This is a genomic window from Echinicola shivajiensis (assembly GCF_018642165.1).
GTDB classification, from domain to species: domain Bacteria; phylum Bacteroidota; class Bacteroidia; order Cytophagales; family Cyclobacteriaceae; genus Echinicola; species Echinicola shivajiensis.
Genome location: NZ_JAHHZM010000004.1, coordinates 173,015 through 230,685, shown reverse-complemented (window position 1 = coordinate 230,685; position 57,671 = coordinate 173,015). Strand labels below are relative to the sequence as shown.

Annotated in this window: 44 protein-coding genes; 16 read left to right on the top strand and 28 right to left on the bottom strand. The window is 39.9% G+C overall.

The window, feature by feature from the left end:
• Window positions 1-60 precede the first annotated feature (60 nt).
• The 6 genes from KMW37_RS09455 to KMW37_RS09430 all read left to right on the top strand — a co-directional run bounded on the left by KMW37_RS09455 (window position 61) and on the right by KMW37_RS09430 (window position 12,249).
• Window positions 61-1,872 carry a carboxypeptidase regulatory-like domain-containing protein gene (locus KMW37_RS09455; protein WP_215224377.1) on the top strand — a complete coding sequence of 604 codons (1,812 nt, stop codon included), beginning with the start codon at window positions 61-63 and terminating at the stop codon, window positions 1,870-1,872.
• 31 nt (window positions 1,873-1,903) lie between these two features.
• Window positions 1,904-3,334 carry a glycoside hydrolase family 76 protein gene (locus KMW37_RS09450; RefSeq protein WP_246581423.1) on the top strand — a complete coding sequence of 477 codons (1,431 nt, stop codon included), beginning with the start codon at window positions 1,904-1,906 and terminating at the stop codon, window positions 3,332-3,334.
• Window positions 3,335-3,431: 97 nt separating this feature from the next.
• On the top strand, window positions 3,432-6,659 hold the full coding sequence (locus tag KMW37_RS09445; protein ID WP_215224375.1) for a SusC/RagA family TonB-linked outer membrane protein: 3,228 nt from the start codon (window positions 3,432-3,434) through the stop codon (window positions 6,657-6,659).
• 43 nt (window positions 6,660-6,702) lie between these two features.
• Entirely contained in the window at window positions 6,703-8,760 is a 2,058-nt protein-coding gene (locus tag KMW37_RS09440) for a RagB/SusD family nutrient uptake outer membrane protein (protein WP_246581422.1), read from the top strand.
• Window positions 8,761-8,790: 30 nt separating this feature from the next.
• Window positions 8,791-9,603, top strand: coding sequence for a DUF3823 domain-containing protein (locus KMW37_RS09435; protein WP_215224374.1), 813 nt, complete (start codon window positions 8,791-8,793; stop codon window positions 9,601-9,603).
• A gap of 441 nt (window positions 9,604-10,044) precedes the next feature.
• Window positions 10,045-12,249 carry a hypothetical protein gene (locus KMW37_RS09430; protein WP_215224373.1) on the top strand — a complete coding sequence of 735 codons (2,205 nt, stop codon included), beginning with the start codon at window positions 10,045-10,047 and terminating at the stop codon, window positions 12,247-12,249.
• Window positions 12,250-12,432: 183 nt separating this feature from the next.
• Here the strand turns inward: KMW37_RS09430 and KMW37_RS09425 are convergent, their stop codons facing one another.
• Both KMW37_RS09425 and KMW37_RS09420 read right to left on the bottom strand, forming a co-directional pair.
• A complete protein-coding gene (locus KMW37_RS09425) occupies window positions 12,433-14,952 on the bottom strand; it encodes a Kelch repeat-containing protein (RefSeq protein WP_215224372.1) in 2,520 nt (839 codons plus the stop codon).
• A gap of 548 nt (window positions 14,953-15,500) precedes the next feature.
• Complete coding sequence (locus tag KMW37_RS09420) at window positions 15,501-15,656, bottom strand: DUF2268 domain-containing putative Zn-dependent protease (RefSeq protein WP_215224371.1); 156 nt, start codon at window positions 15,654-15,656, stop codon at window positions 15,501-15,503.
• Between the two features lie 142 nt (window positions 15,657-15,798).
• On the opposite strand from KMW37_RS09420, the gene KMW37_RS09415 reads away from it, so the two are divergent.
• Both KMW37_RS09415 and KMW37_RS09410 read left to right on the top strand, forming a co-directional pair.
• Window positions 15,799-15,990 carry an ATP-binding protein gene (locus KMW37_RS09415; RefSeq protein ID WP_215224370.1) on the top strand — a complete coding sequence of 64 codons (192 nt, stop codon included), beginning with the start codon at window positions 15,799-15,801 and terminating at the stop codon, window positions 15,988-15,990.
• A 561-nt stretch (window positions 15,991-16,551) separates the two neighbouring features.
• Window positions 16,552-17,886: a MutS-related protein gene (locus tag KMW37_RS09410; protein WP_215224369.1), complete on the top strand. Its 1,335-nt coding sequence runs from the start codon at window positions 16,552-16,554 to the stop codon at window positions 17,884-17,886.
• Between the two features lie 463 nt (window positions 17,887-18,349).
• Here the strand turns inward: KMW37_RS09410 and KMW37_RS09405 are convergent, their stop codons facing one another.
• The 8 genes from KMW37_RS09405 to KMW37_RS09370 form a co-directional block, all read right to left on the bottom strand.
• Window positions 18,350-19,537: a dicarboxylate/amino acid:cation symporter gene (locus tag KMW37_RS09405; protein ID WP_215224368.1), complete on the bottom strand. Its 1,188-nt coding sequence runs from the start codon at window positions 19,535-19,537 to the stop codon at window positions 18,350-18,352.
• A gap of 473 nt (window positions 19,538-20,010) precedes the next feature.
• Entirely contained in the window at window positions 20,011-21,444 is a 1,434-nt protein-coding gene (locus KMW37_RS09400; RefSeq protein WP_215224553.1) for a TolC family protein, read from the bottom strand.
• The gene (locus KMW37_RS09395) at window positions 21,437-24,604 is read right to left on the bottom strand and encodes an efflux RND transporter permease subunit (RefSeq protein WP_215224367.1); all 3,168 of its coding nucleotides are present in this window, start codon (window positions 24,602-24,604) and stop codon (window positions 21,437-21,439) included. The genes KMW37_RS09400 and KMW37_RS09395 overlap by 8 nt, the downstream gene beginning before the upstream one ends.
• Before the next feature lie 25 nt (window positions 24,605-24,629).
• A complete protein-coding gene (locus tag KMW37_RS09390; RefSeq protein ID WP_215224366.1) occupies window positions 24,630-25,715 on the bottom strand; it encodes an efflux RND transporter periplasmic adaptor subunit in 1,086 nt (361 codons plus the stop codon).
• 158 nt (window positions 25,716-25,873) lie between these two features.
• Entirely contained in the window at window positions 25,874-26,293 is a 420-nt protein-coding gene (locus KMW37_RS09385; RefSeq protein WP_215224365.1) for a hypothetical protein, read from the bottom strand.
• 260 nt (window positions 26,294-26,553) lie between these two features.
• Window positions 26,554-27,291 (bottom strand): GntR family transcriptional regulator, encoded by a 738-nt coding sequence (locus tag KMW37_RS09380; RefSeq protein ID WP_215224364.1) that lies wholly within the window; start codon window positions 27,289-27,291, stop codon window positions 26,554-26,556.
• A 178-nt stretch (window positions 27,292-27,469) separates the two neighbouring features.
• On the bottom strand, window positions 27,470-28,759 hold the full coding sequence (locus KMW37_RS09375) for a glucosidase family protein (RefSeq protein ID WP_215224363.1): 1,290 nt from the start codon (window positions 28,757-28,759) through the stop codon (window positions 27,470-27,472).
• A gap of 331 nt (window positions 28,760-29,090) precedes the next feature.
• A complete protein-coding gene (locus KMW37_RS09370) occupies window positions 29,091-29,267 on the bottom strand; it encodes a hypothetical protein (protein ID WP_215224362.1) in 177 nt (58 codons plus the stop codon).
• Between the two features lie 357 nt (window positions 29,268-29,624).
• Here KMW37_RS09370 and KMW37_RS09365 point away from each other — a divergent pair, with 357 nt between their 5' ends.
• Together KMW37_RS09365 and KMW37_RS09360 are read left to right on the top strand one after the other, a co-directional pair.
• The gene (locus tag KMW37_RS09365) at window positions 29,625-31,487 is read left to right on the top strand and encodes an HAD-IIIC family phosphatase (RefSeq protein WP_215224361.1); all 1,863 of its coding nucleotides are present in this window, start codon (window positions 29,625-29,627) and stop codon (window positions 31,485-31,487) included.
• Window positions 31,488-31,597: 110 nt separating this feature from the next.
• A complete protein-coding gene (locus KMW37_RS09360) occupies window positions 31,598-32,266 on the top strand; it encodes a response regulator transcription factor (protein ID WP_215224360.1) in 669 nt (222 codons plus the stop codon).
• Between the two features lie 35 nt (window positions 32,267-32,301).
• Here the strand turns inward: KMW37_RS09360 and KMW37_RS09355 are convergent, their stop codons facing one another.
• From KMW37_RS09355 to rpmB, 10 genes are all read right to left on the bottom strand, one after another.
• Window positions 32,302-33,306 (bottom strand): adenosine kinase, encoded by a 1,005-nt coding sequence (locus KMW37_RS09355; RefSeq protein ID WP_215224359.1) that lies wholly within the window; start codon window positions 33,304-33,306, stop codon window positions 32,302-32,304.
• Between the two features lie 32 nt (window positions 33,307-33,338).
• The gene (locus KMW37_RS09350; protein ID WP_215224358.1) at window positions 33,339-34,502 is read right to left on the bottom strand and encodes a hypothetical protein; all 1,164 of its coding nucleotides are present in this window, start codon (window positions 34,500-34,502) and stop codon (window positions 33,339-33,341) included.
• Between the two features lie 88 nt (window positions 34,503-34,590).
• Window positions 34,591-34,839 (bottom strand): hypothetical protein, encoded by a 249-nt coding sequence (locus KMW37_RS09345; RefSeq protein ID WP_215224357.1) that lies wholly within the window; start codon window positions 34,837-34,839, stop codon window positions 34,591-34,593.
• Between the two features lie 219 nt (window positions 34,840-35,058).
• On the bottom strand, window positions 35,059-36,372 hold the full coding sequence (gene rimO, locus KMW37_RS09340) for a 30S ribosomal protein S12 methylthiotransferase RimO (protein ID WP_215224552.1): 1,314 nt from the start codon (window positions 36,370-36,372) through the stop codon (window positions 35,059-35,061).
• A 184-nt stretch (window positions 36,373-36,556) separates the two neighbouring features.
• The gene (locus KMW37_RS09335; protein ID WP_215224356.1) at window positions 36,557-38,023 is read right to left on the bottom strand and encodes a Gfo/Idh/MocA family protein; all 1,467 of its coding nucleotides are present in this window, start codon (window positions 38,021-38,023) and stop codon (window positions 36,557-36,559) included.
• 525 nt (window positions 38,024-38,548) lie between these two features.
• On the bottom strand, window positions 38,549-39,709 hold the full coding sequence (locus KMW37_RS09330) for a hypothetical protein (RefSeq protein WP_215224355.1): 1,161 nt from the start codon (window positions 39,707-39,709) through the stop codon (window positions 38,549-38,551).
• A 129-nt stretch (window positions 39,710-39,838) separates the two neighbouring features.
• Complete coding sequence (ftsY, locus tag KMW37_RS09325) at window positions 39,839-40,804, bottom strand: signal recognition particle-docking protein FtsY (protein ID WP_215224354.1); 966 nt, start codon at window positions 40,802-40,804, stop codon at window positions 39,839-39,841.
• Window positions 40,805-40,903: 99 nt separating this feature from the next.
• Window positions 40,904-41,056, bottom strand: coding sequence for a DUF4295 domain-containing protein (locus KMW37_RS09320; protein ID WP_215224353.1), 153 nt, complete (start codon window positions 41,054-41,056; stop codon window positions 40,904-40,906).
• Window positions 41,057-41,105: 49 nt separating this feature from the next.
• The gene (gene rpmG / locus KMW37_RS09315; RefSeq protein WP_215224352.1) at window positions 41,106-41,288 is read right to left on the bottom strand and encodes a 50S ribosomal protein L33; all 183 of its coding nucleotides are present in this window, start codon (window positions 41,286-41,288) and stop codon (window positions 41,106-41,108) included.
• A gap of 30 nt (window positions 41,289-41,318) precedes the next feature.
• Complete coding sequence (gene rpmB, locus KMW37_RS09310) at window positions 41,319-41,561, bottom strand: 50S ribosomal protein L28 (protein WP_186753966.1); 243 nt, start codon at window positions 41,559-41,561, stop codon at window positions 41,319-41,321.
• A gap of 258 nt (window positions 41,562-41,819) precedes the next feature.
• On the opposite strand from rpmB, the gene rocD reads away from it, so the two are divergent.
• The 5 genes from rocD (at window position 41,820) to KMW37_RS09285 (ending at window position 47,928) form a co-directional block, all read left to right on the top strand.
• On the top strand, window positions 41,820-43,061 hold the full coding sequence (gene rocD / locus KMW37_RS09305; protein ID WP_215224351.1) for an ornithine--oxo-acid transaminase: 1,242 nt from the start codon (window positions 41,820-41,822) through the stop codon (window positions 43,059-43,061).
• Between the two features lie 152 nt (window positions 43,062-43,213).
• The gene (hemB, locus tag KMW37_RS09300) at window positions 43,214-44,182 is read left to right on the top strand and encodes a porphobilinogen synthase (protein WP_215224350.1); all 969 of its coding nucleotides are present in this window, start codon (window positions 43,214-43,216) and stop codon (window positions 44,180-44,182) included.
• A gap of 522 nt (window positions 44,183-44,704) precedes the next feature.
• Window positions 44,705-46,015, top strand: coding sequence for an ammonium transporter (locus tag KMW37_RS09295; RefSeq protein ID WP_215224349.1), 1,311 nt, complete (start codon window positions 44,705-44,707; stop codon window positions 46,013-46,015).
• A 122-nt stretch (window positions 46,016-46,137) separates the two neighbouring features.
• Complete coding sequence (locus tag KMW37_RS09290) at window positions 46,138-47,322, top strand: porin (RefSeq protein ID WP_215224348.1); 1,185 nt, start codon at window positions 46,138-46,140, stop codon at window positions 47,320-47,322.
• Window positions 47,323-47,622: 300 nt separating this feature from the next.
• Complete coding sequence (locus tag KMW37_RS09285) at window positions 47,623-47,928, top strand: hypothetical protein (RefSeq protein WP_215224347.1); 306 nt, start codon at window positions 47,623-47,625, stop codon at window positions 47,926-47,928.
• 237 nt (window positions 47,929-48,165) lie between these two features.
• Here the strand turns inward: KMW37_RS09285 and KMW37_RS09280 are convergent, their stop codons facing one another.
• The 3 genes from KMW37_RS09280 to KMW37_RS09270 all read right to left on the bottom strand — a co-directional run bounded on the left by KMW37_RS09280 (window position 48,166) and on the right by KMW37_RS09270 (window position 51,928).
• Window positions 48,166-48,900: an RluA family pseudouridine synthase gene (locus tag KMW37_RS09280; RefSeq protein WP_215224346.1), complete on the bottom strand. Its 735-nt coding sequence runs from the start codon at window positions 48,898-48,900 to the stop codon at window positions 48,166-48,168.
• Window positions 48,901-49,005: 105 nt separating this feature from the next.
• Entirely contained in the window at window positions 49,006-50,586 is a 1,581-nt protein-coding gene (locus tag KMW37_RS09275; protein WP_215224345.1) for a peptide chain release factor 3, read from the bottom strand.
• A gap of 106 nt (window positions 50,587-50,692) precedes the next feature.
• Window positions 50,693-51,928 (bottom strand): sensor histidine kinase, encoded by a 1,236-nt coding sequence (locus KMW37_RS09270; RefSeq protein ID WP_215224344.1) that lies wholly within the window; start codon window positions 51,926-51,928, stop codon window positions 50,693-50,695.
• 157 nt (window positions 51,929-52,085) lie between these two features.
• Between KMW37_RS09270 and KMW37_RS09265 the strand changes: the two genes are divergently transcribed.
• Window positions 52,086-52,556: a Dps family protein gene (locus KMW37_RS09265; protein WP_215224343.1), complete on the top strand. Its 471-nt coding sequence runs from the start codon at window positions 52,086-52,088 to the stop codon at window positions 52,554-52,556.
• Between the two features lie 73 nt (window positions 52,557-52,629).
• Here KMW37_RS09265 and KMW37_RS09260 read toward each other — a convergent pair whose 3' ends face one another.
• The 5 genes from KMW37_RS09260 to KMW37_RS09240 all read right to left on the bottom strand — a co-directional run bounded on the left by KMW37_RS09260 (window position 52,630) and on the right by KMW37_RS09240 (window position 57,605).
• Entirely contained in the window at window positions 52,630-53,940 is a 1,311-nt protein-coding gene (locus KMW37_RS09260; RefSeq protein WP_215224342.1) for an ABC transporter permease, read from the bottom strand.
• Complete coding sequence (locus KMW37_RS09255) at window positions 53,933-54,838, bottom strand: ABC transporter ATP-binding protein (protein ID WP_215224341.1); 906 nt, start codon at window positions 54,836-54,838, stop codon at window positions 53,933-53,935. Before KMW37_RS09255 ends, KMW37_RS09260 begins: the two co-directional genes overlap by 8 nt.
• 70 nt (window positions 54,839-54,908) lie before the next feature.
• Entirely contained in the window at window positions 54,909-55,802 is an 894-nt protein-coding gene (locus tag KMW37_RS09250) for a hypothetical protein (protein WP_215224340.1), read from the bottom strand.
• 96 nt (window positions 55,803-55,898) lie between these two features.
• The gene (dnaJ, locus tag KMW37_RS09245) at window positions 55,899-57,011 is read right to left on the bottom strand and encodes a molecular chaperone DnaJ (RefSeq protein WP_215224339.1); all 1,113 of its coding nucleotides are present in this window, start codon (window positions 57,009-57,011) and stop codon (window positions 55,899-55,901) included.
• 6 nt (window positions 57,012-57,017) lie between these two features.
• Window positions 57,018-57,605 carry a nucleotide exchange factor GrpE gene (locus KMW37_RS09240; protein ID WP_215224338.1) on the bottom strand — a complete coding sequence of 196 codons (588 nt, stop codon included), beginning with the start codon at window positions 57,603-57,605 and terminating at the stop codon, window positions 57,018-57,020.
• Window positions 57,606-57,671: the final 66 nt, after the last annotated feature.

The following is a 57,671-nucleotide window of genomic DNA, read 5'->3' as shown; positions in this document are numbered from 1 at the left end:
ATCGATTATGCGATTTTGTCAACTATTAATTATTCAATTAAATCCATAATAGCCTAACAGATGAGCAAAAAACTACAAGCGATCTTTTACGTCGCCTTAATGGCCGCGTTTTTAGTATCCGTTATTTCTTGTGTAAATGAAGATGACACCATCGCAGAACCACGAGGAACTATTACAGGTACAGTTACAGATAGCGAGGGGCAACCCATCGCAGACGTAAACGTTTCCCTAACAGGAATAGGGGAAGAAGAAGTTTCTGTCACCACTGGAAGTGATGGACAATATATTTTTGAGAATGTCACGTTGAAGACACGTGCAGTGAAATTTTCCAAGACAGGTTGGCTTGCAGTCAGCCTAACCGTAAATCCCGAAAAGTACAATAGTGAACACATCGCGACAGCAGATATTTCATTGGTATTTGCTTCCGCAAAAATTACCGGTACGATTAAAGACGGGAAGAATGGAGACATGCCACTTGAAGGTGTCACTGTTAGTGTGGGTGTTCCCGGAACAGTAACTACTGGAAGCGACGGAACCTTCACATTGGAAAACCTTATTGTGGACGAATACACCGTTACATTTAGCAAAGCAAATTACGAGACCATCACCAAGACTATCAGTGAGTCTGATTTTGTAGATGGTATCGCAGCCATAAATATTACAATGGGCAGTAGCGAAATTCTCCGTGGTTTGACTTATGCAGATCTCTTGACCGCTGAAAAGTGGTACTACAATGAATATCGCGGCGGACGTAATGCTGATGCATATCCTCATTGGGACTGGGCCTGTAATTATATGTCATCACTTGATTTCCGTGGAGCATGGCAGGAACAAAATGAAGGGACTACGCTTCAGATTAGAAACAGCGATTCAGATAGAAGCAACCCTGCTGATCTCAATGTCTTCGATTCTTTCGTCTACGGTAGTAAAATGATCACAGAGGACAATAAGATTTTGTCCCTAAGGGTGAGCACACATAATGCCGACGAATCTAACCCTGCTTATTTTGGAGTTCAGGTGGTAGACCTTTCCGAAACTCAGCCAACGGCTGTGAAGATTGGAGAAAACAGAACCTACGCCTCTGGAAGCTACGGAGATGTTGAGTTCGACCTAAGTGAATATGTAGGCAAAGAGGTCATTGTAGCTGTTGGTATCTACAGACAGTCCACAGGAGACTACTGGAAGCAATTGGTGCTTAGAGCAATTCGATTTGCTGACAGAAAAGTAGAGAACTGGGACTGGTTGCCTGGCACTGAGGTAATCGAAGGCTGGAAGCTGACTCAGGAGACCGTACGTTCTACCATGCCTCATACAAAAATGTCCTTTACGGGAATAAGCCCAGTAGGCGGTAATCGAGACAATTATGTCGATGCTTATCGTGCATGGAGAGGAGTAGACCATGTAGCAGCAAACTGGTTCTTTGCTCCTCTGAAGAAAGACCCTGAGGTCTTCCCTTCTGAAGGCTACCTGATCAAAACCCGCAATACCCCTGATGTGGACACCAAGGTACCTGAAGCCTACCTATACTCAAAATTCTCGATCAATGCAGGAAGCAACCAGCTGACATTGAGCACCCGTAATTTCGGGGATAATCTCACTTACTTCAAGATTACCGCAATAGAAGACGACGGAACCGTAACACATCTAGATCCATCTTCCAATACAGCAGATGAAGCCAGTGCGGCAGAAGACGGTTGCTGGAAGTTCAAGCATGGAGATGGAGGTGCTGGCAATCCTGAAGGTTACGCCTCTTTTGTATATGACTTGTCTCAGTTTAACGGCAAGGATGTTACTCTCGCCTTGGGTGTATACAATGGTGAAGCCAATTCGGGTGAGAACAAATTGGTAATCCACAGCATCGATCTGAAATAAATCAATAAACCTTAACATGATACAATACCGAATGATGATCACAATTTGGAGTCTTTTTATGCTGCTTTTTACAGCATGCACTGAAAATTCATCTGACACCGATCCGAAAAACCCTCCTGCTGAGGTAAGTCTTTCGGAGCAGAATCTGCTTAGAGCAATGGAACTGACCGACAATGCTGTCTCTGCCCATTTTACCGGAACAGGAATGGCCATGGCCAGGTATTACAATCCATACACTGAAGTCAGATCTGATGAAACGGGCAGTGTATGGATGTACACTGCAGCTGTAGAAGCTGTGAATGCTGTCCTTCATGGACTTCAAGCCCAAAAGGAACATGGTAATGCAGCGCTTTATGACGAGAATTTTGACAAGTATTCAGAACTCCTGGCGCAGCTCTATGAGAACGCAGACTACTATCTGGGAACTTTTGAACTGGTATCCTATACGCAGACCAAAGAATGGTCTGTGTATGGAGTAAACCGTGGCAATGCTAAAGGAACAGCCAAGGTGGCCGGAATTGAAAATGTATACGATGATCAAATGTGGCTTGTCCGTGAACTGTTAGAATCCTACAAAATCACAGGTAAAACGGCCTATCTGGAAAAAGCAGAATATTTGACTGATTATGTTCTAGATGGTTGGGACACCACTAGAAATCCTGATGGAACAGAACGCGGAGGGATCACATGGGGACCGGGCTATGTAACCAAACATGCCTGCAGTAATGGGCCAATGGTGAGCCCTTTGGTTTGGCTGCATGAGATCTATAAAGGTAAAAACGATGAAATCACTTACCGGTACATTGACGCAGAAGACAAGGAAACAAGAAAAGCCATGCAGGTGAAGAAAAGCGAATACTATGCTGATTATGCCAAGAAAGTATATGATTGGCAGAAGAATCAATTACTTCGATCCGATGGGGTTTATTATGATATGAAAGGCGGTTGTTCCCCTGGAAATCCACAAACTGAAACCATTGACGGGACCGTTTACCGCAAAGGAATTACCTGTCAAGATCGAGTAGGTCCAGCTATTTCTTATAACTCTGGAACGATGCTCTCAGGAGCGGCAGACATGTACAGAATGACAGAAGAGAGTACCTACCTTCAGGATGCCAAGGAACTTTCTGACAAAAGCTTTCAATATTTTGCAAAACCCAACCCAACCCATGATGGCTATTACACTTATGACATTAGTGGTTTCAACAATTGGTTCAATGGAGTTTTGATGCGCGGATATGTCGATGTGCATTCTTCCTATGGCTCTACATCTGAATACATCGATACTTTCCAGAAAAACCTTGACTACGGATATGAAAACTTCCTTTATGAGGGATTCCTACCCACCAATCTACTGGTAGGCTGGAGCCTAACACCTCAAAACAACAGAACTGAGGGAATGTTCAACTTCGCATTTGCAGCAGAATACGCCGTGTTATCACGTTATGAGCTCGCAAAATAATATCACTTTTTGGCATCCCATTGAATATGGGATGCCAAAATTTTCAAGGGTTGATAAGACCTTACTAGACATAAATTAAACAAATAACCCAAAAAATATGCAAAAGATATATAAACAGATTTGCATAGGACTGATAAAGCGTTCCGTAATGGGAATTATCATAATGTCCTTTGCTAGTATTCCCAGGCTTGCATTAGCATTAGAATCCAACTTCTCCCCGTTTGAGGAACAGGATCTACAGCAAAATGATAAAACCGTCTCAGGTACGGTGACATCAGAAGATGGTACTCCAATGCCAGGAGTAAATGTTTTGCTTAAAGGAACCCTAAAGGGGACTACTACGGATATTGATGGGAAGTTCCAATTGAATATCCCTGATGATAATACCGTTCTGACATTTTCATTTATAGGGTATACCACCCAAGAGATCAAAGTGGGAACACAATCGATCATCGAAGTATCCATGGTTCCAGATACTCAGCAGCTAGGAGAAGTTGTAGTGGTGGGCTATGGGATGCAGGAAAAGGTTACCATGACAGGTTCTGTGGCCAACATCAAAGGTGATGAAATGCTGCGTACCAAGAATGAGAACCCACAAAACATGCTTACAGGTAGGGTTGCGGGTGTTCGGGTTTGGCAGAAAAGTGCTGAGCCAGGTACTTTCAATGCCAGCTTTGATATTCGTGGATTGGGATCACCATTGATTGTGATCGATGGTATCCAACGGACTATGGCGGATTTTCAACGTCTAAATCCAACTGATATTGAAGAATTATCCGTTCTAAAAGATGCTTCAGCTGCTATCTATGGAGCAAGGGCCGCAAATGGTGTCGTGCTTATCACCACAAAAAAAGGTAGCGATGCTGGCAAAGCAACAGTGACCTATAATGGTTCCTATACCTTACAGAACCCTTCAGGCTTTCCTCAACTTGCCGATCCCTATGAGACCATGACACTCTACAATGAAAGAGCCATGAACAATATCAATGGGGGAAATCTGATTTATCACGATGATGATTTTGAAGCCTTCAGGACAGGCAGAAGACGTACCACAGACTGGAATTCTTTGCTGATCAGTGATTATGCTCCACAAAGCCAACATGATATCAGTATTACAGGTGGCAACGAAAAAACGCAATATTATATCGCTGGGGGATACATGTATCAGGAGGGGATGTTCAAGTCAGGTGATTTGAACTATAGCAAAATCAACCTGAGATCCAATATCACCACAGAAATTGCCAAGGGTTTGAAGTTTAACCTGAACCTGAGCGGTGTGGCCGATCAGCGGAATTCTCCTTATTCCAGTGCAGTGGAAATCATTCGAAACTATTGGAGACAAGGGGTGCTCTTCCCTGCATATGCAGATCCTGAAAACACCATGCTGAACTATGAAGGGCTGGATTTGGAGCAAAACACTGTTGCCATGATGCGTGCTGACGTCTCAGGACATAGAAAGTACAAGCAGAAATATTTTCAATCCTCAGCATCATTGGAATACGACCTAGGAACTGTTTCCCAAGCTTTGGAAGGTCTATCCATAAAAGGATTAGCCAGCTTTGACTATAGAGGGGATGACAATGACATCTACCGCAGGGAATATTACCAGTACATGTATGACCCTGTTAACGAATCATACATGTCAAAGCTTTACAATAATAGCTCCCCTAACCAGATACGAAGAGAGCTCTTTACCAAGCAACAGTTTTTAGGACAGTTCCTGATCAATTACAAGCGCACTTTTGGTGATAATCATGATGTATCAGGTCTTCTCGGATTTGAAACCCAAAACCGAAAAGGCGATAACTTCTATGCACAGCGTAACCTGGCCTTTGCCATGGAATACTTAGCAGGAGGTATGAATGAAGACCAACAAGGAGGAATGCAGGGTGGCTCAGGAGATCTATACGAGATCGCCAACTCAGCCATGTTTGGAAGGGTAAATTACGCATACGGTGACAAATACATAGCCGAAGTACAATTCCGATATGATGGATCTTCCAAATTCGTTAAAACCAACCGTTGGGGCTGGTTCCCATCAGGTTCCATTGGTTGGCGCCTATCTGAAGAGTCTTTCTTTAAGTCTGCTTCTGCCCTCTCTTTTGTGGATCAGCTTAAATTCAGGGCCAGTTACGGGATGACAGCAGATGACGGATCTTTGGCTTATGACTGGTACCCAGGCTATATCTACCCTGCTACCAGTGGCAATGCCCAGAATGGCTATTACAATCAGTATGCACCGGGATATATCCTCAACGGTGAATTTGTATACGGAGCATCTGCAGTTGTTCCCAATGAGAATCTCTCCTGGTGGACTGCCAAGACCTTCAACGCCGGATTGGATTTTGAAGCATGGAGAGGCAAGTTTGGCTTTTCTGTAGATTATTTTGATCGTCGAAGAGAAGGTCTTTTCTCCACCCGTTCAGGTGATGTACCATCTGTAGTAGGTACAGGGGCTCCTAGGGAAAACACCAACAGTGATCGACAATTCGGAATTGACCTTGAGCTCTCCCACCGCAATATGATCGGTGAAGTTTCTTATGGAGTAAAGGGGATAGCTACTATCACGCGTAGACAGCACTTGATCGCAGCTGAAAAGGGACCTTATGGCAATTCCTATGACCGTTGGCGCAATGACAACCTGACCGATCGTTACCAAGGAGTACAATTCGGCTATGTGTCTGCAGGGAGATATACTGACTGGGAAGACATCTGGTCTTATGATATTTATAAAGACAGGGGCATTTTACCAGGAGATTACAAATACGAAGATTGGAATGGTGACGGTGAAATCAATGGAATGGACCAACACCCTTTTGCCTACGATCAAACACCATGGTTGAACTTCAGTATGGCACTTGATGCCAACTACAGGAATTTTGATATGAGTGTCCTATTACAAGGTTCTGCCCTAGGTTCAATGCAATACCAAGAACCGCTCTATTCAATATGGGGCAGCAACGGTGGTGGTGCTCTGGAGCAATATCTGGACCGTTGGCATCCTGTAGATCCTTTAGCGGACCCATATGATCCTGAAACAGATTGGATCAGTGGCTATTATGGCTATACAGGCCATTATCCATTCGGAAACTCGGATTTCAACAGGGTAAGCACCGATTACCTACGTCTAAAAAGTATTGAGCTAGGTTATACCCTGAAACCAAGGAATATTCCTTCTGCTAACATCCGTTTCTTTGCCAATGCCTATAACCTCCTGACTTTTACTGGGGTAAAATTTGTCGATCCTGAGCACCCTGGTGATGAACTGGGAAGAATGTATCCATTGACAAAAACCTACACGGTGGGCGTGACAGCGTCATTTTAATAGAAGCTAGTTGAGACCTTGGAAAATTAAATTGAAACAAATCATGAAAATAAGAATCATATTATTGCTATTCAGCTTATTGTACATTTCCAGCTGTACAAACCTGGATGTGCCTCCACCAAATGTAATCGGTGACGAGACACTGATGACCAGTGAATCCGGCATGGATGTATATATAGCGGGCATGTACAGCAAGATGCCTTTTGAGGACTTCAAATATATGGCGCAATGGGGTGTGGAATACAATTCCTGGCTTGGTTCCTTGGGAATTGAAGGTACAGGAGAAGCTGTAAACCGTGATGGTATTAGTGCAGCCTTCACCGGAGAAAGAACTCCCTATTGGGGAAGGGCCTTCGGTTTATTGAGAGAAGCAAATTACCTCTTAGAAAAATTGCCGGAATATGCAGATGCATTTCCAGAGGTGACCTATAATCATTATTTAGGTGAAGCCTATTTTGTAAGGGCATTTGTATTTTCTGCCATGGCAAAACGTTTTGGTGGGGTGCCTTTGGTCACCAGTGTATTGCGTTATCCATCAGAGGAAGGAAGCTTGGAAATTCCTCGCTCTTCTGAAGAGGAAACTTGGGATCAAGTATTGGCTGACTATAATCAGGCTATTGAATTATTGCAGCCTACTAGCCCAAAAACTGGTTATTCCAATAAATATGTCGCGCTTTCCTTTAAATCTGAAGCTATGCTTTATGCAGGAAGCGTGGCAAAGTATAATGAAACAGTACCAGGAAGACTTACAGGAACTGGGCTGAAAACAGGAACAAGAGTCATAGGGTTTTCTGAAGAAAGCGCTCAAGCTGCCTCAAAAAGGTATTTCAAAGAAGCATATTTAGCTGCAAATGAAGTGATCAAAAGCGGCCAATATTCACTTTATAAGAAAAAATGGGCAGCAGATAATCCTGAAGCACAATATCAAAACATGGTGGATATGTTCAGCGATGCAACGAGCCCTGAAAATATTTATGTGAAGAACTACGACTTCCCTGTAGCGACCCACGGTTACGACGCTTACAGCGCTCCGTTTATTTTCAAAGCTCCTTTAGCTTCTGGCACTTGTCCAACATTGGATTTCATGGAGTTATTCGAAGGCTTTGACAGATATCCTGACGGAACCATCAAAGTAACTACCGGATCGAACAATACAGAAGGTGACTACCTGATGTATGATTCGCCAATGGATTTCTTCGAAGATGCAGAGCCGCGCCTTCGTGCCTACGTTATTTTCCCTGGAGATATCTTCAAAAATCAGGAAATTGAAATTCGTGCCGGAGTATATACTGGTTCTGAACCAATTAAGCCTTTGTTCAATGATTATTCATATGCAACGGCAGAAACCCGCTATCAGCAATTGCCAATATATACTCAAGCACCTAAGGAGCTATTTCTTAGTGCAAGAGAAGGTGGAAGCCAAGAGCTGGTCAATATTGAGGGCGAACAGATCACTGCCGCTGGAGCTAATGGTCCTTTCTACAATAATGGAGAAAGCACGCTTACAGGACTTTATGGAAGAAAGTGGTTAAACCCTGATCCTTCTTTCGAAGCGGGTGAAGGTAAATCTGCCCAACATTTTGTATTGATGAGATATGCTGATGTTTTGCTCAATGCAGCAGAAGCAGCAGTGGAATTGGGACTTGCAGGTGAGGCTTCTCCTGATGGGTCTGATATGCTTGAGGTAGCGACCTCTGGCATCAATGATATTCGCGAACGTGCTGGTGCAAGTTTGCTTAGTGGAATGCTTACTTCTGATATTGCAAGCCGTAATATCGTACGTAAGGAACGTAGAAAAGAACTTGCCTTGGAACACAAAACCAAATGGGACCTGCGCAGATGGAGAGTGCAGCATTATGAAGAAAGAGATGGATTCTGGGGCGAAGTTAGAGACAAAGAAGACTTTAGCATGAACTCCCGCTATCGCTTCAGGGGACTTTATCCTTTCCTTTCCGCTGAAAGTGGCAAGTATTTCTTCGACGCCCGTTTTCAATGGGTTAGTTTGAAGACTTTCGAATACAATATTATCGACTACTATTTTGCCATTCCTGGTGGGGAAGTTTCCAAAAGTCCGGTAATCGATCAACAACCCAACCGATAAGGAATTATCAATAACCTAGAATTTTAGAAGATGAAAAATATAGCATATCTCATATTAGCGACGCTGTTTTCCCTAAGTTCATGCAGCATGTTTGAGCTGGATAACTACGATCTACCTGCGGAAACCCTTAAGGGAAAAGTAGTGGATATGGAGACAGGTGAACCTGTGCTTACTGACCAAGGAAGTGAAGGTATTCGTGTCAGGTTAACCGAGTTAAGTTGGGGGGACAACGTTTCCCCAAACCCTGATTTCTTTTGCATGCCTGATGGTACATTTCAAAACACCAAACTGTTTTCAGGAACTTATAATGTTAGAATAGATGGGCCTTTCATCCCTCTTATCCGTGAGGATGACCGAGGAGTTCCTCTTGCCGATGAAACACAAACTTTGGACATCAAGGGCGTTTCCGACATCACCTTTGAAGTACAGCCTTTTCTGAAAGTAGAATGGGTAAAAGACCCTGAAGTAATCAATGGAAAGGTAAGGGCTCAAATCCGTGTAACCCGTGGCGTATCTGAAGAAGATTTTCGTTCTAAAATTGAACCTATGGGAGGCTACAGCGACAGTTTTCAGAATGTGACGGACATCCAGCTGTTTGTTAGTTATTCATCCACTGTAGGCTACCGCGCCCGAGATGAGCGTTGGTCAAGCCAATTGGAGTTCTCCGGTTCATCGTTCAACTCGATGCTGGGTGAAACCATCACCATTGAATCCAATGGAACGATCCCTGAAGGACGAATGGTCTTTGTGCGGGCAGCTGCAAGGATAAACTTCGACACCCCGAGAGGAAGCGGTACCAGACGCTGGAACTACAATGATGCACGTCAAGTATTGGTTTACTAATTTGTAATTAATTGAAAAGCCATCCGCCTAAGCGGATGGCTTTTCAATTGTATTTTAGAAAGAGAACCAAAGCAAAATACCATTTCAAAAGAACTCCTATTTAAATCTGCTATTTTGTTAGAAACACTTCTAAACCGTTAAATTAAACCTGAAATACGCAATAGAAAATCTAATACGTACTGAAACTGATTTTCTTGCACTTTCAGACTTTCCTGACAGTCGTCGGGACAAATTATTACGAATCCTATTTCATCATCAGGGCAATGTCATTTTATTAATTGAAGCGTGGGACAATGTCACCCTGAGCGGAGTCGAAGGATAAGACAAAAGACCTCAACTCCGCTCGGTCTGACATTTCCATGAATTCGATAATTAAACAGCATTGATAACTTGGTTTAGACCAATCTGGCATTATTACGGATAATTAGATATTTGATACTCATGCAAAAAACTATTTTACAATTTCTCATTGCCATTCTCTTATTTCAGGCTTGTGCCAAACCTCCCCAAGAACAAAACAGCACAGAAAGTCAACAAGCGGAAAAAACTGCTTTCCAAACTTCCAATCCCTGGAAGCCAGTGACAGATGTCAGGGCAGACGTGGCCATTGTTTATAGTGTGAAAGACCACCACGGAAAGGCCAATATGACCTTCGAAGAGCGTGTCCAAACTTGGCGTGACAAGGGATATACGACTCATTTTATGTCCGGAATCGCCTGGGGTGAATACCAAGATTATTTTACTGGCGAATGGGATGGAGAATGGCACCTGGATGAAGGACAAGTTACCCAGAAAGGTGATACGCTTTGGCATGGGCGCATGGTCCCCTACATCGTTCCTTCCATGAATTTCATCGAATACATGAAAGAAAAGGTGATCAAAAGGGTGATTGATGCAGGCATAGACGCTATATACCTTGAAGAACCAGAGTTTTGGGCCAGGGCCGGATACAGTAAAGCCTTCAAAAGAGAATGGAAAGACTATTATGGCTTCGACTGGAGACCTCAACATGAATCGGCTGAAAACACCTATCTGTCCAATAAGCTGAAGTACCACTTATATTATCGAGCGGTAGAGGAATGTTTTTCCTTTGCAAAGGAATACGGCAAAACCAAAGGGATGGAAGTCCGCTGCTATGTACCTACCCATTCACTAGTGAATTATTCCCAGTGGATGATCGTCAGCCCTGAGGCAAGTCTGGCCTCACTACCAAGTGTGGACGGCTACATCGCACAGGTATGGACGGGCACTTCGCGAGAACCTAATTATTTCAATGGACAGGCAAAGGAAAGGGTTTTTGAAACGGCCTTTTTGGAATATGGCTCAATGGAATCCATGACCGCTCCCACAGGAAGAAAAGTGTATTTCCTGACCGATCCGATCGAAGATTGGCCGAGAGACTGGGCCGATTATAAGAAAAATTACCAAGCCACTTTTGCAGCACAACTGCTCTACCCGATGGTGGCAGACTATGAGGTGATGCCATGGCCTGACCGGATTTATGAAGGACTTTATAGGACCAGTGCAGACAGCGATGAGAAAGAGAGAATTCCTCGTTTCTATTCCACACAGATGCAAGTGATGGTCAACACACTGAATGACATGCCCCTGTCTGACAACAAAGTGAGTGGTTCTCAAGGGATAGGGATTCTGATGTCCAATTCCCTAATGTTTCAGCGCTTCCCTACCCATCTGGGCTATGACGACCCACAGTTATCCAATTTCTACGGACAGGCCTTACCGCTACTTAAGCGTGGTGTGCCGGTCAAAACAGTTCATATAGAAAATGTATCCTTTCCCAAAACTTGGGAGGATGTGAATATCCTTATCATGTCCTATTCCAATATGAAGCCAATGGAACGAAAAGCGCATGACCATATCGCTGATTGGGTTAAAAACGGTGGGGTTTTGGTTTATTGCGGAAGGGATGAGGATGCGTTTCAAAGCGTTCAAGATTGGTGGAACAAAGATGGCAACGACTTCAATGCTCCTTCTGAAGACCTATTTCAGAAATTGGGGCTAAAAGCTCCTTTTGAGGCAGGTGAATTTACCTACGGCAAAGGAAAAGTGATCATTATGCGCAAAGACCCTAAGGAGTTTGTCTTGGAAGAAAACAATGACTCCGAGTTTGTGAGCACCATCCAAAAGCTATATGATGAAGATACCGAATCTGGAAAGCTTGAATTCAAAAACCATTTCTCTTTGACCAGAGGACCTTATGAAATCATTTCTGTTGTCAATGAAAATGAAGACCAATCACCTTATACGATCAAGGGGAAATTTATTGATTTGTTTGATCCTGAGATTCCTGTCTTGGATGAAAAGCAAGTTCAACCTGGCGAACAAGCATTTTTATACAATATCGAAAGCGTAAAGGAATCGAATACACCACAAGTTTTGGCAACAGCTGCTAGGGTTTACGATGAGAAAGTGGATAAAAAAGGATATACTTTGGTCGTGAAGAGTCCACTGAACACAACCAATGTGATGAGGATTCTTCTACCTGAAAAAGCAGAAACCATAGCAATTACAGATGCTACAGGAAAGGCTTTGGAAGCAGAAAGTTCATGGGATGAATCCAGTAAAACCTGTTTTTTGAGTTTTGAAAACAAGCCTGAAGGAGTTCATATAAAACTTAGCTGGTAAGCTCATTTACTATCAACATGTGAATAATCTTTCTTCCAAAAAGATTAACCTCAATCACGGCATGGCTTGAAGCCCTGCCGTGATTTCTTTCTACTCATTGCTTTTCAAAGGCCAATAAATAGAGTATAAAGCTTGTTTCTTATCGTAGTAGAGCGATGTCTTTAATAGAACTTCAGTAAATCTTTAGGAGCTGATGTCTGAATAAGAGCGATGAAAATCCTTTCCAGTAACTCTTTTATACTCGATCCCAAAAGTGCTATAGGCGATTTTGGCCTCCTCTATCATTTTGAGTTTCAGCATGGCTTTGATCTGATATACCAAAGCTGTTTCATTCAAAGGATCAATACTGAACAGGGCATCTGCCAGTGAAATTGTGGTGGGATAAGATTCGCTGACATAGCTTTTTTCCACTTCCAATATCAAGACTGGCTCAAGTTTGGTTTCTGCTTCTTCCTTGAATGAGTCAAATAAAGGATCATCCGAGAGATGCAAGAATTTTCCACGCGCAACAATTCCTGCAAACTCATCCCTATAAACATCCATTTCATGGGCAGCAATGATCTGCAAGCACCTTATATAGTCACAATAGGCTTCTTCATGAAGGATGATTTTGTAATGCCCTTTTTCGTGAACCAATTCAATTCCATTCAGCTCACTCAAAGTTTTACGTAGATTATTGATCGTGACTCCTCGTGAGTTTTTGACCTTGTCGGCCGGTTTGTCCGGCCAAAGTAAATTGCTGAGGTGTTGTGAGGTAATGCCGTCTTCCGAGATGCTATAATGGAGAATAAGGCAAAAAACCTGCTTCAACTGCGCACTGAACATATAGGTGATATCCTTGTTTTTTGGGTTCCGAACCATAAAATTACCGAACAGGTATATAGAGTTGGGAAGAACAGTGTGTTCCGTCTTTAGTGCTTGGACATGTCCCTGTGTTTTCTTCGTACTTTCTACAGTGTCTGATACTTTTGGTTTTAACTTCTTGTACAAAAAGAAGCCTAAGCCTATCACCCCGGCACCTAAAAGAAGCACCAGTAATGGCATTTTGCTGTTTTGCTTTTGTGGAAAATCTGACAATTCTTCCTTTGTAATAGCTGGAAATGCCAGAGAATAGATTTTCAGATCTGAAGAAATGTCATCCTCAAATTCTTGCACTACAGCATACAGGTTATTGAGTCCTTGGTCAAAATAGAGGTTGGCATTAGTGGTGATTTTGTCCGAACGGATCGGAATTGAATCCCCTAATATTTTGTAACTGCCATCCTTCAAAGAGAATCTGTAAAGTCTAAGGTAGGATTCAGAAAAATGTTCAGGGTAGCAAAGTGTATACAAAGTGGAATCGTTCAACAATACCATCCCCCTTACAGGAACGACATTGTCATTTTCCCAAGGGATTTCCCAAAGTTTAGTGACATCATTGGAGTTCAGATCTACCTGATAGAGGTCATAATAATATTTCCTCCCAACAGACTGGTCACCAGACTCATTCCCCATCCCACCTAGAACATATACGCTGTTGTTTTCTGGCAGATAACCAACCGAGGAAAAGTAGCGTGGAGTAATTACATCACCTGTAAATCCCTCTTTCATCGTCCACTCTTTCTGTTCCAAATCGAAGGAAAAGAAGTTCTTACTATATTTCATGTTCCCAAAACCTCCGAAAATATTGTACTGAGAATTGGAATGGTTTATATAAGACCCATGGTGATGGAGCTGGGTCGGAAGTTGTTCATAGCTTTCTTCGGTCCATTCATAGCTTTCAAGATCAAGGCTTGCGACAGTTGGTCCATCGTAGGGTTTATCATAATACACTTCATAGGTATACAATCTATTTTCTACCGTATCTATGAAGTTAGTGCCCAAGACAAGCTTTACAGGGCTTTTCTTTTCGAAGGCCGTAATTTGGGTGCTTCGAGTCTGGACATTATATCTCCAAACCGAATCTTGATTATAGTAGTATATCTCCTTCTTTTGGGGATTATAGTTTGATCCGGCTATAGATGCTGAACTAAAAGAAACTTGATGCCTCCAGAAATAGGCATAGTTTTTCAACCAGTCTGGATTGACCACTTTTCCAAATGGATTGCCATTGATATCATGAACAATATTTCCTTCATTTTCATATAAGGGAAAGCTATAGGTTTCTTCCCCAACAACGGATAAGTTTTTAATGGCAAAAGAGGGTACATCTATAATGTGATCACTTTTCCCGAAAAGAATCACAGGATGATAAGTGTCTGCAAGTTGCTGGTTGTTTGTTGAAAATATTTCATTATCGATGGATAAGGTAATGGAATCTCCGATCAGGTCAAATGAGATTTTCATGTCAAACCATTGGCTTTTCAGCAACCGGTCTCTGTCCATATTGGCGACTATAAGGTTACTTTTTCCTTCCTCATTAAATTTGAAAACTACCTTTGTCCCCTGGTTGTCATAGAAAAGATTGAAAATTCGACTATTATCTTTTGTCTTGATTCTAAGGATATAGCCTATTTCATCTACTGGACTCAAGGACAAACTAAAGTTGATGTCAAAATGGTCAGAAAATTCCACCTCGTGCTCTCCAAAAATATCGTATGAGGTGCGCTGATCTATCGCTTCTTCATTCCCATGGAATTTCAGTCCTCCAGTAAAGGAAGACTGGGGCATTAAAAAGCCGAAAATCAATGAAACTAATAAGTGAATTTTGGTAAATAGGAGCATCGGGTTAAGTATAAATCAAACTCTTATATCGGGCATGGTCATATTAATTCAATATTTTTCAAGCCCCTGTAAATTAAAAAAACCAGTTTGTCGTTTCATTAAATCATTTACAAATGTCGACCACAAGGATCAAATCTGCTTCTTCTGCGAACAACCGGTTTTGTACTTATCTCAGTCATACCATTTATAATCCTATCTTTTCGCTTTGTTATTGATTCTACCCTGATCTGTTTCATAAATGTCATGATCTCCTTTTTGAACCAGGTCCAAACCAATTTTAGGTGTAAGGACAAAATAGAAGGACTGACATTGTATGTATTAAGAACCAAGGCGAAGCTACATCTGAGATTCACACTTATTATTTATCCTTCAAAAGTAGAATTTTCGAAAATTTGATACAAATGCTTTCCCAATTATGTTGATGTTTTGTTCAATGTCTTTCTGCGATCATGCATTTAGTACAAAAGCCATTGTTAGCTACTTAATACTATTTTATATTCTTTTCTAAAATCCCCTTTCTTTTAAAAACCTATCGTAATCTTCCATATTTAAATATGGTTATCAGCTTTTTCAAAAGAGGCCTTTACAATTTCATAGCCCATCCAATAACCCAAATCATTTGGACGACTGTCCTTTCCACTAGTTCCATAAAGCCAATCTTGCGTTTCATTCCCATGCATTCGTCCTACAAACTCTTTACACAACTCCTATTTGTGTTCATTTCCGTATTTGCTTGCTTCTTGATTCCCCTTAATTCCCGTTACTAATTCAGCAATAAAGTCTGCCATTCCTTCAAGAATAGGAGAGAAGAACAGCTTTGGGCAGTTTTCTTTATCGTTCAGCGAAATGGCCCTGGAATCTCTCCAAGACCTACAAGAAATATTTGTGCCTTTTTACGCAACCCAAGAAGAAGGATCAGGCATAGGTTTGAGCCTATCCAGACATATAATGAAGCTTCACCATGGCAATATCGAGGTCAAATCAAAACCACAGGTCAAAACAATCTTTTCACTGCATTTCCAGCAAGGATTGGGCTAACGAATAATTTAAAGGACCATTAAACCTCCCCTTATCAACGATAAATTTTCACAACAGAATTTAATTTGATAACACTAACAAAGAGATTCAGAATTTCCTTTTGTTGGGATTTGCATCAATATTTTTTCCAATCGCTCGAATAATGTATTTTGGTTTCAACTTTCAAAAAGCTAAAACCAAATTCTTCAGACATTTTTTATGACATTCCCTAAAGATAAATTCCTAAGAAAACTATCTATATATAGGCAAGAATCTAATAAAACAGCAGTCCAGTTAAAAAAACTAAGTCTCATTCGGTTATTTGTGTTCATACTGGGACTTAGTTCTTCACTGTATATTGCCAACGAAAGAATGCTTTTGCCCTTGGTCATTGTGATCCCATTATTTACGGTTCTCTATATTGTTACCTTAAAGCTCTATCAAAACCTTGAGAAAATCTACATTTTTAAAATTAACCTTATCAAGATCAATGAGGAAGAAATTTTAAGATCCGAAAATAAACTTAACAAAATAAAGGCATCTAATATTGATGTATCTGATAGGCATGATTACTGCCAAGACATGGATTTATTTGGTCCACATTCCTTATTTAAGTTATTGAACCGGACGACGACTGAAAGAGGGAATGAAATACTTCGTAATTGGATGCTGGCTCCCGCATTACCCAATGAAATTCAAGAAAGGCAAAAACTGATTCAAGAAATGGTGTTTGAAATTGACTGGCGTCAATCTTTACAAGCTGCAGGGGCTGAATCAAAAGATAAAACTCCAGAAAAGAAATACCTTGCTGATTGGATAAACATAGACAATCGCCTGCTTTCAAAAAAAACTGTCCTTATTGGTCTTTCACTCATCCTTTCTGTTATATCTGTTTTTTCATTGGGATATTTCTTTTATCACCTCATATCTCTGGGAGAAATTAAAGGCCTTTGGCAGACTTCAGCCATATTATTGATCAATACTCTATTTCTCAACAGGCTTAAGCCTGTAGCTGAAAAAAATGCGTTTCATAGTTTTAGCATTGTGAGTTTGTTAGAGTCTTATCATAGGCTTATTTCAGTCATTAATCAAAAAACTTTTTCATCTCCTCTGATGCAAGAATATACCATGTCTTTGAAAGATAAAGACTACAATGCTAAGAAAGAAATAAAAATTCTCTCCAATTTATTAATGAAGTTTAGAATGAGAGGTGCGAAGGGCCAATCCATTGGAGCTAATTATATGTACATCTTATTCAATTACATTTTCCTTTTGGATGTTCATTTTTTACTACAAATAGAAGCTTGGAGGAAGAAAAACAAAAACTATATAAGACAATGGGAAAAGTCTATCGCTCAAGTAGAGGCTATTAGTAGTTTGGCTGGATTTTCATTTGCTAATCCAGCTTTTGCCTTTCCTAAAATCAATGAAAATCTACCCGTTATAAAATTTAAGGAGCTTGGACACCCTTTGATCAAAGAGAATAAAAGAGTTAATAATGACTTTAGTTTAGAAGAAGGTAAAATTGTTATGATAACGGGTTCTAATATGGCTGGAAAAAGCACATTCCTTCGTGCAGTTGGCGCTAATTTAGTATTAGGACTAATGGGAGCTCCCTGTTGCGCAAAAACTGCTGAAATCTATCCATTTAGACTGTTCTCCAGCATGAGAATCAAAGATGATTTAGAAGAAGGAATTTCCTCTTTTTATGCAGAATTGCAGAGAGTTTCCGCCCTACTGGATAAATTGAAATCCAACGAGCCAGTATTCTTCTTGTTAGATGAATTATTTAAGGGCACAAATTCCAAAGATAGAAACATAGGTGGTTATTCATTGATTAAACAGCTCAAAAAACTTGGAGCAACCGGAATGATTTCTACCCATGATCTAGAATTAGCTCAATTGGTTTCATCGTAAGAAATGGTAAGCAACTATAGTTTCAATAGCTCTTTGTTAGATGAAAAGCTTACTTTTTCCTATAAAATTGAATCAGGAATTTGTAAAGATTTTAATGCCAGTGAATTAATGAAAAAGACTGGGATTGAAATAGTGAAACAGTTTTGATCCATAAATTCTAATCCTTTTATTTAAGTTTTGACAATGCAATCCCTACACTAAAAAATCCCCAACCATCTTATCACGATGATTTTACTTTATTCAGTAATTCTATATTATCAATCTTTTAAACAAGTTAATTTTTCAAGTAGGATTTCCCATTTAATTTCCAGCCACCTTCAAAGGCTTGAAACATTTTCAAGAAAAACAAAACTTCCCCAAGTATTAAACATAGCAGAAACCAAAAGCTTTACCCAACTAAACATCGATAAAGAGAGACATCTATCTCTGCCAGACTTGGTTTATAGGGAAAACGCTTCTATTCTTAGGCTGCATTAACCTCAAAGACCTCCTTCTTCACGATCCTATTCACTACCAAGGCTATTGCTCCATCTCCAGTAACATTGCAGGCAGTACCGAAGCTATCCATGGCAATATAAAGAGCGATCATTAAACCGATCATTTCTTCATTAAAACCCAGCATGGCCTGGAGCACACCTATAGCGGCCATAATCGCCCCTCCGGGCACCCCTGGAGCTGCCACCATAGCTATACCCAACATAAAAATAAAACCGGCAAAAACTGGGAAATTTATTGGCATCCCATTGAGGATCATTAAAGCCATAGCACAGGCAGTGATCTTCATGATACTTCCCGACAAGTGAATAGTAGCGCAGAGAGGAACCACAAAACCCGCCACTTTTTCGGATACACCATTTTTCTCCGCTTGTCCAAGTGTTACAGGAATGGTAGCCGCCGAGGACTGCGTCCCCAAGGCTGTAAAATAAGCTGGAAGCATGGTTGCCAACAGTTTAACGGGATTCTTCTTGACAATCGTGCCTGCGATCATATATTGAAGAATCAACAAAAAGATATGCATGGCGAAGATCACCCCAATGATATTCATAAAGACCGAAAGGATTTGGAAGACCTGCCCACTGTAAGCCATATTGGCAAATATTCCCAAAATAAAAAGTGGCAAAAGCGGCACGATCACTCGCTCAATCACCTGCATAATGATGGTCTCAAAATCTTTTACCGCCAGCTTCAAGGTCGACTTTTCCTGATAGGAAAGCCCCAAACCAATTACAAAGGCCAATACCAAAGCGGACATCACTTCGATAACAGGGGGAATTTCTATTGAAAAATAAGGGCTCAATTCCCTGGCGTTTTCTGCTATACTTGATGCGGAGTTGACATGCTCTTCCAAGAGGGCGGGGAAAATCGTAGAGGAAGTAAAAAAGCTCATAAAGCCCGAAAACAAGGTAGAACCATAGGCAATAGCAGCCGTGATCAAGAGCATTTTACCAGCCTCTCTACCCAAGTCTGAAATTGCAGGCATGATCAACCCCATGATTATCAAGGGAATTGAAAAGCTCAAAAACTGTCCAAAAAAAGCATTGAAGGTCGCAAAAATCCTATTGAACCACTCTGGCATATACAAGCCAAAAACAATACCTAGCACAATGGCCATAAAGACCTTAAACAACAAACTATTGACAATACGCTTCATCTAATCTCTAAATGTTAAGTTTTCCGATGATTGGGTTTAGAATCGCTAAGATAGAAGTCCAGATTTTATTTCTCTTCACGCTGATGGATTTTATTGCATTTTATAAGATCATAATAGCCCGCTTCCGCCCAAGCATTAATACTTTCCTTATTCCCTCTGCCCAATATTAATATATTCAGGAGTTATTACTGGCTTATATTAAAGAAGTAATTTATAAAAATGATTATCCAATATGATACAAGTAACCACAAACCCTTTGCTCAAGTGGTCGGAAGTCTGAAGACGGAAGCAATTGATACTTTAATCAAAACGATCGTTTCAATTAGGTTTTAATCTTTATTGGTAAAATTGAAGTTATACAACTTATAAAAAAATCCTCAAAGCCAGAAGCCATGAGGATTTCACCCTATTTAGTAAGTCTATAATTAATATAACCTTTTACATTTCTCTTTTATTTGCTGGAAACAAATGAATTATTTCCAACCACCACCCAAGGCTTGGTACATTTTCACAAAAGCATTCAATTGATGCATTTGTGTCTCTACCAAATCAAACCTGGATTCCAAGGCATCCCTTTGGGTCAATAACACTTCCATATAATCAGCCCTTGCAGACCTGAAAAGATCATTGGAAATATCAATAGATTGCGTAAGTGCCTCTACTTCCTTGGCCTTCAAACCATAACTCTTCTCTAGATTACCTATTTTGGACAACTGATTTGCCACCTCTATATAGGCATTCAAAACGGTTTGCTCGTATTCGAAAACAGCCTGAATCTGTTTTGCGTTGGCACTTTTATAATCTGCCTTGATCGCATTTCTGTTGATCAATGGAGCAGATAGATCACCTGCAATGGAATAAATAAGCGACTCAGGAGTGGTAAGCAAATGAGAAGGATTGAAGGCTTGAAAACCTACTCCTGCCGAAATCCCCAAGGATGGGTAGAACCTGGCCTTGGCCACCTTTACATCCAAATCAGCTGCAGCTAATTCCAGTTCGGCCTGTTTGATATCTGGACGATTTTCCAACAGCTGAGATGGTACACCAGCATAAACATTATCAGGTACCAAGGTGCCTAGCTCTGTTCTGCTTCTTTTTACTGGCTGAGGATATCTACCAACTAAGAAATTGATCTGATTCTCAGTCTCAATAATCTTTTGCTGAATGTCAAACTGCAAGCTTCTGGTATGGTAAACCTCTGCCTCAAATTTACGGACAGCCAATTCGGTTACCTTTGCAGCTGTTTTTTGCAGCCTTACGATCTCCAAAGCATTGCTTTGGATCTCAATATTCTGATTAACAATTTCCAACTGCTTATCCAGGGCCAATAATTCATAATAAGAATTAGCCAATTCCGCAATCAGGTTGGTTACCATGAAGTTTCTTCCTTCCACGGTGGCCAGGTACCTTGACAAGGCAGACTTCTTGGCATTTCTAAGTTTATGCCAAATATCCACTTCCCAAGTTGCAAAAGCCCCAACCAGATAATCAGATAAAGGATCTGGCATTTCCTTGCCAGGTTTGATCTCAGTGTTCGCATCATTGGCACCTTGACTGGTATATCTACCCACTTTTTCTGTACCAGCACCGGCTTTGATATCCACAAAAGGCAAATATTCCCCTTTTCTGGCCCTTACCTCATTTCTTGCTACCTCTATTTCCTGCATGAAGATATTCAATTCCTGATTGTTCCTCAGCGCAGTATCTATAAGGGCATTTAAATAGGGATCTGTGAAATAATCCTTCCAGCTAATTTCAGCTGTATTCGTAGTATCCTGGGAGCCATTAAAGCTCCCGGGAATATCTCTGTTTACTTTTCTCTCGACGACCGAAGGGGTTTTACATGCTGACACAGTTAAGGACAAGCAAAGCACCCCAAGGCCTATTTTTATGATTCTATCAAGCATTTTCATGGCTATATTCTTCTGTTAAAGGAACTTCGTCTTCATCTTGTATCAGCTGTCGGCCATCAGCCAATTTGCCGAAAATATAATACAGGCCTGGGACAATAATTACCCCGAAAATGGTTCCAAACAACATACCTCCCAAGGCAGAAGCACCAATAGTTCGGTTACCAATCGCACCTGCTCCAGTAGCAATAACCAATGGGATCAAACCTGCAATAAAGGCAAATGAAGTCATCAAGATTGGACGGAAGCGCACCTTGGCACCTTCAATAGCCGCATTTAGAATTGTTGCTCCTTCCTGACGCTTCTGCACGGCAAATTCTACGATCAGCACGGCATTTTTACCCAAAAGGCCAATCAACATGATCAAACCAATCTGGGCATATATATCATTATCCAAGCCCATCAACTTCAACAGTAAGAATGATCCAAACACCCCGACTGGCAGAGAAGTAACCACAGCCAATGGAATGATAAAACTCTCATACTGGGCAGCCAAAACAAAGTAGACAAAGACAAGTACTACAAGGAACACATATAGTGCTTCATTACCCCTATTGGACTCATCATAGGAAAGTCCTTCCCAAGCAATATCATAATCCTTAGGCAATGTTTGTTCCGCTACTTCCCGAATGGCCTGAATGGCATCAGCGGTGGTATACCCCTTAGCTGGAAGCCCTCTAATAGCAGCTGAATTATACATGTTGAAACGAGTAACCTCATTAGGCCCTTGAGTTTTCTTCAGCTTCATAAAGGCTGAGTAAGGCACCATCTCACCATTATCATTTTTAACATAAAGGTTTAGCACATCAGATGGCAACCTTCTGAATTTAGGATCAGACTGGACGTACACCTTAAAGAAACGACCAAATTTAATGAAGCCCTGTTCGTAAGTACTACCAATCAGGATATTCAGGTTTTCCATGGCCTTACCAATCGAAACCCCTTTCTGCATGGCCAGCTCATTATCAATTTCCAATTCATACTGAGGATAATTGGCAGCAAAGAAGGTAAACAAACCTGTCAGCTCAGGACGCTTGCCCAAATCATCCATAAATTGCTTATTGATCTTATCAAATTCCTGATAATCGGTCTCCGTAGTCTGGTCCAACAGTCGCATAGAGAAACCACCAGAGGAACCGAAACCTGGAATGGCCGGTGGCTCAAAGAATTCCACAACGGCTCCAAGCCCTTTGGACTCTTCTTCCAGTTCTTCCATGATCTCTTTTACTGAATGCTTTCTTTCAGACCATGGTTTAAGGTTGATCAAACAGGTACCTGCATTGGATCCCCTTCCTTCAGTCATGATCTCATAACCAGCCAAAGAAGATACAGACTCTACTCCGTCAATTTCTTCGCAGACTTCCATTAGCTTATGCGCTACCTGATTGGTTCTTTCTAAGGTAGCACCTGGAGGTGTCTGGATAATGGCATAAATGGTTCCCTGATCTTCACTTGGGATAAACCCTGATGGTAGAATATGGTTTTCCCAAACTATACCAGCACCAAAGGCCAACAGAATAGCAAAAGTCAACCATCTTCTGCTTACAATCCTCTTCAATAAGCCTACATACCTTCCTGTCAACTTATCAAATCCGCTGTTAAAACTGTCCAGGGCTCTAGTAAGCAGGTTACTTTTCTTTTCATGTCCATGATGGTTTTTAAGCAACATGGCACATAGTACCGGTGTAAGGGTCAGTGCGATCAAAGCAGAAATCACAATGGAACTGGCCATTGTAATAGAGAACTGCCTATAGAAAGTACCCACAGGACCTGACATAAATGAAATTGGCAGGAACACTGAAACCATCACCATAGTAATCGCGATAATGGCTCCGGAGATTTCTCCCAATACCCTTTTCACCGCTTGATAAGGTGTCAAATGAGGCATCTCTTCCATTTTTGCATGGACTGCCTCCACCACTACAATAGCATCATCGACCACAATCCCAATGGCAAGGACTAGGGCGAAGAGCGTCACCAAGTTAATCGAAAGTCCGAAGAACTGGATGACAAAGAAGGCTCCAATCAAGGAAACCGGCACCGCCAGAATCGGGATCAGTGTCGATCTCCAATCTCCAAGGAAGATAAACACTACCAAAGCCACCAGGATAAAGGCATCCCTTAGGGTGTGAATCACCTGCTCAATGGATGCGTCCAAAAATTTGGATACATCATAACTGATATTATAATCCATTCCAGGAGGGAAAGAGGCTTTCATCTCTTCCACCTTATTTTTCACTTCCTCGATCACATCACTGGCATTACTACCATAGTTTTGTTTCAGTACGATCGCTGCTGAAGGTTTGCCATCCAAATTGGAGTAAATATCAAAGAACTCACTACCTAGCTCCACCTTACCAATATCTTTCAGATGGATACTTTCACCTTCTGCATTGGCACGGATAATTACATTTTCATATTGCTCAGGCTCATTATATCGTCCTTTATAAGTCAACACGTACTCAAGAGATTGGGCCTGTATACCCGAACTTCTACCTAGTCTACCAGGACGTCCCACAATACTTTGCTCCTGCAAAGCTTCCATTACCTCTTCAACTGAAATATCATATGCACGCATACGGTCTGGATTTAACCAAACACGCATGGCGTATCTACGGCTACCTAAGATCTGCGCCTTTGCAACCCCCTTGATCCTGTTGATCTCAGGGATCATTTTCACATTGGCATAATTGTACAGGAATTTCTCATCCAAACTTTTATCCTTAGCGTAGAGGTTGACATACATCAACATACTCGGCTGAATAGGCGTAATCACTACCCCCTCCCGCTGCACCAGTTCGGGCAGCAAAGGCATCACCTGGTCCACCCGGGTCTTCACCCTGATAACGGCCTGATTAGGGTCAGTTCCAGGTTCAAATATCACCCTTAAAGTGGCTTCACCAGCACTAGTGGCATCGGTTGCCATATAACGCATCCCCTGAACACCATTGATGGAATTTTCCAGGGTAATCAAAGTAGACTTTACCAATACATCGGCACTAGAGCCAGGGTAGGCAATAAAGATATTTACCGATGTAGGCGCAATTTGTGGGAACTGTGATATAGGCAGCTGCTTGATCGACAGCGCCCCCACAAAAACGATTAGGACCGAAATGACTATGGCAAATACGGGCCTGTGTATAAATTTCTTAAACATTGCTTTTGCTTTTTAGGACACTCAATTATTCAGCATACAAATCCAGTTCGGACAAGGCCGTTGCCGGCTCCACGAACTTGCTTTTGATCTCTTCATTCTCTCTAACTAAGCGCAATCCTTCAAGCAGAATTTTATCATTTACATCAATACCATCTTGAACGGCATAGATATGTGGTAATTCAGCAGCTATGGTAATAGGTTTTGATCTAATGATATTGTCCTCACCTAACACATACACATACTTTTTATCCAGCACCTCAAAAGTTGCTTTCTGAGGAATGATCAGGGCATTATCCAATGGTACGCCCATAATGATATTGCCGGTCTCTCCATGTCTCAATAGCCCTTTAGGATTTGGGAAAGTAGCTCTGAACGGGATATTTCCTGTCTCGTGGTTAAAATCAGCCTCGATGGTCTCTACCACTCCAGGGAATTCAAACATTTTATTGTTGGCCATTAATAGATCAACCTTCATCAGGCTGTCCCTTTGGACATTGGATTTGTAATCCAGGTACTCTGCCTCCGGAACGTTATAATAGACCCACATTTTACTGTTGTCGGAAAGATTGGATAACAATTCGCCTTCCTCTACTAAGCTTCCTAATCTCACATGGAATCGGTCAATAATCCCATCAAAAGGAGCTCTGATTTCGGTAAACTGTAAGTGCACTTCTGCCAATGCTTCCTCCGCTTTGGCCTTATCCAATTTTGCCTTGGCCATGGCAAGCTCATTTGGAGCTACCACATCCCTATCAGCTAGGGACTTGGTGTTTTGGTACTCTATTTCCGCAAAGCTCACTTCTGCTTTGGCTTTTTGAAGTTCTGCCTCATATAGCTTTGGCATGATTTGGAACAAAAGCTGCCCCTTTCTCACAAATTGTCCCTCATCTACATATATTTTTTCCAAGTAACCTCTTTCCTGTGCCCGCAGCTCGATGTGGTTAATGGAATGAATTTGGCAAACATACTCTTCAGTGATGGTTGTGTCCATTCTTGCTGGACTGGTGACCAGGAACTCAATTTCCTCCTCGTGTTTTTCTTCTCCGTGGGTGGTACAGCTTGTATGCCACAAAAGGGCACCCAAACTCATAAGCATGAGAATTCTCTTCATGATAATTTTCTTTTTTAATGAATAGAAATAATGATGATTTTAGAAGTGTGCAGACAAACACACGCTCACTTTATTCTTGGCAGTCTGCACAAAGAATAGGTGATTAAATAAGGATTGGGAAAGTAAGGACTAGACAAGCCTCCTACTTCAAAAAAGTATCATATCCTGAAAACCTCTATCATTAGGTGTAATCTATTTGATACAGTATTAGCGAAGTGCTTACGATAATGTAAGCCCCGATCAGGATTAATATAGCGAAACAGGTCCTTTAAAACCTGCGCAAAAAACAAGGCAGCAAAATAATTGCTACTTTCTACATGCTTCTTAAATAATCTAATTTCATCATCCTCTTCTTCAAAATCAGAGGTGTCGAGCTGGAATCCATCCTTTTGGGAGACTGATGATAAAGACTTTAGGAAAACATCATGGGCATTCTTTACCCCAATACCAGAAACTTCAGTGATACTGGCAGGGGAAAATGTGTTCGCTTCCTGGTACTTGTGTGCATATAGTTGACTATACCCACTAGACAGGACAACACATAGGGATAAAAGAATTCTTACCAAAAACTTTACCATCAGACCGCAAACCTAGGCAAAGAATTTTATTCAGTCAAGAAGATTATTATTAAATATTCTTAATCAAAGCCCATTATTTTCAGGACATTCCACAAAAATCGGCCTAGTTTGTAACAGAAACCATATTATGATTATAAAAAGAAAAAGGCGCCACCTGTCCGCGAAAGCAAACCGTAACGCCCGTTATAATTGTATTGCTCTTATTAATTAGATTTTTGGATCTAAAAGCCAAAGTCTAAAAAAATGCTTTGGAACTAGATTTAAAGTTCTCTCTTGATATCAATATCATAAGAGAAATAGCCTGTGTGATAATAAACCATATTGTACTCCACTGGTCGATCTCCCAAGTCACAGACTAATCTCTCTCTTTTCAAGACTGGAAAATCCTCCTCTAAATCCAACAATTGGGCGGTCTTATGATCAGGAAGAATAGCCTTTAACTTTTCCTTGGAGACAGCAACCACCACATCATGCTCCTCTTCCAAAAGCTCATACAAAAGCTTTTTGAAATTCTCTTTCCCAGTAATCCCCACCCTAGGATGAAAATAAGAAACAGAATAAAGGTATTTTGCATCTTTGTCTCCTCTTACTTTTTCCAATACCCATACTTCTCTACCTTCCTCCACACCTAGGGCTTTACTCACTTCCTTGTCTGCATTTTCTAGCGACACTTTCATCATATAATCCACCACCTCGATGCCCTTGTTCTTCATCTCCTTGGTAAAACTGATCCAATTGTCCAGTCTGGTAGAAATTTTCTTTTGAACAACCTTGGAACCTACTCCCTTTTTTCGCTCAATTACCCCTTCATGAACCAATTTGTTGATAGCTTGTCGAATGGTGTTTCTGGAAACACCTAAACTCTTAGACATGGCAGTTTCCTTAGGCAAAAACTGATCACCATTGATATACTCTTCCCTCTGAATCAAATCTCTAAGGTATTTTTCTATCTGTGCATGAAATGGCACAGGACTGTCATGATCCAATTTAAAATCCATATTTCAACTTATATTTTGCTCCAACAACTAGCAATACCAAGTATTGCCTTGACATTGCATATGATAAATTTCACCCCCAAACTAATCTACAATGAAAATAGTTTAAAACGGATAAACTTATTTAAAACTAGCCTACAATATAACTAAAAGCTTATTTAGAATATAGTCACCACTACACTTATTCGCTTTTAGCCCAATTTCTAAGCTCATTTATGGCAAGAAAAAGCACTCCTGCTGAGCCCCGGAAGGTGCCTGAGCCTTCTGGTCTATTATCAACAGTATACCATTCGTAAAAACCATCATTTTCTACTACTCTAGAGGTCATGGGTAAAATCTGCTCGTAAGCCTCTTCAATAAAGCCATATTTGACCAATTGGACGATCATTCTTCCCCCAAACCAAGTCCAGTCACCACCATTTTGATAGCTGTATTCTGGGTTCATGATTTGGTTTTCAAAGTAGCCCTTTGGATAAGGAGGATATAAGGTTAATCCTATCGAAGGGGCTCCAGCCTGCTTTACTCTTGAAACCATTTCATCAATGGAGACTTTTACCTCTTCCCTTGAAAGTAAGCCCGCCTCAATGGCAATGGCCGTACCTCCGAAATAATAAATTTCATTTTCATTGAAATCATCAGGAAATGGAGAACCCTCCAAATAAATATGAGGAATAAACTTTTGGCGTTCTTCATCCCATAAATATTTTCTGGTATTTAGCGCTATTTGATCCCTGATTGCCCCCAATTTTTCTTTGGTTCCGGGCATCATTTCCATCAAGTTATCCAACGCTATTATAAACATGGCATTGTCATAAATATCAATTGCCCTATGGGTATTTTCATCCAAGTCAACTCCCCAGCCATGCTCTGGCTGCACATCGCCCCAGTCAGCAGTGGTAGCTCCCCATATTAAACCATATTCTTCAGAATAACGCTTCTCCATCAAGAATTCCATCGCCCATACTAATCTGTCAGAAACTTTCTTTCCTCCTATTTCCTCGTCCAAAATGGATTGATCGCCGGTCACTTTTATGTACTTATAAACCGTCTGTACCAATGAAGTTTCCTGATCGGTTTCCACAGTATTTTTATGTCCAGCATACCTTGGCTCCAATCCTGAATAACTAAAATCAGTTTCTCCTTCTCCAATCTGTTCAGCCGGGGTAAATCCATCAATAATATTCCCATCTTCTCCTTGCATACGAAAAAAAACAAGCAAATTCTCCTTCAATTCACTATTTGGAAAGACTTCAGCAGACAAGTCTATGAAAGTATTGTAATCCCTGATCCAAACTTCACTGTAACCATCACCAGCATTAAACCCTGTATTGACCACGGCCAATGCTTTATCCATAACAAAGTCGAAATCCTTATTTTGAAGGATCTTTTCTGCTAGTTCATTTTGAGAACTTGATTTGAAATCACAGGAAAAAGCCATTAGGATTAGTCCCAGCACTACTAATTTTCGCATTTTATTTTGGATTTAATCATCTGACATTGAAGCAGTAATAAATTCACATCCCATCCTTTATTTGGTTTTGGCCCCCTATTAAATTTCAGGGTTCCTACTTTCATCAGTTCATTTCTATGGACCCAATTATTATCTACTGTCTGGCCATTCTAAGACACTGATTGGACATGATGGTTTTCGGCCTTTTGCCAACTATACCCCTAAAAATCAAACAAGCCTACTGAAACCAGTACATAGCAAGTACCTAGTTAGCCTTACTCCTCATCCTGCCTACTCCATATCCACCCATAATCACGGTTTCATGGGCAAGAATCCACTCCACAAGATCTTCCTATCCGACATTTATCTTATCTTCCATCAATGGAAAAGAAGGATAAATATCATAACAAGAGTGGTTCTTAACTTTTGTTTCAGGAACTAAATAATGGCTGTTGACCTTTGTATTTCCTTCCTTGCCACTTTTGTCTTCAACAAATATACAAATCATCAAGATTATATGTTTAAACATATTATTAAAATTTATACATTACCCTCTCAAAAGTTTGTTGCCGCATAGAAAGAGGGGCGCTCATTGATGTTTTCATAAAGACAAATCACACAGGCCTACACTAGACATAGGTTTAAAAGGTACATTTTTAAAAAGGTGGATAATTGAAATTCCAAATCGGTTTTCGCTTATTTTTCGCCAAAAAAACCGCAAATAAGATATTCGGTTTTTCCTAAAAATTTACTAAAAATAATCTTATTTTTTTATTCAAAATACTTTATATTGTATTCTAAAGGCATTTTTATACAGCTAAAAATATCAAGAGTAACTATTACAAAACCATTTATCCTAGAATAATCTCACTTAATCCACACAGGTATGAATTTCATCGATCAAAAAATAAAATTAGTGATCTGGGATTTGGATGAAACATTTTGGAAAGGAACCTTAAGTGAAGAAGGTATCTCTCCTATTCAAGCCAATATAGATTTAGTTAAAACCCTTACAGATAGAGGCATAATAAATAGTATCGTATCCAAAAATGACCCTAATCAGGCTGAAGAAAAACTTAGAGACTTAGGTATTTGGGATTACTTTATATTTCCAGCCATAGCCTGGAGTCCAAAAGGCACCCAAATAAAGGACATTATCACCAAATGTCAATTAAGGGATAACAATGTTTTATTTCTGGACGATAACCACTCCAATCTAGAGGAAGCCAAATTTTTCAACCCCAATATTAATGCGTTTTATCCCGACTTTATCGAAAAAATAGAGTCTCACCCCTCATTTCAAGGAAAAGACGACAGGCAACATTCCAGATTAAAACAATATAAGATTCTTGAGAAAAAACATGAAGCAAGCCTTGAACATGATAGCAATATTGATTTTTTACGGACTTCCGAAATAAAAATCGAGCTCATTTATGACGTCCAAAATCACATTGATCGAGTACAGGAATTATTGGAAAGAACCAACCAGTTAAATTTCACCAAAGCCCGATTATCAGTGGCTGAAACCAAGGCCTTACTAGATTCTCCTGACAATACATCTGTGTTAATACATGTAAAAGACAATTTTGGAGATTATGGAATAGTAGGTTTTTACAGCTATAACCCTAAAGACCACTTCTTGGATCACTTTGTATTCTCGTGCAGAATCCTCAACCTTGGCATTCCGCAATATATTTATGCAAAATTGAATTTCCCAGAACTGGAAATAGTCGAAGAGGTCGCTGAACAGTTGGATAATAGTACGCCAGACTGGATAGAAGAAATCATCACCGAATCAGGCATCTCGCAGTCAATTTCCTCAAGAGAAAACACCAATAAGCTCAAGTTAATCTTTAGGGGAAACTGCGATTATAAACAAACACTCTTTTATGTTGCCAGTAACTTAGAACTTAAGGAAGAGGTCAATTACGTCTCCTCTAACATGCCCATTTATCCATCTAATTCACAAACTCTACTAAACAACCTTTTCCTAACTGAGCAAGAAAAGAACTTGTTTACTCGAGCTGATTATATTCCATTTATTGATTCCCATTATTTTGACTCCAATATATTTAGCAGCTCTTATAACTGCCTAATCTATCAAATCAATACAGACTGTACTCAGGAAATCTACAGGCACAAAAAAACCAATATCCTCTTACCTTTGGGTAAAAGCGATGAAAATATTTGTGATAAAAAAAATCATCCTAATATCATCAGTACCTTAGAAAAAAGAGGAGTAAGCAGCATTAACGAAGCTTCTTTAGAGAAATTTGGAGAAGAATTTGAACATATCGGAAAATTAAGCCCAGAAGATTTTATACAAAATATGGAAAAAATCTGCGGAAATCTCCCTAAAAACACCCACGTCATATTCATCAATGCCAGTGAATCGTTAAACCGACATGCCACCAACAAAAAATACAATGACCGATATAAAATAATCAATATGGCCTTGGACACTTTTATCCATTCCCATCCTGAATATCATTTATTGGATGTGAGAAATATGGTAACAAATCCAAATCAATTCGCTCCTACGGGGCACCATTTTAATAGAGAGACCTATAAGGATATAGCCTCCGGCCTGCTCAGTATTTTAAGTGATATTTTCCAAGAATCCATTAAAGCTAAAATTAGCCCAACGGCTGTTTTTATTTCCAACCTTAAATTACAATACACTCATTTCAAAACATTTGTCAGAAATGGAATCTGGAAAAAAATTAAAAATGCTTCCATCAATTTGTAGCCAACTTGTTCTATTTAATAACATTAGAACAGCCATTTGGCAGAAATTGAAATAGAAAAATCTAGTTTTTAACCACGTTATAAGCTATATTTTGGTCATAATTAATCACTATGATTCGTAATAAGCTTGAACTTTTCATCAAAGAACTAAAGGGGAAAAAAATTATTAACCAAGATAAAATTGACCTTCAATCTTATGATGAGATATCCAGGGAAATCCCCGAAATGCTTACTCTTCATGATATAGCTAACTATCGCCCCATTCATCTCAATGACGCCTGCAAGGAATTTTACGGTTTTAAGAACAATTTCCTAAAGGGGATGGATTATATATATTATATCAAAACCATTCACCCAAGTTATTATCCTACCCTTTTTAAATCACTTACCTTCTTTAATGAGGATCAAGAGGATTTTTTAGATTTAACTTACAAACTAAAAAATGCTGAAGGAAACTGGGACATCATGATCGGCACCACCAAAACCGTCACTCGATCGGTAGATGGAAAACCTCTCAACGCCATATCCCTTTTAGTTCCTGAAAGGGATCACAACCCAACCCAAACAGCTCCAATGCTACTGCTTGAAACCCTAACGAAAAGGGAAATGGAGATTTTCTTGTTGATCTCAGAAAGCAAAAAAACGGGTGAGATAGCCCAAGACCTTTTTATCTCCGAGGAGACTGTTAAAAAACATAAACAAAATATTTATAAAAAGCTTCAGTGTAATAAAACCAGTGAACTGGTCAAAATGGCTTTTGAGTTGGGTTTAAAATATTAGGCCGATTATCCTTCAAGGATAACCGGCCCTTTTTGTTATAATTCAGGGTTTAACCTTTCCAGAATGTCCTTTGCTTCATGCCATTCCAACCTTGGCCCAAATTGGCTTACAATTTTGGAGGATGCTAAACTTGCCAGCTTACCACTTGATGCATAACTGTGTCCATTGGTTATACCATAAAGAAAAGCCCCTGCAAACATGTCACCTGCCCCATTACTATCAATTGCCTGAGTAGGATATGGTTCAATATCTATAAAAGTATCCCCATCAAAAATCATCGCCCCGTTTTTACCTTGGGTGATCACAAAATGCTTGGCCACTTTTTTCAATTCTTCCCGGGCTGCCATCAAATCATCCTTTCCTGTATACAGCATGGCTTCTTCCTCATTACAAAAAAGCAGGTCTACACTGGCACCGATCACATCCACAAATCCATCTCTGAAATATTTTACCATTGCAGGATCTGAAAAGGTCATGGCCACTTTGGTCCCATTTTGTTCAGCCAACTTCTTGGCTGCTTTCATGGCTGCTGTTCCATTAGGAGAGGTAATCAGGTAACCTTCTATATATAAAAATTCACCGTCATTGATAATGGATTCATTAATATCAGCTGTAGAAAAATCCTGGGTAATCCCTAAAAAGGTGTTCATGGTTCTTTCAGCATCTTCAGTAACCATGACCAAACACTTCCCTGTAATCCCCTCTTCCAAATTGGTGACATTAAGGTTATGATCTACACCTGAAGCCTTAAGATCTTCCACAAAAAACTTCCCCAAAGTATCATTTGCCACCCTACAGTTATAATAGGAGCTTCCCCCAAATTGGCTCACAGCAATCATTGAATTGGCTGCAGATCCACCACATTGCTTCTTAGCCTCTGCAGTATTGATCACCCTCATCAATTCATTTTGACGATCTTCATCCACTAAGGTCATCAATCCTTTCTCAACCCCATTATCGGCAAGAAACTGATCACTTACCGTAAACTCCATATCCACTAGAGCATTCCCCATGCCCACTACATCATATTTCTTTTTCATTATATCTGGCCCCAAGAACCCTTTATGTTTATTTATTCAAATATTTTATGTCTTTCAAATGGTTTCTCACGATCGAATAGATACCTATAGGTATGATGAGTTTTATAAATCGTAGCATTTAATTGTTCACAGACCCGCATCATTTTCGGGCTGAAATCCCCTATCCAGTTCATCTCGATCGTCTTATATGGAAAAGAACGCTTTCCACTCATATCATTATATTTTTTGACCATTGCACTTTCCACTCCCTTGCCCTGGTGCTCTGGAACCACCCCAAAGACCAATCCGAGCATTTTATTCGGAGGATTGAATGTTTTATAGTAAAGAAATTTCAATTTGCCCATCAAGTTCAACTTTCCATTGACATGTTTGAATATCATATTCAACTCAGGAATGGAGATAAAGAAACTGATGGGCTCATTTTTGTAGAAACCAAAAAAGATCAACTTTTCATCCAATACCGGCTTTAGCTTTTTCAGCATCATCTGGGCCTCTTTGATGTTCATGGTTTTACCCATATGCCTAGCCCACGCCTTGTTATAAACTGTGATGAAATATTCAGGGAATTTTTCTATAAGCTCCTTCCCTTTCAGATAGCGGTAACTATAGTCCGGATCATCTATGGTAATTGCAGCTCTTTTATGAAACTTGGGGTCAAAGTCCACACCCTGAACCGGGCGCATATAGGTATACTGTTTGAAATAAACCTGAAAGCCATAAGCCTCAAAGAAATCCTGATAGTATGAAAAATTCCAAGGCATGTTATAATTGGCTGGACTGAAACCATCCACTAATAATCCCCACCACTTATCTCTTTCTCCAAAATTAACAGGGCCATCCATCGCTTCCATTCCCTGCTCTTCCAACCATACTTTTGCTGTATCGAACAATAAAAAAGCCGCTTTTTGATCATTGATACATTCAAAAAAACCAGCACCACCAGTTGGCTGTTTATCCTTCCACTTTGGATTGGTAAAGGCTGCAATCCTTCCAATGGTTTCTCCCTGATCACTTTTCAGCAACCACCTTTTGGCTTTTGCTCCTTTTCTAAATAGGTTATTGGTTTCCGGATGAAACAAACCTTCTATATCATCATCCAAAGGTCTGATCCAATTTACCTCATTTTTGTATAGGCGCACGGCCATATCCAGAAATTCTCTTGCATCTTTTGCACTGGTGACTTCCAGTATGTTCATCTTTCTCCCTGTTTTTTTGAAAGGCTAAAAATAGGGAGTTTGTGGGGAAAGAAAAAGAAGCCTTTTGACAAGCTTCTTCATATAACAGTTATTTCTTGAACATCAATTCCTGATAATACTTAAATCGAACAAATCCCCAACTTTTTAAAAATTCCTTTCGGTTTACAAGTCCTTTTGATTTTAACCTTCTATAATCTATGATTGGCCGATAAACCACAAAATAGACTATAAAGCATTCAAGAAAATTAGCAAAACTGATATACCTAAAAACATAAAGCTGCATCACTAGCATCATGGGCAAAAGTGTCACAATATGATAGGTTATCAGCTTTTTCATCTCATTAGGTTCTACAGTTTTCTTAAGATCCGAGAAAACTATTTTGGGCTAAAGATTGGCGCTGGTTTTATTCAGACACCTCAAATACCATCAGATATAGAAGTACTTTATCCAATAATATAAGTAAAAAGATCATTAATACTTGATTTTGCCCCAAAAAACTAAAGGCCACCCGCAGGGCAGCCTTTAATCAAAATTCTATTTTTTGTACTTGATAGATCAAGAAACTACATCACCATATAGGTCAAATTCACTAGCTTCATTCACTTTAACATCCACAAAATCACCTATTCTACAATAATGTTTTGAAGCATCTATAAGCACCTCATTATCCACCTCCACAGAGTCAAATTCTGTTCGGCCCACAAAATATCCATTTTCCTTTTTGTCTACTAATACCTTGAAAGTCTTGCCCACTTTTTCCTGATTAAGGTCAAAGGAAATCTGTTCCTGCACTTCCATTAAATTATTTGCTCTAGCCTGCTTTTCTTCTTCCGGAATATTATCCTCCATAGAAAAAGCGTGGGTATCTTCCTCATGAGAATAAGTAAACACACCTAATCTTTCAAACTTCATGCTCTCAACAAAATCCACCATCTCCTGATATTCCTTTTCACCTTCTCCAGGATGGCCTGCTATCAAAGTGGTCCTAATAGCAATTCCAGGGATTTTTTCCCTAATGGAATGAATCAGATCCTCTTGTTTCTCACGACTGGTACCTCTCCTCATTATCTTCAACACATCACTTGAACCATGCTGGAGAGGAATATCCAAATAATTACAAATATTAGGATGCTCGGCCATTACATCTATTACATCCATTGGGAAGCCGGTAGGATAAGCATAATGTAATCTTACCCAGTCAATCCCATTGACATCTGCCAAGGATTTCATTAGGTCAGCCAACCTGCGTTTCTTATACAGATCAAGGCCATAGTAGGTAGAGTCCTGCGCAATCAAAAGCAACTCTCTAGTACCATTTGCTGCCTTATGCTCTGCTTCTCTCACCAACTCCTCAATAGGCTTGGAAATATGGCCTCCACGCATCAAAGGAATGGCGCAGAATGAACAAGGTCGATCACAGCCCTCGGATATTTTCATATATGCGTAATGGGATGGGTGCGTCAATAAACGCTCCCCTACCAACTCATGTTTATAGTCTGCCTTGAACTTCTTCAAAAGAGCTGGAAGATCACGTGTACCAAAGAATGCATCCACCTGGGGGATTTCCTTTTCCAGATCATCCTTATACCTTTGGGAAAGACATCCGGTAACATAAACCTTCTCTACCAAACCCTGCTCCTTGGCCTCCACATATTGCAAAATGGTATCAACAGACTCCTGCTTGGCATTATCAATAAACCCGCAGGTGTTGATGATAACTATATTATTATCTTCTTGCTGAGACTCATGAGATACATCGATCCCATTCCCCTTCAACTGTGTAAGCATCACCTCAGAATCCACCAAATTTTTGGAGCAACCCATGGTGATGATATTCACCTTATCCTTTTTTAATGTTCTCGCCTTCAAATCTTTTCTACTTTGCTGCAAAAGTACGAAAAGTTATACAATCCGCATGATATCCTTCCATTTAAGTATTAAAGGACAAAGACATCCAGATCCAGACCCAGATAAAACAATTCCTCTTATAACAAATTAGGCCATGACTAATAAGTCATGGCCTAATTATATGTAGTTTCTGAACTATGGTAAATTAAACTTCCCAGCCTTGACGGTATTCCCTACCTACAAACTGATTTGCCTCTTCAAGGTTGGTAATTTGCATTTTTTCACCATCCCAAAGCAATTTCTTTCTACCATAATATTCTGTTCTTCCTTTAGAGTTCTCTCTTCTGAGCATATAACTACGGATAGCCAAGTTACCCATCAATACAGTCTCCGTCATTGGACCTGCATAATCGAAAGAAGATGTCAATCCCTTATGTTCTTCACTTCCAAAACCTGCTTTACAAGCATCCACCCACTTACGTTGGTGCCCATATTCTGGTTCTGGGAAGTCCTCCGTTTGAGGTCCAAACTCAGTAGTACCATCATTATAATACAACTTAGGCATCAACGGTGAACTGTCATTGATATTGGTAGAGATAATTCCTTTATCACCAATGATCAATACACCATTTGCACTTTCTGCACCTCCGATATCATGATCAGCAGGAATAATATCAGGGTGAGCCGGACGGATTCCTCCATCACTCCATGTCATCTCAATTGGTGACTTACTTTTCTCAGTTGCATCAAAGTGCAAGGTGATGAAAGAAGAAGCCGGACAGCCTTCCGGATGATAGTCTGGAGTCCACATTTGACTGTAAACCGCACCTACACTACATTCTGCATCCTTAGGATAATGAAGTCCCAAAGTACGGAATGGAATATCTACCAAGTGACACCCAACATCTCCAAGAGCACCAGTACCATATTCCCACCAACCACGCCAGTTGAACGGATGGATATTAGGTGTATAAGGGATTTTCTTCGATGGGCCTAACCATAGGTCCCAAGACAGATCATCTGGCTTTTTGCTTGGATCTGGTTTAGGGAAAGAATTTCCTTGAGGCCATACTGGACGGTTGGTCCAAATCTGAACTTTAGAAACCGCTCCCACTTTACCTTCATTAATCCAATCTTGCACAATCTGTAAATAGGGATTTGAACCACCTTGGTTCCCCATTTGAGTTACAATTTTCTTATCCCTAGCCATTTGCGTAAGCATTCTGGCTTCGCGGATATTATGTGTCATTGGCTTTTGTACATAACAATGTACACCTCTTTCCATAGCATATTTTGCAGCAGGCCCATGTACGTGGTCAGGTGTGGAAATAGTTACCGCATCAATGTCCTTCTCATTGTCAAGCATCTCCCTATAATCGGCATACAATTTTGCATTTGGGAAATTCTTTACTGACTGCGCAGCGGATCCTGAAAAATCCACATCGCAAAGAGCTATAACTCTTTCACGGCCATTAACTGAAGCATTCTTGATATCACTGATACCTTTACCTCCTGCTCCAATCGCCGCGATGTTCAATTGGTCACTTGGTGCAGTATAACCTACCCCACCCAATACATGTCTTGGAACAATAAGTACTGTAGAGGCTAAGGCTGCATTCTTGATAAAGTCTCTCCGTGAATTGTTGGTTGTTGTTTTTTTTGATTCTTCCATTGGTTATAAAACTGTTGGGTTATGTGCTTAATCGAATTAACAGCCTAATTTAGGCATTTTTATTTCTCAAGCACTATTATTTGAACATAATATTTAATCAAATTTTAGCATTCAATTGGCTCAGGGAATTTCATTTTGCATAGAATAAAACAATCCAATTACCCTATGCATTCCATGCAAATCAACAATTATATTCTTCTACAGAAGGTCACAAATAATAAAAGAAAGAAAATAAATCAGGTATAAATTAAGCAGTCTACACAACCAGAGGGCAAAGGTTACAGAAAGGCCAATCTCTTTATGTTAAATAATCATTAACAGAAAAATTCTGATTTAAACTATTCATAACGACACATATTCAGGGGCAGACAAATAAATATATACTTTTGATACTCGTACAGCAAACGATATTTTTTCAACTCCTTGCTTTACTTTTTCAAAGAGGCGCTGATGTAAATCAGTGCCTTTTTATTTGCTGTTTTTAAAAGTCATTAGCCCTATTAATTAAAAACAATAAACTGGATCTCATTCTTGAATCAATTTAATCTTATAAAAAACCGTATAATCATTCTCTCTTTTTTGAAAGTCTACATCATACCAAACATCATCTCCATTTACTTTGGCCAATAAGCCAAAATACTCAGGCACTTCCAGGTCATTGCTCAGCTGCCGCCCATCCCATACCCTCAAATGTTCCTTATTAATTTTCCTTATCTCTTCAAAAAAACTCCGCATATTATCCTTGTATTGCTCATGTAGACTTTTCACTTCCTCATGAGGAACTCCTTCTGCATAAGCAATAAGAAAACGATTATCAGAAACATACTCCAAATGCCTGATCTGTCCGTAATAAAAATCAGTCAAATCAAATGCCCCATCTCCCATATCCTGCTCCACTCCTTCTGCTTGATGAAATACCTCAAATGGAAGCGAGACGATACTTTTGGGCGCTTCAAAAACAGCTCCTGAATAGGTAAATATCTTTGGCTCGCTACTAAATGAAACATAGAGCTCTTCCTTTGAACTCGCTAAAATAGGACGAGTATGTACATCGTGAAAAAGGTGACTATTACTAGAAAACATACTTTCCTTCGGAAAAGGGACAATGGGCTCATATTCTCCAGTGGCTAAATTCAGCATTTCCAATTGCCGTGACTGTATTTGCCGCTGTATAGAGAACCCAAGATCGTCAGACCGCCCCTGAAACCAAGAGACCACCTTTTCTTTCCCAATCTTTACCGTATTCTTACCTGAAGAAACAATAAAGCGACTTCTACCATGGAAATCTGGTCCATAATGCTTTATTAGCCGACCTTCTAAATCATACCTAAAATGTCCTTTGTCCGAAAGCACCAAAAAACTTTTCTCATCGATAAACACAGGCTTACCTATATGATAATCTCCATATTTTCCAGGCCCTTCACCATTCAATGTCAACTCACTGATTATTTCCCCATTATTGCCAAATACCAAGAAAGTTTTTGTAGGCTGATCATAAGCCAAAAATTTACTGCCATCAGGAGAAATATCCTGAAGATACACCTGCCCCAAATAGTCCAAAACCAAAGAATCCAATATTTCCACTGAGTAATTAAGCAATTCAGACTCAGAATTCGAAGTGGTATTTTTATTACAAGCAAAGAAACATAAGACTGATAATGCAAAAAGAAGGAATCGGTCAAACATAAACGAAAAGATTAGTAAATCAACTAAACTATAAAAAGTTCTAGTAAGCATCAAAAAAACAGTACAAAAAAATCCCCAAAGCCAGACTTTGGGGATAAAATTACCTTTATATCAATTGAGTCTAAATTCCTATTCTTTTAATCCTTGCTTAAATAGGGAATCTACAAATTCAGTTCTGTTGAACACCTGGAGATCGGTCATTTTCTCCCCAACGCCGATATATTTCACAGGAATTTTAAACTGATCTGATATCCCAATCACCACCCCGCCTTTAGCTGTCCCATCCAGTTTGGTAATGGCCAAGGCATTGATTTCCGTTGCTTTGGTAAATTCTTTGGCCTGGATAAAAGCATTTTGGCCAGTAGAACCATCCAATACCAATAAGATTTCATGTGGCGCATCATCGATAAATTTTTGCATCACGCGCTTGATCTTACTCAACTCATTCATCAGGTTGACTTTGGTATGCAGCCTTCCTGCTGTATCCACAATCACAACATCTGCTTCCATATCGACAGCCTTCTTCACCGTGTCAAATGCCACCGAAGCTGGGTCGGCATTCATGCCATGGGAAATCACAGGAACCCCAACTCTCTCACCCCAAAGGATCAATTGATCCACAGCAGCAGCTCTAAAAGTATCAGCAGCTCCCAAGACTACAGACTTTCCTGCAGACTTAAATTGATGCGCTAATTTACCAATGGTAGTGGTTTTGCCTACACCGTTCACCCCTACCACCATTATGACATAAGGTTTTTTATCCTTGGGCAATTCAAAATTGCTTAGGTCTTCCACATTGCTCTCTTCGAGCAATCCTACAATCTCTTCTCTAAGGATTTTATCCAATTCAGCGGTATTGACATATTTGTCCCTGGCCACGCGCTCCTCTATCCTCTGGATGACCTTGATGGTGGTATCCACCCCTACATCGGAAGTAATCAACACCTCTTCCAATTCATCCAAGACCTCATCATCTACCTTAGATTTGCCTATTACGGCTTTTCCAAGTTTAGAAAATAAGTTTTCACTGGATTTCTGAAGGCCCTTATCAAGGCTTTCCTTTTTATCCTTAGAAAAAAAACCAAAAATTCCCATAGTCACTTTAATAAATTAGACCCGAATATAATCATAAAATCCCTCCCGAATTCAATCGAGAGGGATTATCCTATTTGCATTACGATTAAAGCAAGGCAATTATTTTGCAAGGGTATCCTTCACATCTGTGGTAGGCACCATCTCTTCTCTGAAAGTGTATGCACCGGTTTTATCAGACTTAACTGCCTTGATCACCTTTGCGTATGTTACACCATCCTTTTTTTTCAGGGTTGCTACTACTTTCTTAGCCATATCTTTTAGGTTTTATAAACAACTCTCCCGAGCTATTCTCTCCTTAAAATTATTTAATTTCTTTATGAACCGTTACTTTTTTAAGGACTGGATTGTACTTCTTAAGCTCCAATCTCTCAGTAGTATTTTTACGGTTTTTTGTCGTGATATATCTTGAAGTGCCTGGAACACCACTGTTTTTGTGCTCTGTACATTCCAAAATCACTTGAACTCTGTTTCCTTTCTTAGCCATCGCTCTATCTATTTATCGATTTGGAAATGATTATTTAATGATAATGTGTCCTTCTGCCTGAGCTTCCTTCAAAACAGCACTGATACCTTTTTTATTGATAGTTCTCAATGCTTTTGTAGAAACCTTCAACGTGATCCAAGCATCCTCTTCTGGCACATAGAAACTTTTCTTGTGCAAGTTAGGATAAAACTTACGCTTGGTCTTGTTGTTCGCGTGCGATACATTATTACCTACTCGAGGTCTTTTACCGGTGATGTCACAAACTTTTGCCATGATATATGATCGTAATTTTTAAGACGTTTTTCTAATTGAGTTTGCAAATATCGGAAGTTTTCGGGAATAACCAAAAGAGCAGCCAAAAATAATTAGCTAAATGATTGTAATTCATCCGGCTTAGTTATTCTCTTTCAAGAAAATCTTTCCAGCAGGCTTTATGGCAACTTTTTTGCACTACTTATTATATACATAGCGCATTTCTTATATTTGTTTAACTACAGGACCCAAATATACAAATAAAAAAATCAAATTCTTATGTTAGAATCAATCACATCAAGTAAACAAGCGATTCAATTGGAAGAAAAATATGGAGCCCACAACTACCACCCCCTACCAGTAGTGCTATCCAAGGGTGATGGTGTTTTTATGTGGGATGTTGAAGGTAAAAAATATTATGATTTTTTATCATCTTATTCAGCAGTCAACCAAGGACATTGCCACCCAAGAATCAAAGAAGCCCTCATCGAGCAAGCGGGGACACTTACACTAACCTCCAGGGCTTTCCACAACGACATCTTAGGAATCTTTGAGAAATTCGTTTGTGAATATTTCAGCTTTGACAAAGTACTACCCATGAATACAGGAGCAGAAGGTGTAGAAACAGCCATTAAGATTGCCAGAAAATGGGGTTATGAAAAAAAAGGGATTCCTGAAAACCAAGGAACCATTATTGTAGCTGAAAACAACTTCCATGGCAGAACAACGACAATCATCTCCTTTTCCAATGATGAAACTGCAAGAAAAGATTTCGGCCCATATACTCCCGGATTTATCTCGATCCCTTACGATGATATCGACGCACTGAAAAAGACCTTGGAGTCAAATGACAATATTATAGGATACCTCGTCGAACCCATTCAAGGAGAAGCAGGAGTTTACGTACCTAAAGAAAACTACCTAAAAGAAGCTGCAGCACTCTGTCAAAAACACAACGCCCTATTTATAGCAGATGAAATTCAAACAGGAATTGGAAGAACTGGAAAACTACTGGCTTGTGACCATGAAGATGTAAAACCAGATATGCTCATCCTTGGAAAAGCCATTTCAGGAGGTTTCTACCCAGTATCTGCCGTATTGGCCAACGACCATATTATGGAAGTAATAAAACCAGGACAACACGGATCAACCTTTGGAGGAAACCCCTTGGGAGCAAGAGTAGCCATGACAGCTCTTAATATAATCACTGAAGAAAAGCTCGCCGAAAACGCCCAAAAAATGGGCGAAGCATTTAGAAACAGGATGCAAAAGCTAATTGAAAAATCAAACCTCATCAATTTGGTTAGAGGAAAGGGACTGTTAAACGCCATTGTTGTTAATGATAGTGAGGACAGTGACACTGCATGGAAAATATGCCTGGCCCTGAAGGAAAACGGCCTACTTGCCAAACCGACACATGGAAACATCATCAGATTTGCCCCACCTTTGGTCATTACAGAAGAGCAAATCCATGAATGTTGCGACATCATTGAAAAAACCATTGTAGAATTTCAACAGTAAACCTCAACAAGGCTCTTTTCCACGAGAAAAGAGCCTTGTTTATTTATAAGGAATAGCACTCATTACAATCCTCCAATCCAAACCACTAATTAAGTCCCATAGCCGATGCTTTTTCTTACCTTTGCCAAGACTTAAAAGAAATTATACTTTCCATGAATAAAAGACCAAGAAGAAACCGAAAGTCCGCTGTCATTAGAGGCATGGTAGAAGAAACCAGGCTTTCCGTTAAAGATTTTATCTTCCCCATATTCGTAATTGATGGAACCAACAAAAAAGAAGAAGTTGCTTCCATGCCTGGAATTTATAGATACTCCATAGATCTATTGCTAAAGGAAATTGAAGAATGCATGAATCTTGGCGTAAAGGCATTCGATATCTTTCCTGCCTACCCAGAAAACAAAAAGGACAAATACGCCTCCGAATCACACAATCCGGAAACATTTTACCTACAAGCCATACACAAGGTCAAATCCACCTTCCCCGAAGCTTGCATTATGACCGACGTAGCCATGGACCCTTACAGTTCTGACGGACATGACGGCATAGTTGAAGATGGCAAAATCCTTAATGACGAAACTTTAGAAGTCTTAGGTAAAATGGCTGTTGCCCAGGCACAAGCTGGAGCCGACATAATAGGACCTTCTGATATGATGGATGGACGAATTGCTTACCTTCGAAATGCTCTGGACACAAATGGACATAAAGAAGTTTCGATCATGTCTTATACCGCTAAATACGCAAGTGGATTTTACAATCCATTTAGAGATGCCCTAGACTCTGCTCCCAAGGCAGGTGATAAAAAAACATATCAAATGGATCCCGCCAATTTGCATGAAGCACTTATTGAAGCGGAGCTTGACGAAGCTGAGGGAGCTGATTTTATGATGGTCAAACCTGCTTTGGCCTATCTGGATGTCATTAGACTCCTTAAAGAGAACAGCAACCTTCCCATTGCTGCCTATAATGTGAGCGGAGAATACTCCATGATAAAAGCCGCTGGAGAAAAAGGATGGCTAGACAGCGAAAGAGTTATGTTAGAATCCCTACTGAGCATCAAAAGAGCCGGTGCAAATATCATCTTAAGTTATTTCGCCAAAGAGTTTGCCCTATTGCAAAAATAAAACAACACACCCCATGCCAAAGCCGATCAATTAAACTGATCGGCTTTTTTTATTGCCCACCCCGTAATATCAACCACATCACCGCCAATTATTGTAAAAAAACTAAAAACAAGTTCATTTTTTAACCAATACCAAAAATCTCTCCAAACCAATTAAAACATAAGTTCAATTATCAACCAACAGAATATTCTAAACACAACAATACAAATATTGGTAAACGAATAAAAAATAGAATTTTACATAAGTTCAAAACTAATATCAATACCATAAAGACTGCTACTATTCAATTTTTAACAAAAAATTTTTAAAATTTTTATAGTTATAAAAAACACCTCAAATTTCATTTTTAGCAAGATTTTTAGGTTTTTCAATTCATTTCAAACCCTATAAACATAGTTTTTATGTATTTTTATTAATTATAGGCTTGTTTTTTTACATAAAAAATATCTACCTTTAACTCAACATTTAAACGCTAACCCATAAAAAATTTCGAAAAATAAGTCTATCTAAACATTCAACTGTATGAACTGGAGTTTTAACGAGCTCGCTCAAGTAAGTAGCGAAGCCCTTGCACAGGGAGCAGATTTTTCTGCTGACATCACCCAAAACTTACTAACAACTAACAATGTGTGGATGATGCTGTCCACAGCCCTAGTTTTTATTATGCACTTAGGCTTTGCCGGTGTAGAAGCTGGATTTGGCCAAGCAAAAAACACAGTAAACATTCTTTTCAAGAATACTGTAACCCCTATCATAGGTATTTTAACCTATGCAATCTGCGGATTCTTCTTAATGTACCCAGGATTTGACGTTCCTGGATGGTTCGGATTTGACGGCGCAGGATGGAGCATGTTCTGGTTCGCACCTGAAAACGCAGATGTTTCAGCAGGCTATGCTGACGCAGGTTACACTTACTGGACCGACTTCTTGTTCCAGGCTATGTTTGCCGCTACTGCTGCAACTATCGTTTCAGGTGCCATAGCAGAAAGGGTTAAACTTGGTGCTTACTTATTATTCACACTTATCTATGTAGGCATTGTTTATCCGATCATCGGGAGCTGGAAATGGGGCGGCGGAGTCCTTGACGATTGGGGATTCTATGACTTTGCAGGCTCTACTCTCGTACACTCTGTAGGTGGATGGGGAGCTTTGGCAGGTGTTATCCTTGTAGGCCCACGTATCGGAAAATATGTAAACGGAAAAACTGTTGATAAGCCTGGCGCCAGTGTTCCTTTGGCCGTAATCGGTGTATTCTTATTATGGTTAGGATGGTTCGGATTCAACGGAGGTTCTGTACTTTCTGCTGATCCAGCATTGGTATCATTTGTATTGGTAACTACTTCCCTTGCAGCTTGTGCTGGTGGACTTGGAGGTTTCCTTGCAGCTTATTTTGTATTCAAAAGACTAGATCTAGGCATGGTCCTTAACGGCATCCTAGCAGGACTTGTAGGTATCACAGCAGGTGCTGACGTAATCAATCCAGGTTCAGCCATAATTGTTGGTTTCATTGCCGGTATCCTTGTAGTTCTTTCTGCTGTATTACTTGACAGCTTAAAACTTGACGATGTGGTAGGTGCTGTATCTGTACACTTAACCTGTGGTATCTGGGGAACACTAGCAGTAGGTATATTCTCTACCAACCCAGAACACTCATTCATTACCCAGCTTACAGGAGTAGCAATTTGTGGCATCACCGCTTTTGTTTGTGCTTTCATCATCTTCTATGTATTAAAAATCACTGTTGGCATCAGGGTTTCTGAAGAACACGAAAGAACTGGTTTGGATTCTCACGAACACGGAATCAGAGGCTATACCATCGTATACGACGAATAAAAATCACAACCACTATACAACCAAAAAAACCCTGCCCATTCAAAAAAACGCCAATCTCTTCAGTCTGGGCAGGGTTAAATTATCAGCCAATCCTAACAAATCAACTAATAATTAAAAGTAAAATGAAAAAACTTCAACTACTAATTGTATTACTAATTTTAGGCTCGTTTACTGTAGTAAATGCCCAAGATGAATCCAAATTCTCTCTTTCTGGATCAGTAGATGCTTATTATCGTGCAAATCTTTCTGCACCAAATAAAGATATGACCAATGAAGAAGGAGAATCCATGGGGATTCAAGCACCAGCAACTTCCTTTGCTAATCTTCCTGGTTTCTCACTAGGTATGGCCAACATTATTGCCGCTTATGAAGGTGAAAAAGTAGGCTTTGTAGCAGACCTTGTATTCGGACCAAGAGGCGAAGACGCAGTTTTCGGTTCACCACTTTATGGTGGCGGTTTTGCAGGTTCTTCTCAAATCGTGAATCAACTTTACATGTATTGGAATGTAAGCGACGCCGTTACCCTTACCATGGGTAATTTCAACACTTACCTAGGTTACGAAGTAATCTCTCCAACAGGAAACTTCAACTACTCTACTTCTTACATGTTCTCTTACGGTCCATTCTCTCACACAGGATTGAAAGCTGATATTGCTCTTTCTGACAACTGGTCTTTGATGGCTTCTGTAATGAACCCTACTGACATGACTGAATTCAACCTAGCTGGAACCTACACTGCAGGATTGCAATTAGGATATGAAAATGACAATGGAGGGACTTGGTTAAACTTCCTATATGGTGACCAGGATGGAAAATTGGACGGGGACAATGTAATGCCTGTAGGCATGTCGTCTCTAGGCAGCACTTTCCAGATCGACCTGACCACTGGATACAATGTAACCGAAGTCGTTTACCTTGGACTAAACGCAACCTACAACACCACTGCCGCTGGCGAAATGTATGACGGAAGTAGCATCTCTGACGTGGACGGAGACGGTGCCGGATTCTACGGTGTTGCTGGATATGTACAAGCAGCTACTTCTGAGAAATTCTCTTTAGGATTAAGAGGTGAATACTTTAATGTTTTTAACTCTGGTCTTGACGGTGTAGTCGGTCTTGACAACGAAGGAGATGGAAACGTATTTGCTGTTACCCTTTCTGGTAATGCAAAAATTACCGACAACTTAACACTGATTCCAGAAGTAAGACTGGATTCTATGTCAGAAGACGATTTCTTCTATAACCATGACCTAGCTTCAAGCAAAAGCTTATCATCATTCTTACTAGCAGCCGTATTCTCATTCTAATTTTTTTACTGACAAACTGAAATTTTTCGCAAAAAAACCACGCGCTTTGAAAAAAGCCGTGGTTTTCTTTTATCTCATACTTTTTAATCTGAAACAGGCTCAACAAAACACCCCAACATATCAGTTTTTAGGAAAACCTAGCAAATACAAGTCTTCAAAAGAATCTGAAAACACAAGATTATCAAAACATTATTTCCTAAAAATCCAATAGACTAATTCAAAAACCCGAAAACTACGCAACCTTTTTCAGGAACACCGTATATATTCTGTAAAAGACTTAAACAACAAAACTATATAAGGATGGTAAAGGTAGCATTAATGGTAGCAGCAGGTTTCTTTAGTGCTGAGACATTAGAAACAGAAGACAAGAAACACCGTGATCTTAAAGGTCCAAAAGCAAAGAACTACAAGCCTTGGAAGGAAAAAGCCAGAAAAGGAACTATTGTAGTGAATTTCGATAGAGACCCAATCACTGGCCCCGCTTACAAAAACCAAAGACCAGGAGAATTAAACACTAACTTGGTTGAAATCTCCCAAGATCTAAAACCAATCGATAGACCTACTGGACCAAAAGGGAAAAATTACAAACCTTGGAAAAACCAATAAAATACAATCTAAAAAAGGCTGCCAATCGACAGCCTTTTTTCTTTTTCTGTATATCCGCTATTGCACCAGTAAGTATACCCCTTCAAAACATTCCCTCAAGAATGGCCCAGATCTTACTGAAATAATGAATTAAACCTGTCTTCCGCCAGATAGATCAGTGTAAATCCGTGAGAAATAAGGCGACTGGTGTGAAAACGGATAATCATATTTCTTTTTAAATAGAGACTATTCTTTTACCTAACCACTAAAACTATTATCAATATGTTGATCTTTTGCCTTCACCGATTCAAAATCCAGGTACTGCTCCCAGAAAGGCTCTTCTGGCAACCCAGCCCTAAGATACAGTTTTTCCTTTTTCACTGGATGAACAAAAACCAAATGAAAAGCATGCAGATTGATACTGGCATCCGGATTGGCCTTTGAAAAACCATACCTCAGATCCCCACGGATAGGACAGCCAATAGAAGCCAATTGAACTCTAATTTGATGGGGTCTACCAGTAACTGGTCTAACTTCCAACAACCAATGATCATTTAACTTACCTAGACGCTTATAACTTAACTCAGCTTTTTTGCTGCCCTCCACATGATGGTCAAAAGCTTCGGTCACATTACGTTTTTCATCTTTCACCAAATAATGTGTCAGCTTAGCCATTTCTTCTTTGGGCCTTCTTTTCACAATCGCCCAATAAACTTTATGTATATCCCTTTTCTTAAACAGCACCATCATCCTCTCCAAGGCCTTTGAAGTTCTGGCAAACACTACCAAACCGCTTACCGGCCTATCCAATCTATGAACAGGATGTAAAAACACCGCTCCAGGTTTATCATATTTTTTGGCAATATAATCTTTACAATAGTCCGTCAAGGTCTTATCACCTGTACGGTCCCCTTGCACCAAAATACCTGCTCTTTTATTTACCACCAACAGGTGATTATCTTCATATACTACCGTAAATGGTCGTTTTGACATATCCAATCAATTTTATACTTGCAAAGTTAGTAAAAGAAACTTTACAGACTGTTATAGCCTACTGGCTCCTAAACAAATAAGGTGGTTTTAAACCACCTTAATATTTTAAAATTCTGAAGTAAAATGAAATTCTATATCCGGATAATTATCCTGAACCATTTGCAACCATGCCCTTGACTCAGCCATAAAAACCAATTTACCATCCTTATCATAAGCAATATGCCTGTTCTTGGATCGAACAAACTCATCCAGCTGCTTCTTATCAGAACTGCTTATCCAACAAGCCTTATATAGATTCATCGGCGCAAACTCCACCGTTGCATTATATTCATTTTTTAATCGGAATTGAATCACCTCAAATTGCAGTTGCCCAACGGTACCTACTACTTTTCTTGCACCTATATCAAAGGTAAACAACTGCGCAACCCCTTCTTCCATTAACTGTTTAAGACCTTTCTCCAATTGCTTGGTCTTCATGGCATCCTTATTGATCACCTCTCTGAAAATCTCAGGAGAGAAACTTGGTATACCTTTAAATGTCAGCTTCTCACCATCAGTTAATGAATCCCCAATTTTAAGGTTCCCTGTATCATAAAGACCAACAATATCCCCTGGAAAAGCCTCATCGATGATCTCCTTATCCTGAGCCATAAATGAAGTCACATTGGAAAACCGCAGAGGCTTAGTCCCCCTAACATGGTTATATGGTTTGTTCCTCTGAAACTTACCAGAACAGATCCTCAAAAAGGCAATCCTGTTTCGGTGATTAGGATCCATATTTGCGTGAATCTTAAACACGAAACCACTGAATTTGTCCTCCTCTGGCAATACTTCCCTCTCTTCAGTCACTCTGCTTTTAGGCTTTGGAGCGATATCAATAAAGGTATCCAACATCTCTTGAACACCAAAATTATTCACCGCTGAACCAAAAAACACCGGAGCAACCTTTCCTGACAAATAATCCTCTTTACTAAACTCAGGATAGACCCCTTCAATCAACTCAACATCCTCTCTCAATTGCTCGGCATTCCCATCCCCAACCAAGTCATTCAGCTTACTGTCCTCAAGATCCTCAATGGCAACGATTTCATCAGATATCTTTCTCTGAGACGGTGTAAACAAATTAAGGGACTTATTATATAGGTTATACACACCTCTAAAGGTCTTACCCATAGATATAGGCCAAGACAAAGGCCTTACCTTAATATTCAGCTTTTCCTCTACCTCATCCAACAAATCATAAGGATCTCTACCTTCCCTATCAAGCTTATTGATAAAACAGATCACAGGAGTATTCCTCATTCTGCACACTTCCATCAACTTCTCTGTTTGGATCTCCACCCCTTTCACACAATCAATCACCATGATCACACTATCCACTGCTGTCAGCGTCCTATAGGTATCTTCAGCAAAATCCTGGTGACCTGGGGTATCCAAAAGGTTGATCTTAACATCCCTATATTCAAACCCCATTACAGAGGTCGCCACAGAAATACCTCTCTGCTTTTCAATCTCCATCCAATCTGATTTGGCATGGGTATCAATCTTATTGGATTTTACAGCACCTGCCGTCTTGATCGCCCCACCAAACAACAATAGCTTTTCCGTAAGGGTAGTCTTACCGGCATCGGGGTGGGAAATAATTCCGAAAGTTCTTCTCTTTTGAATTTCCTTGGTCAAACTCATCTTTCTGGGACTCCTTTATTTGCAAGTTGCAAAGGTAGGCTTTTTGCATGAAAGATTGAAAGTTATCTGCAACAACACATCAAATACTCGATCACATTCTACACCATCAGCTCATAAAGGGATCCTCCACATTGAATTCAGAAGTATTTTCCTTATTGCCCCTTAATACAATTCTAAAAGTAGTTCCCTTTCCTACCTCTGACTGGTACACAAAAACCCTTCCTTGGTGATAACCTTCTATGATTCTTTTGGCCAATGTAAGGCCTAAACCCCAACCTCTTTTACGGGTGGTAAAACCAGGGTTGAACACTTTTTTAAACATACTTTTATCAATCCCCTTTCCAGTGTCGGTGATATCTATATGAACGAACTTTTCACTGTCCTTGACGATATTGATGGCAATCTTTCCTTCTCCCTTCATCGCATCGACAGCATTCTTACATATATTTTCCACCACCCACTCAAAAAGTGATTTGTTCATCATCGCCTCCACATCTTCCGCGTGAGTGTTAAGACTAATGCTTACTTTACTTGATATTCTTGGTCTTAAGTAGTTTACCGCCTCGTCAATTACCTGATAAACATTTTCCTCTTTTATCACAGGCGAACTTCCAATATTCGAAAACCGCTCAGTAACCATCCTCAATTTGGAAACATCCTTATCCAACTCCACTATGACCTCCTTATTTTCTTCCCAAACCGGAGAGTTCTTCAAATAATCAATCCAGGCCATCAAAGAGGCTATTGGAGTACCCAACTGGTGTGCTGTCTCTTTGGTCAGGCCTGCCCACACTCTATTTTGCTCTGCAATTTTGGATTGGTTAAATACCGCATAAGCCAAAATACCAAACACCAAAATTACAGATAGCTGAACGTAAGGATAAAACTTAAGCCTGGTCAGCAACTCAGAATTAGTATAGTACAAGTATTGGTTTTCTACGATCTGAATAGGCTCATAATCCATTTTCATCCTTTGCACCTCAGCACGCAGTTTTTTATCCTTCTCCTCTTCAGTGGCATTATTTTTAAAATTGATATTCCTGTACTGATCAGTTGGGTTGCCAAATGCATCAGCTACTATCACCGGAATATTATGGTTTTCCTGAATAATTCCTTTGTGGATAAATGTAAGATTGTCGGAATTATTAGCCACATACTCCATAGCACTGGCATATAAAGTTATCTGCTTCTTCTCTCTTTCCTTTAACTCACTGACCAGTGTATTGGTATAATAAATAGACCCCACACTTATAATCAGAGAAGCTATAAAAATAATCCACTTAACTTTCCCCCTATTATGATATAGATCCAGCATAGCCAGATCCTGGAATTTATTCTTCATTATTTAAATTAAATCCTTCCAATAAAACCAAACACCTTCTTAAAATAACTGACAATAGTCATAGATATTTTCTATCAATCATAGAAATTAAGAGTTTGCCTCAAACCTAACAATCCTGTAAATTCGAATATATTTTTAAATAAACAAAACAAAAAATATGGCAACTAACGAGATCGGATTAAAAGTTACAGATAGCAAAGCATTGGTAGAACAATTGAATAAATTATTGGCCAACTATGAAATTTACTATCAAAATTTGAGAAATTTCCACTGGAATGTTTCAGGCCCTAACTTCTTTGAACTGCATGCAAAGTTTGAAGAATTATACAATGAGGCCAATGATGCAATCGATGAAACCGCTGAAAGAATTTTAACCCTTGGTGAGCGTCCATTGAGCGCATTCTCTGAATACATCAAGCACTCAAGTATTAGCGAAGCTTTGGAAGTTACTTCTCCTAAGCAAATGGTCGAAACTGTAAGGGACAACCTTAACACTTTGCTCAAACTGGAAAGAGAAGCTTTGGAAACCGCCTCATCCCAAGGAGATGAGGGTACAGTAGCCTTAATGAGTGATTATATCACTTCGAAAGAAAAAGTAATCTGGATGTTATCCGCCTACTTGAGATAAAAACATAAGGGGCTGATCAAATTGATCAGCCCCTTTTTTATTTCTACATACCTAGACATATTATGTCTGCTGATTAGTTATTTTGCTTTATCCACTTCCAAAGCGTCTTATAATTTACTTTGGTACCATGAACCAATATCCCAATTCTATAGACTTTTCCTGCAATCCAAGTCGTAAAGAAAAACCCTCCTATCAATAATAGCATTGAAAGAATCAATTCCATAGCAGGAATCCCAAAGCTAGCTCTCCCCACCATGGCTATTGGTGAAGTAAAGGGGATAACCGAAAGCCAAAAGGAAATATTACTGGAAGGGTCATCCAGAATAAACACGAAAAGGCCAAAATAACTGGCCATCAAGGGAATGGTCACCGGGAACATAAACTGCTGGGCATCCGATGGAGAATCTACTGCAGCACCTATTGCTGCAAAGAAGGCTCCATAAAGCAGATAACCTCCAAGGAAATAAAACAAAAAGGTAAATATCAATTGAATAAAATCTATCCCCTGTAATACCTGAATTATTTTACCCACCTCACTTGACTGTGCCATGGCATGTGCCATTTCCGGATTGGTCATTTCCATCACCTGCTGCTGGGGCATCTGCATTCCAAAATACCCCATTACCACAGTAGAGACCATACTGATCAATACTATCCAAATCAAAAATTGGGTAAGCCCTACAGCGCCTATACCTATAATCTTGCCCAACATCAACTGAAAAGGCTTGATCGAAGAAACCAGAATTTCAATAATTCGACTTGATTTTTCCTCTATCACACCTTGCATGATCTGAGTGCCATAAACAAAGATGAATGTATAAATTAATATCCCCAGCACAAAGCCGAGGGCATAGTTAACCCCAGCATCTGCTACTTTCTCTTCACCCTGATCACCTAGAGTAATGGATTGGATCGAAACATTGGTTTTTAATGATTTAATAAATCCAGGATCAATTCCGGAATCATAAAGCCGAATATCCTCAATCTTTCTTTTCAGTTCGCGTTCCAAATAATCTACAAACCCAACACTTGTATTACTCTCCGAATAAAACACAATCCCCTTTGGTTCTTGGATATCAATCTTTGGTATATATAAAAAACCATATCGTCTCCCATCTTGAACCATAGTCTTGGCTTCCTCTATGGGTAGGTCTGAATAGGAAAAAGCATACTGTCCACTACTTTCCATAAAAAACTGATTCCTTTCGTCCACCACCTCAATGATCTTCAAAGCTTCCTCACTCTCATCACTGAGAGAAATCCACAGAAACATGCCTAAAATCGCAGGAAAGACCAATGGTGTGATCAGGGTAGCTAACAAAAAGGACTTTTTCCTAACTCTGGCAAGATATTCCCTCTTTATGACCAAAAAAACTTTATTCATGCTCGTTGTCTTTTACCTTTTGAATAAAAATTTCTTCTATTGTAGGAATCACTTCCGAAAAACCCAATATCTCCCCATATTTCATCAACTCAGCAACAAAAACATTATGATTATCTTGATCCATTTTGATCTTAAATTCTTGACAACCATCCTCAGTAGTTTTAAGGTCCCAAATTCCCTCTGGCAAACGCCCACTCACCTCACGAAGCTTAACTGAGAAAGTATTGGATCTAGCTTGATTCTTCACGTCCTGAACAGAGCCATCCAACACCTTATGGGACTTATTAATCATCGCAAGATGGTCGCACAGCAATTCCACCGACTCCATCCTATGGGTTGATAGCATGACAGTGGTTCCATTGTCCTTCATCTCGATAATTTCATTTTTTATGATCTCAGCATTCACAGGATCAAAACCGGAAAAAGGTTCATCCAAAATCAAAATTTCTGGTTCATGGATAACAGTGGCTACAAACTGTACCTTTTGGGCCATTCCCTTTGAAAGGTCCTCTATTTTCTTATCCTTCCACGCTGCAATATCCAGTCTATCCAACCAGTAACTCACTTTTTTCTTAGCATCATTAGCAGAAAGTCCTTTCAACTGTGCAAAGTACAATAACTGTTCGGAAACTTTCATCCGCTTATAAAGCCCTCTTTCCTCGGGAAGATACCCAATGTGTTTTATATGCCTGGGAGCTAAACTTTCGCCTTTCACCAGGACTTCTCCCTTATCAGCTTCTATTATTTGATTTACAATTCGAATCAAGGAAGTCTTACCTGCTCCATTTGGCCCCAATAACCCGAAAACCTTTCCCTCAGGAATTTCCAGATCAATATTGGTAAGAGCGGCTTGTGAACCATAGCTTTTGTAAAGCCCTTCAATCTTAAGAATACTCAAAACAATGAATTTTTAAACCTTGGTAATAATAAGAAAAATATAATTTAGGACTAAGTCCTAATGGCATTACTTATTTGAGCGTCAGCGAGCCTACTGAAACATCAATTTCAAAAGTCATTATATTATCAGCATCCTTATCATATGCTTTGCTAGCATAGGTGGATTTGTCAAGAACTGACAAATGACCAGGCACGCTGGTTCTACACATGGCCGTGGATTTAATCTTCACTATATAAGGATATTGATTAGACGGCAGTACAATATGAACTGAGCCAGCTCCAACAGTAGCCGAGATATTACAGGGTTTTAACGTTTCAAAATCATCTTCAAAATTCAAATCCACCCTACCATAATTGACATCAAAAATCATTTGATCTGCTTTGGCACAAGCAATATTCACTCCCTTCACAGTTCCCATATTCACCTTTACCATCAAGGTATCCATCTCGATACCATTACTGGCATTCTTCACATAGTTCAAATCTACATCAGCTGTAGCTGTCTTCACTTTACACTTTTTGACATTCAGCCCAGAAAGATCCAAGTTGGCCTTACCTATTCCAAAATGGAAATTCATGTCATACGTATATTTTTCACTCAGCCCAACCTCCCAGGTATGGTCAAAATCCCCCTCACTATTGGCAAAAAGCTTAGAAGATATGCCCTTACCAAACCCCTCATTTTCCACATTATGATGGCTCAAGCTGGCATGAAGAACGCGATCATTAATTTCATAATTAAACTCAGGAAGTATATTGACTTTGGACAGGTGGGTATGAATCAAAATGGGATCGGAGGAATACATCCTCTTTATTTGAGAAACTCCTTTATAGGAGGAAAAATCTAATTGCACCAAATCAAGCCCCTCCTGCTCTTCCACATTAAACTCCTTTATTATTTGAGCTTTTGCAGCCAAACAACACCAGATAGCGAGGATCAGAATTAAGCACAATTTATTCAACATACGAATAAATTACGGTTCATTACCTAAAAGGTTCTGTTAATTACGAAAAAAGCCGGGAAAATTCCCGGCTTTTCAAATATCTACTTGATGCTCTGACTAAAAGAATTCCTTCATTTTGTCAAAAAAGGTCTTTTCTGACTTCCCTGGATCAGGAATAAAATTCTCCGAAGTCCTTAGAGACTCTAATTTCTCGCGCTCTTCCTTGGTCAGCTGTTTCGGTGTCCACACGTTCACATGGATCAATTGATCTCCACGACCATATCCATTCAGGTCTTTCACACCTTTGCCTTTCAACCTCAAAATCTTACCACTTTGCGTACCTGGCTCTAATTTGATTTTCACCTTACCATCAATGGTTGGCACTTCAATCTGGGCTCCCAAGGCTGCATCAATAAAGCTTGCATACAGATCAAAAACGACATTGTTACCATCTCTCTGAAGGATCTCATCTTCAATCTCCTCTATAACGATAAGCAAGTCCCCAGCTACACCTCCTGGAATTTCATTACCCTTACCTGAAAGGCTTAACTGCATACCATCAGCTACACCTCCTGGAATATTGATCGGAATAACCTCTTCTTTTAACAATAGTCCATTTGCGTCTGCATTATCAGGCTTTTTATCTATGATCTGTCCACTACCTCCGCATGAAGGACAATTACTCGCAGACACCATTTGACCAAGCATGGTATTCACCACCTTTTTGACCTGGCCAGACCCCTGACATGTTGTACAAGTTTTAAAGCTTACACCATCAGCAACTACATGGCGCTTGACTTTGATTTTCTTCTCCACACCATGAGCGACCTCTTTTAGGTTTACCTTAAGCTTTACACGCAAATTAGTCCCTTTACGCACTCTGCGTCCACCTCTGCTTCCGCCACCGAAAAAGGAATCAAATCCTCCTCCGCCGCCAAAAATATCCCCAAATTGGGAGAAGATATCATCCATATTCATACCGCCTCCACCGAAGCCACCATTCCCATTGACACCTTGGTGCCCAAAACGGTCATAGCGTTCCTTCTTCTCAGGGTTGCTTAGTACTTCATAGGCCTCTGCAGCTTCTTTAAACTTTTCTTCTGCAGTATGATCATCTGGATTTTTATCAGGGTGATACTTGATAGCCATTTTTCTGTAGGCCTTCTTTATCTCTCCCTCACTTGCATCTTTAGAAATCCCTAATACCTCGTAATAGTCTCTTTTTGCCATAATTTATTAAGATCCAATGACTACCTTGGCATACCTTACTACTTTGTCGCCAAGCATATAGCCTTTTTCCACCACATCGATTACTTTACCCTTGAGATCCTCAGATGGAGCTGGTATTTGGGTAATAGCTTCTTGCTTGTCAGCATCAAAGTCCTTACCTATCAAGTCTTCCATTTGAGTTAAGCCTTTAGCCTCAAGCACCTTTGTCAACTTATGGTAAATCAATAAGCTTCCCTCTAGAACTTTCTCATTCCCTGTTTCACTTTCTTCGGCTTTGATGGCTCTTTCAAAATCATCCACCACGGTAATCAAATCTCTTAACACATCCTCTGAGGCCGTCTTGATCAATTCCAGTCTCTCCTTAGAGGTTCTTCTTCTGTAGTTTTCAAATTCTGAGTATAACCTCAGGTATTTATCTTTTAATTCTTGATTTTCAGCTTTCAACTTGTCTTCATCTGACAATTCTTCAGTTCCTGCTTTCTCGTCAGATTCATTCACCACTTTCCCCTCCTGGTTTTCAGCAACATTTTCCTGCTTTAGCTCTTGATCTTGTGCTTCCACATGCTCTTCGGTAGCCACTTTATCCTTATTCATACCTTCTTTTACTATATTTTCTAATATGCTAAATGAAATACATTACTAATTCTTTCCAATTTCGAA

Bases quoted from the DNA above. Each gene is read 5' to 3' on its own strand.
- KMW37_RS09380 (WP_215224364.1), bottom strand. From the start codon at position 27,291: ATGGATTTTAAATTGGATCATGACAGTCCTGTGCCATTTCATGCACAG.
- KMW37_RS09370 (WP_215224362.1), bottom strand. From the start codon at position 29,267: ATGTTTAAACATATAATCTTGATGATTTGTATATTTGTTGAAGACAAA.
- rpmG (WP_215224352.1), bottom strand. From the start codon at position 41,288: ATGGCTAAGAAAGGAAACAGAGTTCAAGTGATTTTGGAATGTACAGAG.
- rpmB (WP_186753966.1), bottom strand. From the start codon at position 41,561: ATGGCAAAAGTTTGTGACATCACCGGTAAAAGACCTCGAGTAGGTAAT.
- KMW37_RS09425 (WP_215224372.1), bottom strand. From the start codon at position 14,952: ATGCTCCTATTTACCAAAATTCACTTATTAGTTTCATTGATTTTCGGC.
- KMW37_RS09270 (WP_215224344.1), bottom strand. From the start codon at position 51,928: ATGAAGAATAAATTCCAGGATCTGGCTATGCTGGATCTATATCATAAT.
- KMW37_RS09285 (WP_215224347.1), top strand. From the start codon at position 47,623: ATGGTAAAGGTAGCATTAATGGTAGCAGCAGGTTTCTTTAGTGCTGAG.
- KMW37_RS09385 (WP_215224365.1), bottom strand. From the start codon at position 26,293: ATGGTAAAGTTTTTGGTAAGAATTCTTTTATCCCTATGTGTTGTCCTG.
- ftsY (WP_215224354.1), bottom strand. From the start codon at position 40,804: ATGGGAATTTTTGGTTTTTTTTCTAAGGATAAAAAGGAAAGCCTTGAT.
- KMW37_RS09265 (WP_215224343.1), top strand. From the start codon at position 52,086: ATGGCAACTAACGAGATCGGATTAAAAGTTACAGATAGCAAAGCATTG.
- KMW37_RS09435 (WP_215224374.1), top strand. From the start codon at position 8,791: ATGAAAAATATAGCATATCTCATATTAGCGACGCTGTTTTCCCTAAGT.
- KMW37_RS09250 (WP_215224340.1), bottom strand. From the start codon at position 55,802: ATGTTGAATAAATTGTGCTTAATTCTGATCCTCGCTATCTGGTGTTGT.
- KMW37_RS09345 (WP_215224357.1), bottom strand. From the start codon at position 34,839: ATGAAAAAGCTGATAACCTATCATATTGTGACACTTTTGCCCATGATG.
- KMW37_RS09330 (WP_215224355.1), bottom strand. From the start codon at position 39,709: ATGTTTGACCGATTCCTTCTTTTTGCATTATCAGTCTTATGTTTCTTT.
- KMW37_RS09260 (WP_215224342.1), bottom strand. From the start codon at position 53,940: ATGAATAAAGTTTTTTTGGTCATAAAGAGGGAATATCTTGCCAGAGTT.
- KMW37_RS09355 (WP_215224359.1), bottom strand. From the start codon at position 33,306: ATGAAAAAGAAATATGATGTAGTGGGCATGGGGAATGCTCTAGTGGAT.
- KMW37_RS09350 (WP_215224358.1), bottom strand. From the start codon at position 34,502: ATGAACATACTGGAAGTCACCAGTGCAAAAGATGCAAGAGAATTTCTG.
- KMW37_RS09295 (WP_215224349.1), top strand. From the start codon at position 44,705: ATGAACTGGAGTTTTAACGAGCTCGCTCAAGTAAGTAGCGAAGCCCTT.
- KMW37_RS09445 (WP_215224375.1), top strand. From the start codon at position 3,432: ATGCAAAAGATATATAAACAGATTTGCATAGGACTGATAAAGCGTTCC.
- KMW37_RS09430 (WP_215224373.1), top strand. From the start codon at position 10,045: ATGCAAAAAACTATTTTACAATTTCTCATTGCCATTCTCTTATTTCAG.
- KMW37_RS09365 (WP_215224361.1), top strand. From the start codon at position 29,625: ATGAATTTCATCGATCAAAAAATAAAATTAGTGATCTGGGATTTGGAT.
- KMW37_RS09415 (WP_215224370.1), top strand. From the start codon at position 15,799: ATGGCCCTGGAATCTCTCCAAGACCTACAAGAAATATTTGTGCCTTTT.
- KMW37_RS09360 (WP_215224360.1), top strand. From the start codon at position 31,598: ATGATTCGTAATAAGCTTGAACTTTTCATCAAAGAACTAAAGGGGAAA.
- KMW37_RS09280 (WP_215224346.1), bottom strand. From the start codon at position 48,900: ATGTCAAAACGACCATTTACGGTAGTATATGAAGATAATCACCTGTTG.
- KMW37_RS09400 (WP_215224553.1), bottom strand. From the start codon at position 21,444: ATGCTTGATAGAATCATAAAAATAGGCCTTGGGGTGCTTTGCTTGTCC.
- KMW37_RS09320 (WP_215224353.1), bottom strand. From the start codon at position 41,056: ATGGCTAAGAAAGTAGTAGCAACCCTGAAAAAAAAGGATGGTGTAACA.
- KMW37_RS09275 (WP_215224345.1), bottom strand. From the start codon at position 50,586: ATGAGTTTGACCAAGGAAATTCAAAAGAGAAGAACTTTCGGAATTATT.
- KMW37_RS09240 (WP_215224338.1), bottom strand. From the start codon at position 57,605: ATGAATAAGGATAAAGTGGCTACCGAAGAGCATGTGGAAGCACAAGAT.
- KMW37_RS09450 (WP_246581423.1), top strand. From the start codon at position 1,904: ATGATGATCACAATTTGGAGTCTTTTTATGCTGCTTTTTACAGCATGC.
- hemB (WP_215224350.1), top strand. From the start codon at position 43,214: ATGAATAAAAGACCAAGAAGAAACCGAAAGTCCGCTGTCATTAGAGGC.
- rocD (WP_215224351.1), top strand. From the start codon at position 41,820: ATGTTAGAATCAATCACATCAAGTAAACAAGCGATTCAATTGGAAGAA.
- KMW37_RS09375 (WP_215224363.1), bottom strand. From the start codon at position 28,759: ATGCGAAAATTAGTAGTGCTGGGACTAATCCTAATGGCTTTTTCCTGT.
- KMW37_RS09335 (WP_215224356.1), bottom strand. From the start codon at position 38,023: ATGGAAGAATCAAAAAAAACAACAACCAACAATTCACGGAGAGACTTT.
- KMW37_RS09440 (WP_246581422.1), top strand. From the start codon at position 6,703: ATGAAAATAAGAATCATATTATTGCTATTCAGCTTATTGTACATTTCC.
- KMW37_RS09455 (WP_215224377.1), top strand. From the start codon at position 61: ATGAGCAAAAAACTACAAGCGATCTTTTACGTCGCCTTAATGGCCGCG.
- dnaJ (WP_215224339.1), bottom strand. From the start codon at position 57,011: ATGGCAAAAAGAGACTATTACGAGGTATTAGGGATTTCTAAAGATGCA.
- KMW37_RS09390 (WP_215224366.1), bottom strand. From the start codon at position 25,715: ATGAAGAGAATTCTCATGCTTATGAGTTTGGGTGCCCTTTTGTGGCAT.
- KMW37_RS09410 (WP_215224369.1), top strand. From the start codon at position 16,552: ATGGATTTATTTGGTCCACATTCCTTATTTAAGTTATTGAACCGGACG.
- KMW37_RS09395 (WP_215224367.1), bottom strand. From the start codon at position 24,604: ATGTTTAAGAAATTTATACACAGGCCCGTATTTGCCATAGTCATTTCG.
- KMW37_RS09405 (WP_215224368.1), bottom strand. From the start codon at position 19,537: ATGAAGCGTATTGTCAATAGTTTGTTGTTTAAGGTCTTTATGGCCATT.
- KMW37_RS09290 (WP_215224348.1), top strand. From the start codon at position 46,138: ATGAAAAAACTTCAACTACTAATTGTATTACTAATTTTAGGCTCGTTT.